This is a genomic window from Streptomyces actinomycinicus (genome assembly GCF_016741775.1).
GTDB lineage: Bacteria > Actinomycetota > Actinomycetes > Streptomycetales > Streptomycetaceae > Streptomyces > Streptomyces actinomycinicus.
The window spans coordinates 1-56,064 of sequence record NZ_JAERRK010000030.1 but is presented as its reverse complement, the minus strand read 5'-3'; the positions used below and the strand labels follow the sequence as shown (position 1 = coordinate 56,064).

General features: G+C 68.6%; 53 protein-coding genes, 1 tRNA gene and 14 pseudogenes (1 of these 68 only partly in view). 36 read left to right on the top strand and 32 right to left on the bottom strand.

What is annotated here, in order from left to right; all coding sequences use genetic code 11:
• Positions 1-603: the 3' portion of a hypothetical protein gene (locus JK359_RS35990; protein ID WP_201843833.1), read on the top strand. The gene continues 42 nt to the left of window position 1, outside the view; only the last 603 of its 645 coding nucleotides appear in the window; its start codon lies beyond the left edge, outside the window; the stop codon is at positions 601-603.
• A 1,147-nt stretch (positions 604-1,750) separates the two neighbouring features.
• On the opposite strand, the gene JK359_RS35985 is transcribed toward JK359_RS35990, so the two are convergent.
• The gene (locus tag JK359_RS35985; protein WP_201843832.1) at positions 1,751-2,518 is read right to left on the bottom strand and encodes a DUF4386 family protein; all 768 of its coding nucleotides are present in this window, start codon (positions 2,516-2,518) and stop codon (positions 1,751-1,753) included.
• A gap of 97 nt (positions 2,519-2,615) precedes the next feature.
• On the opposite strand from JK359_RS35985, the gene JK359_RS35980 reads away from it, so the two are divergent.
• From JK359_RS35980 to JK359_RS35970, 3 genes and pseudogenes are all read left to right on the top strand, one after another.
• Positions 2,616-3,311 carry a TetR/AcrR family transcriptional regulator gene (locus JK359_RS35980; protein WP_201843831.1) on the top strand — a complete coding sequence of 232 codons (696 nt, stop codon included), beginning with the start codon at positions 2,616-2,618 and terminating at the stop codon, positions 3,309-3,311.
• 732 nt (positions 3,312-4,043) lie between these two features.
• Positions 4,044-4,649 (top strand): hypothetical protein, encoded by a 606-nt coding sequence (locus JK359_RS35975; protein WP_201843830.1) that lies wholly within the window; start codon positions 4,044-4,046, stop codon positions 4,647-4,649.
• A 291-nt stretch (positions 4,650-4,940) separates the two neighbouring features.
• Positions 4,941-5,550: pseudogene (locus JK359_RS35970) on the top strand (IS5 family transposase); the annotation flags it as partial.
• Positions 5,551-5,565: 15 nt separating this feature from the next.
• Here the strand turns inward: JK359_RS35970 and JK359_RS35965 are convergent.
• Together JK359_RS35965 and JK359_RS35960 are read right to left on the bottom strand one after the other, a co-directional pair.
• Positions 5,566-5,997, bottom strand: coding sequence for a hypothetical protein (locus JK359_RS35965; protein WP_201843829.1), 432 nt, complete (start codon positions 5,995-5,997; stop codon positions 5,566-5,568).
• Positions 5,998-6,217: 220 nt separating this feature from the next.
• Positions 6,218-6,367: pseudogene (locus tag JK359_RS35960) on the bottom strand (IS5/IS1182 family transposase); the annotation flags it as partial.
• 91 nt (positions 6,368-6,458) lie between these two features.
• On the opposite strand from JK359_RS35960, the pseudogene JK359_RS35955 reads away from it, so the two are divergent.
• Together JK359_RS35955 and JK359_RS40550 are read left to right on the top strand one after the other, a co-directional pair.
• Positions 6,459-6,889, top strand: a pseudogene (locus JK359_RS35955) (ISAzo13-like element transposase-related protein); the annotation flags it as partial.
• Between the two features lie 8 nt (positions 6,890-6,897).
• A pseudogene (locus JK359_RS40550) lies at positions 6,898-7,029 on the top strand (IS701 family transposase); the annotation flags it as partial.
• Positions 7,030-7,145: 116 nt separating this feature from the next.
• On the opposite strand, the gene JK359_RS39575 reads toward JK359_RS40550, so the two are convergent.
• From JK359_RS39575 to JK359_RS35940, 3 genes are all read right to left on the bottom strand, one after another.
• Positions 7,146-7,379, bottom strand: a complete 234-nt coding sequence (locus JK359_RS39575) for a VOC family protein (protein WP_372445522.1) — start codon at positions 7,377-7,379, stop codon at positions 7,146-7,148.
• Positions 7,334-7,513, bottom strand: coding sequence for a hypothetical protein (locus JK359_RS39570; RefSeq protein ID WP_236678982.1), 180 nt, complete (start codon positions 7,511-7,513; stop codon positions 7,334-7,336). Before JK359_RS39570 ends, JK359_RS39575 begins: the two co-directional genes overlap by 46 nt.
• 411 nt (positions 7,514-7,924) lie before the next feature.
• Positions 7,925-8,224: a hypothetical protein gene (locus tag JK359_RS35940; protein ID WP_201843828.1), complete on the bottom strand. Its 300-nt coding sequence runs from the start codon at positions 8,222-8,224 to the stop codon at positions 7,925-7,927.
• Between the two features lie 30 nt (positions 8,225-8,254).
• Here JK359_RS35940 and JK359_RS35935 point away from each other — a divergent pair, with 30 nt between their 5' ends.
• The 4 genes and pseudogenes from JK359_RS35935 to JK359_RS35920 all read left to right on the top strand — a co-directional run bounded on the left by JK359_RS35935 (position 8,255) and on the right by JK359_RS35920 (position 11,664).
• Entirely contained in the window at positions 8,255-8,503 is a 249-nt protein-coding gene (locus JK359_RS35935; RefSeq protein ID WP_201843827.1) for a hypothetical protein, read from the top strand.
• 480 nt (positions 8,504-8,983) lie between these two features.
• A pseudogene (locus tag JK359_RS35930) lies at positions 8,984-9,538 on the top strand (IS5 family transposase); the annotation flags it as partial.
• An 816-nt stretch (positions 9,539-10,354) separates the two neighbouring features.
• Complete coding sequence (locus JK359_RS35925) at positions 10,355-10,777, top strand: hypothetical protein (RefSeq protein ID WP_201843826.1); 423 nt, start codon at positions 10,355-10,357, stop codon at positions 10,775-10,777.
• Positions 10,778-11,493: 716 nt separating this feature from the next.
• A complete protein-coding gene (locus JK359_RS35920) occupies positions 11,494-11,664 on the top strand; it encodes a DUF5670 family protein (RefSeq protein ID WP_031174186.1) in 171 nt (56 codons plus the stop codon).
• Between the two features lie 1,093 nt (positions 11,665-12,757).
• Here JK359_RS35920 and JK359_RS35915 read toward each other — a convergent pair.
• Positions 12,758-12,928, bottom strand: a complete 171-nt coding sequence (locus JK359_RS35915; RefSeq protein WP_201843825.1) for a hypothetical protein — start codon at positions 12,926-12,928, stop codon at positions 12,758-12,760.
• A 633-nt stretch (positions 12,929-13,561) separates the two neighbouring features.
• Between JK359_RS35915 and JK359_RS35910 the strand changes: the two genes are divergently transcribed.
• Entirely contained in the window at positions 13,562-13,972 is a 411-nt protein-coding gene (locus JK359_RS35910; protein WP_201843824.1) for a hypothetical protein, read from the top strand.
• A gap of 119 nt (positions 13,973-14,091) precedes the next feature.
• On the top strand, positions 14,092-14,751 hold the full coding sequence (locus JK359_RS35905) for a hypothetical protein (protein ID WP_201843823.1): 660 nt from the start codon (positions 14,092-14,094) through the stop codon (positions 14,749-14,751).
• A 171-nt stretch (positions 14,752-14,922) separates the two neighbouring features.
• Here JK359_RS35905 and JK359_RS35900 read toward each other — a convergent pair.
• Positions 14,923-15,189: pseudogene (locus JK359_RS35900) on the bottom strand (SAM-dependent methyltransferase); the annotation flags it as partial.
• A gap of 209 nt (positions 15,190-15,398) precedes the next feature.
• On the opposite strand from JK359_RS35900, the gene JK359_RS35895 reads away from it, so the two are divergent.
• Positions 15,399-16,091 (top strand): hypothetical protein, encoded by a 693-nt coding sequence (locus JK359_RS35895; protein WP_201843822.1) that lies wholly within the window; start codon positions 15,399-15,401, stop codon positions 16,089-16,091.
• Positions 16,092-16,158: 67 nt separating this feature from the next.
• Here JK359_RS35895 and JK359_RS35890 read toward each other — a convergent pair whose 3' ends face one another.
• Positions 16,159-16,800, bottom strand: coding sequence for a hypothetical protein (locus JK359_RS35890; protein ID WP_201843821.1), 642 nt, complete (start codon positions 16,798-16,800; stop codon positions 16,159-16,161).
• Between the two features lie 379 nt (positions 16,801-17,179).
• On the opposite strand from JK359_RS35890, the gene JK359_RS35885 reads away from it, so the two are divergent.
• Both JK359_RS35885 and JK359_RS35880 read left to right on the top strand, forming a co-directional pair.
• Positions 17,180-17,253: transfer RNA gene (locus JK359_RS35885), tRNA-Met, on the top strand.
• A 492-nt stretch (positions 17,254-17,745) separates the two neighbouring features.
• Positions 17,746-18,090, top strand: coding sequence for an ANTAR domain-containing protein (locus JK359_RS35880; protein WP_201843820.1), 345 nt, complete (start codon positions 17,746-17,748; stop codon positions 18,088-18,090).
• A gap of 5 nt (positions 18,091-18,095) precedes the next feature.
• Here JK359_RS35880 and JK359_RS35875 read toward each other — a convergent pair whose 3' ends face one another.
• Positions 18,096-18,461, bottom strand: a complete 366-nt coding sequence (locus JK359_RS35875) for an STAS domain-containing protein (protein WP_201843819.1) — start codon at positions 18,459-18,461, stop codon at positions 18,096-18,098.
• Between the two features lie 168 nt (positions 18,462-18,629).
• On the opposite strand from JK359_RS35875, the gene JK359_RS35870 reads away from it, so the two are divergent.
• Complete coding sequence (locus JK359_RS35870) at positions 18,630-19,112, top strand: ATP-binding protein (protein ID WP_201843818.1); 483 nt, start codon at positions 18,630-18,632, stop codon at positions 19,110-19,112.
• 25 nt (positions 19,113-19,137) lie between these two features.
• On the opposite strand, the gene JK359_RS35865 is transcribed toward JK359_RS35870, so the two are convergent.
• From JK359_RS35865 to JK359_RS35845, 4 genes are all read right to left on the bottom strand, one after another.
• Positions 19,138-19,527, bottom strand: coding sequence for a hypothetical protein (locus JK359_RS35865; protein WP_201843817.1), 390 nt, complete (start codon positions 19,525-19,527; stop codon positions 19,138-19,140).
• A 474-nt stretch (positions 19,528-20,001) separates the two neighbouring features.
• Positions 20,002-21,432: a selenium-binding protein SBP56-related protein gene (locus JK359_RS35860; protein ID WP_201843816.1), complete on the bottom strand. Its 1,431-nt coding sequence runs from the start codon at positions 21,430-21,432 to the stop codon at positions 20,002-20,004.
• 1,021 nt (positions 21,433-22,453) lie between these two features.
• The gene (locus JK359_RS35850) at positions 22,454-22,705 is read right to left on the bottom strand and encodes a hypothetical protein (RefSeq protein ID WP_201843855.1); all 252 of its coding nucleotides are present in this window, start codon (positions 22,703-22,705) and stop codon (positions 22,454-22,456) included.
• An 88-nt stretch (positions 22,706-22,793) separates the two neighbouring features.
• Entirely contained in the window at positions 22,794-23,225 is a 432-nt protein-coding gene (locus JK359_RS35845) for a protein kinase family protein (protein WP_201843814.1), read from the bottom strand.
• Between JK359_RS35845 and JK359_RS39555 the strand changes: the two are divergent.
• The 4 genes and pseudogenes from JK359_RS39555 to JK359_RS35830 all read left to right on the top strand — a co-directional run.
• Positions 23,181-23,408 (top strand): annotated as a pseudogene (locus JK359_RS39555) (IS30 family transposase); the annotation flags it as partial. The gene JK359_RS35845 and the pseudogene JK359_RS39555 sit on opposite strands and share 45 nt — an antisense overlap.
• Positions 23,409-24,304: 896 nt before the next feature.
• A complete protein-coding gene (locus JK359_RS35840; RefSeq protein ID WP_201843813.1) occupies positions 24,305-24,856 on the top strand; it encodes a hypothetical protein in 552 nt (183 codons plus the stop codon).
• A gap of 511 nt (positions 24,857-25,367) precedes the next feature.
• Positions 25,368-26,003, top strand: coding sequence for a DinB/UmuC family translesion DNA polymerase (locus JK359_RS40490; RefSeq protein ID WP_372445519.1), 636 nt, complete (start codon positions 25,368-25,370; stop codon positions 26,001-26,003).
• A 229-nt stretch (positions 26,004-26,232) separates the two neighbouring features.
• A complete protein-coding gene (locus tag JK359_RS35830) occupies positions 26,233-26,769 on the top strand; it encodes an RICIN domain-containing protein (protein ID WP_269139074.1) in 537 nt (178 codons plus the stop codon).
• A 281-nt stretch (positions 26,770-27,050) separates the two neighbouring features.
• Here JK359_RS35830 and JK359_RS35825 read toward each other — a convergent pair.
• Positions 27,051-28,177, bottom strand: a pseudogene (locus JK359_RS35825) (IS701 family transposase); the annotation flags it as partial.
• Between the two features lie 146 nt (positions 28,178-28,323).
• On the bottom strand, positions 28,324-28,812 hold the full coding sequence (locus JK359_RS35820; RefSeq protein ID WP_201843811.1) for a hypothetical protein: 489 nt from the start codon (positions 28,810-28,812) through the stop codon (positions 28,324-28,326).
• 197 nt (positions 28,813-29,009) lie between these two features.
• On the opposite strand from JK359_RS35820, the gene JK359_RS35815 reads away from it, so the two are divergent.
• A complete protein-coding gene (locus JK359_RS35815) occupies positions 29,010-29,609 on the top strand; it encodes a helix-turn-helix domain-containing protein (protein ID WP_236678981.1) in 600 nt (199 codons plus the stop codon).
• A complete protein-coding gene (locus JK359_RS35810) occupies positions 29,606-30,133 on the top strand; it encodes a transposase (RefSeq protein WP_307788427.1) in 528 nt (175 codons plus the stop codon). The genes JK359_RS35815 and JK359_RS35810 overlap by 4 nt, the downstream gene beginning before the upstream one ends.
• Here the strand turns inward: JK359_RS35810 and JK359_RS35805 are convergent.
• Positions 30,048-30,767, bottom strand: a pseudogene (locus JK359_RS35805) (class I SAM-dependent methyltransferase). The gene JK359_RS35810 and the pseudogene JK359_RS35805 sit on opposite strands and share 86 nt — an antisense overlap.
• Positions 30,768-31,407: 640 nt before the next feature.
• Positions 31,408-32,277: an alpha/beta hydrolase family protein gene (locus JK359_RS35800; protein WP_236678979.1), complete on the bottom strand. Its 870-nt coding sequence runs from the start codon at positions 32,275-32,277 to the stop codon at positions 31,408-31,410.
• A 394-nt stretch (positions 32,278-32,671) separates the two neighbouring features.
• On the opposite strand from JK359_RS35800, the pseudogene JK359_RS35795 reads away from it, so the two are divergent.
• Together JK359_RS35795 and JK359_RS35790 are read left to right on the top strand one after the other, a co-directional pair.
• Positions 32,672-33,371 (top strand): annotated as a pseudogene (locus tag JK359_RS35795) (transposase family protein); the annotation flags it as partial.
• Positions 33,372-34,303: 932 nt separating this feature from the next.
• Positions 34,304-34,555, top strand: coding sequence for a hypothetical protein (locus tag JK359_RS35790; RefSeq protein WP_236678978.1), 252 nt, complete (start codon positions 34,304-34,306; stop codon positions 34,553-34,555).
• Between the two features lie 131 nt (positions 34,556-34,686).
• Here JK359_RS35790 and JK359_RS35785 read toward each other — a convergent pair whose 3' ends face one another.
• The gene (locus JK359_RS35785) at positions 34,687-35,694 is read right to left on the bottom strand and encodes an ArsR/SmtB family transcription factor (protein WP_201843810.1); all 1,008 of its coding nucleotides are present in this window, start codon (positions 35,692-35,694) and stop codon (positions 34,687-34,689) included.
• Positions 35,695-35,975: 281 nt separating this feature from the next.
• Here JK359_RS35785 and JK359_RS35780 point away from each other — a divergent pair, with 281 nt between their 5' ends.
• Positions 35,976-36,425, top strand: coding sequence for a hypothetical protein (locus JK359_RS35780; protein WP_201843809.1), 450 nt, complete (start codon positions 35,976-35,978; stop codon positions 36,423-36,425).
• A gap of 118 nt (positions 36,426-36,543) precedes the next feature.
• On the opposite strand, the pseudogene JK359_RS35775 reads toward JK359_RS35780, so the two are convergent.
• Positions 36,544-37,301: pseudogene (locus tag JK359_RS35775) on the bottom strand (transposase).
• A gap of 138 nt (positions 37,302-37,439) precedes the next feature.
• On the opposite strand from JK359_RS35775, the gene JK359_RS35770 reads away from it, so the two are divergent.
• From JK359_RS35770 to JK359_RS35755, 4 genes are all read left to right on the top strand, one after another.
• A complete protein-coding gene (locus JK359_RS35770) occupies positions 37,440-37,646 on the top strand; it encodes a hypothetical protein (RefSeq protein ID WP_201843808.1) in 207 nt (68 codons plus the stop codon).
• Between the two features lie 39 nt (positions 37,647-37,685).
• Complete coding sequence (locus JK359_RS35765; protein ID WP_201843807.1) at positions 37,686-38,231, top strand: GNAT family N-acetyltransferase; 546 nt, start codon at positions 37,686-37,688, stop codon at positions 38,229-38,231.
• A 550-nt stretch (positions 38,232-38,781) separates the two neighbouring features.
• Positions 38,782-40,848 (top strand): tyrosine-type recombinase/integrase, encoded by a 2,067-nt coding sequence (locus tag JK359_RS40275; RefSeq protein ID WP_307788426.1) that lies wholly within the window; start codon positions 38,782-38,784, stop codon positions 40,846-40,848.
• Positions 40,845-41,384 (top strand): hypothetical protein, encoded by a 540-nt coding sequence (locus JK359_RS35755; RefSeq protein WP_201843806.1) that lies wholly within the window; start codon positions 40,845-40,847, stop codon positions 41,382-41,384. The genes JK359_RS40275 and JK359_RS35755 overlap by 4 nt, the downstream gene beginning before the upstream one ends.
• 37 nt (positions 41,385-41,421) lie before the next feature.
• Here the strand turns inward: JK359_RS35755 and JK359_RS35750 are convergent, their stop codons facing one another.
• Complete coding sequence (locus tag JK359_RS35750) at positions 41,422-41,658, bottom strand: hypothetical protein (protein ID WP_201843805.1); 237 nt, start codon at positions 41,656-41,658, stop codon at positions 41,422-41,424.
• Between JK359_RS35750 and JK359_RS35745 the strand changes: the two genes are divergently transcribed.
• The 3 genes and pseudogenes from JK359_RS35745 (at position 41,560) to JK359_RS35735 (ending at position 43,556) form a co-directional block, all read left to right on the top strand.
• Positions 41,560-42,384 carry a Mu transposase domain-containing protein gene (locus JK359_RS35745; protein ID WP_372445521.1) on the top strand — a complete coding sequence of 275 codons (825 nt, stop codon included), beginning with the start codon at positions 41,560-41,562 and terminating at the stop codon, positions 42,382-42,384. The two genes, JK359_RS35750 and JK359_RS35745, sit on opposite strands and share 99 nt — an antisense overlap.
• A 274-nt stretch (positions 42,385-42,658) precedes the next feature.
• Positions 42,659-43,021: pseudogene (locus JK359_RS40575) on the top strand (ATP-binding protein); the annotation flags it as partial.
• A 148-nt stretch (positions 43,022-43,169) separates the two neighbouring features.
• Positions 43,170-43,556, top strand: a complete 387-nt coding sequence (locus JK359_RS35735) for a barstar family protein (RefSeq protein WP_201843803.1) — start codon at positions 43,170-43,172, stop codon at positions 43,554-43,556.
• On the opposite strand, the gene JK359_RS40025 is transcribed toward JK359_RS35735, so the two are convergent.
• Positions 43,550-43,684, bottom strand: coding sequence for a hypothetical protein (locus JK359_RS40025; RefSeq protein WP_269139073.1), 135 nt, complete (start codon positions 43,682-43,684; stop codon positions 43,550-43,552). The two genes, JK359_RS35735 and JK359_RS40025, sit on opposite strands and share 7 nt — an antisense overlap.
• A 119-nt stretch (positions 43,685-43,803) precedes the next feature.
• Entirely contained in the window at positions 43,804-44,382 is a 579-nt protein-coding gene (locus JK359_RS40480) for a site-specific integrase (protein ID WP_236678990.1), read from the bottom strand.
• Positions 44,383-44,933: 551 nt separating this feature from the next.
• On the opposite strand from JK359_RS40480, the gene JK359_RS35720 reads away from it, so the two are divergent.
• Entirely contained in the window at positions 44,934-45,749 is an 816-nt protein-coding gene (locus JK359_RS35720) for an SPDY domain-containing protein (protein ID WP_201843800.1), read from the top strand.
• Between the two features lie 25 nt (positions 45,750-45,774).
• Here the strand turns inward: JK359_RS35720 and JK359_RS39540 are convergent.
• From JK359_RS39540 to JK359_RS35695, 6 genes and pseudogenes are all read right to left on the bottom strand, one after another.
• A pseudogene (locus tag JK359_RS39540) lies at positions 45,775-46,001 on the bottom strand (hypothetical protein); the annotation flags it as partial.
• A 653-nt stretch (positions 46,002-46,654) separates the two neighbouring features.
• Entirely contained in the window at positions 46,655-46,918 is a 264-nt protein-coding gene (locus JK359_RS35715) for a DUF4235 domain-containing protein (RefSeq protein WP_269139075.1), read from the bottom strand.
• Between the two features lies 1 nt (position 46,919).
• A complete protein-coding gene (locus tag JK359_RS35710) occupies positions 46,920-47,402 on the bottom strand; it encodes a DUF3618 domain-containing protein (protein ID WP_201843798.1) in 483 nt (160 codons plus the stop codon).
• Positions 47,399-47,770 (bottom strand): phage holin family protein, encoded by a 372-nt coding sequence (locus JK359_RS35705; protein ID WP_201843850.1) that lies wholly within the window; start codon positions 47,768-47,770, stop codon positions 47,399-47,401. The genes JK359_RS35710 and JK359_RS35705 overlap by 4 nt, the downstream gene beginning before the upstream one ends.
• A gap of 483 nt (positions 47,771-48,253) precedes the next feature.
• Positions 48,254-48,802, bottom strand: a complete 549-nt coding sequence (locus tag JK359_RS35700) for a phosphatase PAP2 family protein (protein ID WP_201843797.1) — start codon at positions 48,800-48,802, stop codon at positions 48,254-48,256.
• A 45-nt stretch (positions 48,803-48,847) separates the two neighbouring features.
• Entirely contained in the window at positions 48,848-49,846 is a 999-nt protein-coding gene (locus tag JK359_RS35695; protein ID WP_372445517.1) for a YihY/virulence factor BrkB family protein, read from the bottom strand.
• 755 nt (positions 49,847-50,601) lie between these two features.
• On the opposite strand from JK359_RS35695, the gene JK359_RS35690 reads away from it, so the two are divergent.
• Positions 50,602-51,006 carry a hypothetical protein gene (locus JK359_RS35690; protein ID WP_201843795.1) on the top strand — a complete coding sequence of 135 codons (405 nt, stop codon included), beginning with the start codon at positions 50,602-50,604 and terminating at the stop codon, positions 51,004-51,006.
• A 55-nt stretch (positions 51,007-51,061) separates the two neighbouring features.
• On the opposite strand, the gene JK359_RS35685 is transcribed toward JK359_RS35690, so the two are convergent.
• Both JK359_RS35685 and JK359_RS35680 read right to left on the bottom strand, forming a co-directional pair.
• Positions 51,062-51,757: a hypothetical protein gene (locus JK359_RS35685; protein ID WP_201843794.1), complete on the bottom strand. Its 696-nt coding sequence runs from the start codon at positions 51,755-51,757 to the stop codon at positions 51,062-51,064.
• A gap of 79 nt (positions 51,758-51,836) precedes the next feature.
• Positions 51,837-52,280: a hypothetical protein gene (locus JK359_RS35680; protein ID WP_201843793.1), complete on the bottom strand. Its 444-nt coding sequence runs from the start codon at positions 52,278-52,280 to the stop codon at positions 51,837-51,839.
• A gap of 193 nt (positions 52,281-52,473) precedes the next feature.
• Between JK359_RS35680 and JK359_RS35675 the strand changes: the two genes are divergently transcribed.
• Positions 52,474-53,490 (top strand): DUF6615 family protein, encoded by a 1,017-nt coding sequence (locus tag JK359_RS35675; RefSeq protein WP_201843792.1) that lies wholly within the window; start codon positions 52,474-52,476, stop codon positions 53,488-53,490.
• 35 nt (positions 53,491-53,525) lie between these two features.
• Here JK359_RS35675 and JK359_RS35670 read toward each other — a convergent pair whose 3' ends face one another.
• Entirely contained in the window at positions 53,526-54,893 is a 1,368-nt protein-coding gene (locus JK359_RS35670) for a relaxase family protein (RefSeq protein ID WP_236678976.1), read from the bottom strand.
• On the opposite strand from JK359_RS35670, the pseudogene JK359_RS35665 reads away from it, so the two are divergent.
• Positions 54,826-56,049, top strand: a pseudogene (locus JK359_RS35665) (IS110 family RNA-guided transposase). The gene JK359_RS35670 and the pseudogene JK359_RS35665 overlap by 68 nt on opposite strands.
• Positions 56,050-56,064: the final 15 nt, after the last annotated feature.

Genomic DNA, 56,064 nt, shown 5'->3' with positions numbered 1-56,064 from the left:
CGCGGGGTCGTCAGTGGGCGTGATCTGACTCCGGACGGTGCGAACGAGACGGCGAAGCTTCTGTTCGATCAAGGGGACCGCAAGACGGCTGTGGCCCTGTGGCGGCTGTCGGCCGAGTGCGGCGATGCCGCGGCCGCTGCGAACATGCTGATCGAATGCTGTGCTGACGGGCGCTTTGATGAGGCTCTGGGCTGGTGGCGCCAGGCCACGCGGAAGCGTTTGAAGATTCCCCCGCACGAGCCTGGTCTGCGTTTGCGCAGCATGGGTCCGGAACGGGCAGGGGCGGCGGAGGGCTGGTGGAGGATCACGGCCGAAAAGCTCAGCGACGACCGCAGTTGCGAGTACCTGGGCATCGCGCTGCGCGAGCGTGGTGAGGAAGAGGAAGCCGGTAGGTGGCTGCGGCAGGGGGCCGAGCGCGGTGATGCGGCCTGCGCCCGGGAGTTGGCCGCACTGGCCATCTTGCGGATGGAGCGTGAGACCGGCCCGGTGAAACGCGCAGTGGCCGCACAGGAGGCTTTGCAGTGGACCAGACGTGCGGCTTTGGGAGGTGATCAGCGGGCGCAGGTGATGCTGAACTCCTTGGACGCTGGGAGTGAGTCGTAGTGTGTCAAAAGGTGAAATAGAAACCGGCCTCTGCGCCTGTGGTCGAGTGCCGACAGGGACAGGTCACAGGCACTGTGCCTGATGTGATCTGGCAAGCAATAGGGTCTGGCTATGCCTCCTTGTAGCGGCTGTATTGCGTGTGTGGCCAGAGCGCCCAACGCCTGACCTGGTGTTCGTCCAGTCCGGCCGGGCCCCTTGGCCGGACTGCAAGGTCTCCCGGAGGATGTGTCTTCGTGTGGCGACGCGCACCGGGGTGGGCAGCCGCGCCGGGGCGGCTGAGTAGCAGCGGTAGACGGCGGGTTCGCCGGGCCGTCGGTTGGGGCGGGGCGGGCAACTGGTGGGCGCCGGGCCGGTTGTCGGCCCGCTCGGCCTGGGCCCAGCCGCGGTGTCCCTTGGCTCCGGCGCCGGCGGAGAGTTTCTGTCAGGCTCGCTGTGCCAGCTTCTTGATCAGGGCGTCGGCGTGGAACGGTTGCCCGCGGCGGGTGGTGATGTGGTGGTGAGGGGCGACGGCGAGTACGTGGCCGGCCTGCCGTTGCTTTCGGGGTTGCGCGGGTGCGGGTTGGCTTCGAAGACCTCGTCGCCTGCGGCGAGAAGGGCCGTGTCCACAGCGGCAGCCGTGAGCGGTGCACCCGCCGTACGGCGCCGAGCCCGTTGCCGGTCGCCACTTCCTGCAGACGCCGGCGCGTGCGTGTCACCGGCCCCCATCGCCACCTCTTCGGTGTGTCGCTTCCCAGTCGTTTCGCGCCTTACTTTGAGACTCCGTGTCTGTCACGCTGTGTCCTCCTCTGAGCGCCGGACCCATGTGAGGGCCGTGAGGAGTCGATGGAGAGCGGCCTGACGTCGACGGACCGTCAAGGCAGGTCCCTGCTGCGCCGGCCGGAAGTCGCAGTGAGCACAAGCGGCGTGCAGTTGGACCGGCTTCTGCCCTGCAGCCGCCGTACGTTCTCGACGTGTCGTGTTCTCGGACCTGATTTGGCCATCGCCGCCCATGGTGGCTGACACGGCATGCGTCTGAGGCGGCACTACATCCGCGCCCTGTCGTCGGGTCCGCCCCCCCCCCGCGGCCCGAGAAACCCCGGGTCCGCCGTCCGCCGAAGAATCCCCGGTCCGCCCTCCGGCCCAAGAAAACCCCGGGTCCGCCTCAGGCTCAAGAAGCCGTGGGCCGACCCGGTTCAGGGACGCCGCAGGCCCGTGCGGCCGTTCCTTCGTGGTCTTGCACGGGGCTCTGGATCCGGGACGCGCGCAGCATCCCGGTCCCCAGCAGGATCAGCCACAGGCTCCAGAGCACGTAGCCGGCGAAATTCGCCTGGTCGGCGCCGGGTACGCCGAAGGGCACCAGCAGACCGGCGAGGATCAGCGGTACGCAGGTCAGGGCCAGCGCGGCGACCGGGCGGCTGATGAGAGAGCGGCGACGCAATGCCGTCACGATCAGCAGGGTCCAGGCCGCGGTGAGCACATAGCCGAGGGTTTCGCCGACGATCTGCCCCAGCATGCGGTTCAGCGTTTCGAACAGTTCCACCGCCTCGGCCCGTTGGGCGGCCGAGCTGTCGGGGTCGGCGACGCGGCCGGCCAGCGGCGGGACGAGCAGGGGCCAGCGCATCAGTCCTGCCACCTGCACGGCCGCGGCGGCTACGCCTGTGGTGGCCGCGGCGGTGCTCGTACGCCCGCCCGCGGCCATCCGTGCGGTGCGCAGGGCGATCGGTGCGAGCGTGGCTGCCCCGAGGGCGAGCAGGGTGAACAGGGTGCCGATCAGCAGGGCGTGGGTGTGAAAGCGCAGCAGCACCTCCTCGGTCGGCTGCCGGAGCACGTCAGGGTAGTCGAAGGTTCCGCTCAGCAGCGCAAACGCGGCATTGACGAGCACGGCTCCGCCGATGAGCAGTGCCCCGGTGACGGTATGGGCGGACCTCGCTGGCATGAGGAACCCCTCTCTCATATCTCTGTACGGCGTACAGATTGGACGATGTACAGAGATTGTGGACGGCGTACAGTGTTCGGGTCAAGAGGAGGTAGGGATGACGACGGCCCAGCGCGGACGGCCCGGCCCGCGGCGCACGCTGACCGACGAAGCGATCGTGACGGCGGCCCTTGAGCTGCTCGACCGGCGTGGCGCCGACGCGGTGTCGATCCGGGGCATCGCCGCCGAACTCGGGGTCGCCCCCAACGCGCTCTACACGTACTTTCCCGACAAGGCAGCCGTCCTGCGGGCCGTGGCGGACCGCCTCATCGGGGAGTACGACCTGGGCGCACTGGCCAATCCGGCCCGGCCCTGGCGGCAGCGCCTGCACGACCTCGCCCTGAGCCTGCGGTCCCGGCTGCTGGACCACCCGGGTGCCACCGCCATGCTCCTGGGCGCCCCCATGGACGGCCCCCGCGCACTGGCCCTGGGCGAGGCACTGCTCGCCGTCGTCGGCGAGGCCGGACTCGACGAACGTGACGCCGCCCGCGCTTCCTACCTGCTGATCGTCTACGTCCTCGGCTCGATCGCGCTGGAGGCCGCGGAAGTCGAACCCACCCGCCCCGCCCCGCCCGAGGCCCAGCGTGTCGCGGCCCGCAAGGCGGCCTTCGACGCGGTCCCTGCCACGACGTACCCGCTCACGGCGGCCAGCGCGGACGTGATGTCCCGCTACATCACCACCGAACAGTTCCGCTGGGGTCTGGACCGGGTCATCGACGGCTTCGCCGGGCCGGCTGCTGCGGCGCACCAGTAGCCCGTCGCACGGCGTAGAACGCGGCAAGTGCGGCCTTTGGAGGCCGGCTCGTAGGCCGGCCGACGGCACATGGCGGCCCATCCCCACGGCCTGGCCTGTCGCAAGGCAGGCCGTGGGGATGGGCACCCCCGGTTTCGCCTTCGCTTGGCTGTGCGGCGTCCACACCGCCCTGCACTGGTGGCATGAAGACGCCGTCCGCGGCCCCGGCCTTCCATGGCGCAGCGGCCGCCACTTCACCCCGACACTTCTGGGCAGGCCCTCGCTGATCAGGTCGGAGGTAACCAATCGAGGAAAGACCCGTTCCTCCCGCACGCCCTGGCGGTCCCGACCGGTTCACCTCCGCTCGCGCGGAGAGGTTCCCCCGCTCCTCGGACGGGCCCGACGAGGTGGCGCGGTTCGCCTCCGCTCGCGCGCAGAGCACGTCAGCTGCTCAATGCGCTTGGCCCGTTCCTTCATCCCGCCTCCGCTGGCGCCCTGACCGGAAGTGGTCACCAAAGTGGCGCTGATCGTCCTCGCGCCGACTGGAGGTGACGACGCATCTGTTCGGGGCGGGGAGGGGAAAGCCTGCCGGCCGCGTGCAGCGCTGGGCATGGCCGCGCTCCGCGGCGACCGCATTCGGGTAGGCGGTGATGCGCCGAGGGCGACAGGCTCGAGACCCCAGCGTGACCACCTGCGTCGGCCCGGTGCTTCTGGTGGACCGTCAATCCCGGCGTGTGTGGCAAGATCCGTCCGATGAGCCATGCAATTGCCTATCCGGTCTTGGAAACGAGGGACCTGACCGAGGCCCTGGACGGCGCCCGGCGGCTGCTGCGGATCGCGGATCTGGAGCAGGCTGAAATCTGGGCGTACGCGAGATTGACCACCGCCGACGAAGTGCGGCGGATGCGAGAGGCAATCCCGGCAGCCTGGTACGCACGCCAGTTCGACGCCGCGCAGGTCGCCGGGGAGGAAACCTGCTTCGTCGAGGGCCCGGACCTTCCCATCGACACCGCCGGCCTGGCCGGACTGCTGCCGTTGGAGGCGGCCGTGGAAGAGATGCCGCTTCGCGACATCCCTGAGGGCTTCGAGGAAACGTTCCTGTCCGCAATGGGCGCGGGCCCCGGTTCCCTGGCCTGGTGGTGGACCACCTGGCCGGCCGTACCCGCACTCGGTCTGCCGCCGGATGCGAAGCACGGCGAGGTGCAGATCGCGGTCAATAGCGCGGACCTGTACAGGCAAGTCCCCGCCGATTCCCACACTCTGTTCGTTCACGTCAGGTCGAGCCAGCCCGAGCGCGCCGAGTGGCTCGCGGCACAAGCCGGCCTTCAAATCATCGGCCCCGGCATCTGGGACGGCTGAAGCACTCCGCCGGTTTTTCCTGTCGGCAGGGGTTCGTCCTGAACGCCGGCCGAGATACGCGAGGTTTCCAGGTCGCTGACCGACGCCTGCGCCAGGCAGGGTGACAACTGGGCTGACGATCGGCGGTGGTGACGCCGCGCGAGCACCCGAGGCCGTGGCCGTCCGGCTCGACGGTGAGACCGCTGGGCGGCTCGGGGCTCGGCGCCTGCGGCCGTCGGGCCCGCCGCACCTTCGCGCAGACCACCCGGCTCCTGGAGGTCTGCCTCCTTCGCGAAGGCCGCATCCGCGCGGCGACGCCGGAGGGACTGGAACGAGGCCGGCGTGTGGCAACGGCTCCACGAGGTCCTGCTGGCCGAACTGAACGCAGCCTCCCGGCTGGACGGGTCCCGCTGCGTGGTCGGCCCTTCCCACGTCCGAGCGCTGAAAGGGGGATCCACACGGGCCCTTCGCCGGTTGACCGGCGCCGGGCCGGCTCGAAACGCCACCTCATCACCGACGGACACGGCACCCCGCCCGCCGTTCTGCTGACCGGCGGCAACCGCGATGACGTCACCCAGCTCCTGCCCTTGCTCGATGCGATCCCGCCGGTCCGCGGCCGGGTAGGGCGACCGCGCCGCGAACACGACTCCCTTTTCGCCGACCGCGGCTACGACCACGACATCTACCGCGATCACGTCCGAGAACGTGGCCCCGTGCCAGCCATCGCCCGCCGTGGAACACGGCACGGCACCGCCTGGGCACCTACCGCTGGGTGATCGAGAGAAGCCTCGCGTGGCTGCACGGCTTCCGACGCCTGCGGATCCGATGGGAACGCAGAGCCGACATCCACGAAGCGTTCCTCAAACCCGCCTGTTGCCTGAGCACACACCGACAACTCAGCTCACTGCGTCAGCCGTCGTAAAGGAGACGGGAGTGGCTACGCTGGAGGCAGCGCGCGCTCCCTGCGGTTGCGCTTCTCCATAGCCGCGCCCACCCAGATGCACCAGGCGACGCAGCTGGCCAGGAGGAGGAAATAGGTCATGAATCCGATGCCGTCGCCGACGAGCGACAGCACCAGTGCGGGGGGCCCGAAAACGATCAGCGGGCCGATGACCCACCAGGTCAGATATGTGCGCAGGATCTCCCCACCGACGAGTGGCGTCTCCTCGTGCACCGCGTAGTGGGTGACCGAGGTACTGCCGTTCCCGTACTGTGTGTAGGACGAGTCGCCGACGGTCAGGCGATGCCGACGCAAGGGGATCACCGGCAGAAAAAGCAGCACGGCCCACTCGGTGGCGTGGTGGCTGCCGTCACGATTCGGGTAGCTGAAGCCCCGATATGTGGTGCCGAATCCGTTCCACGTGGACATCCTTCGCATCCTCCTCGCCGTCTCCGGCCTGAACTGTCTCACGTGTGGTGGGACTTTGGGATCGGACCAGACGTGATCTGTACGTCGTAGGACCTGTCCAAGACCCCTCTGGAGACCCACGGGAAGGCCAAGTACGCCGGCGGATCGCGTCGAGCAGGGGCAGCAGTTGGGTGACGTCCGGTGCGGTTGCCGCCGGTCAGGAGGATCGCGAACGGGCTGCGTCCGGCAACGGCGTGCGGCCCGGACACCGGAAACAGCGCTCACGCTGCGGCAGCAGCGGCTCCAGGCGGTCCCACAGCGCATCCGAGACGATCCACGGCGACGTCCCCACATCGAGCCGAACGCTCAACTCCTGCCACAGACACGCCAACCAGCGCCGATCCACCTCATTGTGTTAGCCGTTGTACGGGCTTGCCGGGAAACAAGTCGTGGGTTCGGGCTCCGGGGATCGTTGTCGTGGTATGGGGAGACTGGAGGGGATCGAGGCGGTCCTGGCCGCGAAGTTCCAGGCGCTGTTCCCGCATCTGGGCGAGCGTCAGCGTCGGCTGGCCATAGGGGCGGAGGCTCGGTCGTTGGGGGCATGGCGGGAACAGGCCCGTCGCCGCTGAGGCCGGGGTCCGGGAGGGCATTGTCTCGCGCGGAGTTGCTGAACTGGACTGTGGCCAGGCCCTGTTGGGGCGGGTCCGCCGTCCCGGGCGAAGGTCGGAAGATGGCGCCTGAGCTGGACGAAGGGCTGCCGCCGGCGCTGCTGGCGTTGGGCGAGCCGACGAACGGGGCGACCCCATGTCGCCGCTTCGCTGGACGACGAAGTCGACGCGGAAGCTGGCAGCAGAGCTGACCCGGCAGGGCCACCGGGTCTCCGGCTGACACGGTCGCTGGCCTGCTGTGGGAGGGCCAGCCGGACTCGATGAGCACCAGGTCCGCCGCTACCCCTCCTGGACCCGCTGGGTCACCCTCGCCATGCTCGCCCACGCTTTCCTCGCCGTCGTCCGCGCCGACAACACGCCCACCACCCCGGGCCAGGTGAGCTGAGCCCACTCACCTGCAACGAGATCCAGCGCCTGTTCTTCACGCTCGTCGTCCAGCCCGTCCACGACGCGGATCACCGGCTCAAATGGTCTCACTGACGACGTCGTCACCAGGACCGATTACGTGTCCTTCGGCGGCTGGAGAATCTCGGCACCGGCTGCTTCTGCTCGCTCCGCCAGGCTGTCGACGTCCGGCACGAAGACATGCAGCGTGACGGACGTGCCTCCGCCGAGCGAGGTCGGCGCGGCGAAGGAGGCGGCTTCCGCCTCGTCCACGCTGGCGTCGCCCAACATCAGGGTCGACCGTCCTATGGTGATCTCGGCGTGCAGAATGCCGCCGCCCGGAGCGTCGATCCTGAAGTCCTCACGGGCACCGAACGCCCGCTGTAGAAATCGATCGCCGCGGCGGCGTCGTGCACCATGATGTGCGGGATCACGGCATAGCGGTAGCGGTCGGGGATCTCGATGCGGGCTGTGCGCTCGGTCACGGCGAACCACCTTGAAAAGGCACCGCTGGTTGGTTCCTGCGGCTCTGGGAGGAACCTAAAAGCTCAAGTTTGGTTGAGGTCAAGCGTCGATGTGGCCCTGCAAGTGCCTACCTGCAGGGCGCCTGCAGGCCCTGCCAATCGGAAGGCGCAGCCCGCCGACTCAGCCGTTCATCCGCCAACAGAAGCGTTGAGTCACATCAGGCATGAAGATCACGATCTACAGCTTGAGTACTAGGCAGCGGGCCGGGGACCTCGTGCAGTTGGGCAACGCCGGGGAGGCAGCGCCGCCCAGACCGTAGTTGAGTTCCCCGTCTCCCCAATCGTCTTCGCACCTCGCGGACCACCGACTGGGACGACGACTTCAGCCCTCTCCACGCCGCGGGTTGCTGACGCGTAGCGGGCCCGGAGTGGTCACGCTGCGTCGAAGCCGGACCGAGGCCGGACCTCCACGACGAAGTCGGCATCCTTCAGCTCGCCCGCCTCGTCGTGCCAGAGGAAGACCCGCGCGTGCATTGCTCGGCTCAGGCTGGCCCGCTCCCACTCGGTCATGAGGTCGCTGACGATCAGGCCGATGGCGTGCTTGGCGCCCTCGGCCGTGTCGGGAACGGTGATCGCGCCCTGCCACCGTCCGGGGTCGCTGCCGTACGGGCGCCAGCCCTCGGACCCGTGGGGCTCGAACACCCCATACGTCCAGTCCGTATTGGTGTCCATAACATCGATCGCGTCACCGCAAGGAGTCTCATGCGCCGCATCGGATCGACGCCCGCCGAGCGCGGGTCCGTCGGAGCGAACAACTGCCCTGACGTCCTGGAAATGGAGAACGGTGACTTCCTCGTCATCGGCAAGCGCCACTTCCTGACCGCACAGGAGGTGGAGCGGATGAACGAGGTGGGCGCCTCGATCGGCGAGGACGAGTCAGTGGTCATGATGCCCCGCGACTGCATCCTGGCCGCCGTGAAGCAGCTGGAGTCAGAGGGGGTCGCCGGCTGACCAGCGCCGATCGGGCCCTTTCGGCGTCCTCACATCCGCATCGCCCTCCTGAACTGACCGCCCCCCGGCGCCAGAGCCCCGGCACCCGCGCGAAGGACGCGGCCCGGGGCACCCCGGGCGTCGCCGGCGAGCGCAAAGGGCACCGCTCGCCGAGCCCACCTACAGGTCTAGGTGGGCGGTGCCCGACGTCGACGCCGCACGCCGAGCACGCCACGGCACCCGGGACTGCAGTACCTCCAGGGCGCCGAATACGTCCAGCTTGCACGCGTCTCGCTCGCCGGGGCACGCACGAGGCGTCAGCTGGTGCTCTTCGAGGAAGTCACCGACGCGTACATCACCGCCGAGCAGGCCACGCGCATCCAGGACCGGAACAGCATCCTGGTCCGCGACTACCAGCTTCCCAGCACCAGCCACCGCCGCGCCCCGGCTCGCCGGGCGGAGCGCGAGCACCGCGTCCACAATGCCACCGGCCTGGACCGGCTGCACGAGGTCCTGCTCGCCGAGCCCAACGCCGCCTCGCGGCTGGACCGGTCCCGCTGTGCAGTCGACTCCTCCCACGTGAGGGCCTAAAAGGGGGCAGCTCACAGGCCCCTCGCCGGTCGGCCGGGGCCGGGCTGGCTCCGAGCACCACCTGATCACCGATGGGCACGGCACCCCGCTCGCGGTCCTGCTGGCCGACGGCAATCGCAACGACGTCACCCAGCTGCTGGCCCTGTTCGGCGCGGTCCCACCGGTCCGCGGCCGCGTCGGCCGGCCCCGCCGCAGACCGACTCACTCTTCGCCGACCGCGGCTACGCCCACGACAGCTACTGCGACCAGGTCCGCGCCCGAGGCATCGTCCCGGCGATCGCCCGCCGCGGGACCCGGCACGGCACCGGCCCGGGCACCTACCGCTGGGTGATCGAGCGGACCTTCGCCTGGCTCCACGGCTTCCGCCGCCTCCGCATCCGCTGGGAACGCAGGACCGACATGCACGAAGCGTTCCTCAAACTCGCCTGCTGCCTGATCACGCACCGACAACTCAGCTCATTGTAGTGGCCGTTGTTATAGGAACTCGTCTCCCATACTCCGGCAGGGCACCCGGCCCCCACCCACTGCACCACCGAGAGCCGCCGCTCATTGACCCGCCGTTCCAACGGCCCGTCTTCGACTCGAAGTGACGTACGACGGCGGTATGGTGCCAGTCCTGCTCGTCGGCGACGGGCGGGTCGTGTCAATCGCTCGAACGAGCGGCCTGACGTGACTGCAAGCCGGTTGGACGGAGAACACCGGCACCAGCCTCGTGCTCGCTCACCATGACGACATCACGCTTTGAAAGTCAGTAAGGTGTCTGTGGCCACAAACCTCCGAGATCCTACTATCACGCTATCTCCTGGGCTTTCTTCTCGCGCGCAGTGTCAGAGCAGGGCTCTGCTAGAGCGGGGCCCCCACTGTGATGAGCACCCGTCGAGCGCAGTACGACGAAGCACAGACGGAGGGTTCGGACAGCGTCCCTGCCGAGGCCCGTAGCATGAGCGGCAAGATCGGTGCCCTCGGCACGCTAAGCGACCACTGCTGCTCTGTCCTTCGAGCTGCAGCTTCACCACTATCTTCATCGGCCACTCACCTCAGCTCCCATCCCGTACGCCGTCGACCCACACACCGTGGAGCAGGCGTGGTTCATGGCGTCCAGGTGGAGCGCGCCACTGTACGAAAGACCTGGACGCCATGGGCCGCGTCTGCTCGGCTCTGCTGGGTTGATGGTGTGCGGGGTGGGAGCCCCCAGCTTCCGCCACGACGGACCCGCAGTCGGCGACGGCGCCCCCTCAGTCCGCCGCGTACGGGGCCGCAAGAGGCGGCGACAGGGCAGGGATGCGGGAGCTGACGGGGGAGGCCGCCGCCATCGCCGCGAAGCTCGGTGGCACGACCGTCCTGCGCGATCACGGTGGCGGCTTCAGCCCGGCCACTGTCCAGCTCCATCGCATCTCTGCCGAGTTCTCCACCGGCGACTTCTGCGCGACTTTGGCTGCCGCCCGTGCCCTGCCGCCGCGGAGTCTGCCCAGCCTGGAACGCCGGGCGCGGTACTACACCGACGTGGCGGCCGCGCTGGCGCAACGCGGACGCAGGGACGACTGTGTGCGTGCGCTTTTGGCCGCCGAGCACCAGGCGCCTCAGGAGACGCACTCCCGCCCTGCGGTGAGGTCTCTCATCTCCAGGTTGCTGCTGTCCGGCCGCACCACACCGGAACTCCGGGCCCTCGCCGCCCGGGCCGGCCCTTTTCTGACCGAGCCGTGACCTGGTGGGGGGGGCGGGCGCTGCGGCCGCAGCCGCGGGAGCGGAGCTGACGGGGGCGAGCGACGCGGTGACCGCCGCGGTGACCAGGGCAAGCTTCGAGTGGGACGGATGCAAGCGCTCATCTCTCTCGATCGGCAACGAAGCTGACCAAGGCAGGTAGCGGCTCTAACGCGCCGGTGCGGGCGTACCGTCAGCGGCATCACTGGGATGGCGGGTGGAGGTTCACCGGAGAAACGAACCACCCACGGCCCGCCACTGCTTGGGGCGACTGCTCGCCCGCAGGGAGCGGTGGCGTCACTCACTTCCGCGAGCGTGATTGATTCACAGCGCCGTGCTGGCCCCATGCGCGTCGCTCACGGTCTTGCCTGGCGCCTGTTCAGCTCCTGGTCGGGCGGTGGCGCTGTTCGACCCTGAGCTTGGCCTTTTCGGTGGCGGTCGTGCGGCTGAGTCCCCTTGGTCACCGGTCACCGGTCGCCGGTGGCCGGTCTTGGGTATCGGCTGTACGCGCGCCCCCGCAATGGTCCCGACCAACCCAAGGCCAGGGCATAGCTTTGAGTGATACATGCTGCGTGTCTGCGGTGCGTGAGGTGCGAGACAGGGGGGAACCGTCCATGACGTGCGGCGCGCCTATGCCCCTCATTTCATGGAAGTAACTCATGTTCTGTGTGCTTGTATGGCTGAAGTAAGGGCATGCGGTGGCCAGGAGGTTGATAACGATGGTTCCCCTGCTTCTGGTTCTTCTGCTGGCTCTGATCCTCTTCGGTGCGGGCTTCGCACTGAAGGCACTGTGGTGGATCGCGGTGATCGTGCTCATCGTGTGGCTGCTCGGCTTCGTCGTCCGCTCCGCGGACAGCGCAGGGCGCAAGGGTCGCTGGTACCGCTGGTAGACGAAAGACACCCGGCGCGAGGAGGCGCCACGCGCGAGCAATGAGTGGGCCCGGCCGACACGGCCGGGCCCACTCGCGTGAAATGGAAGCTTCCTTGCGGCGGTTGGGAGGGATCGGGCTTATCGGACGCACCGCAGGGTAGGTGAGCCTTGCACCTGTCCCGCAGACGCAGCAGTGGAACCCTGCTCCTCCTGTCTGCGGGGCAGGTGCGTATCGGGCGTGCATCCGGTTCGGGGTGGTCAGGCCACCCAGTTCGGTCCCGGCAACCGCTCCACAGACAACACGCCCTCCATCTCAAGCGCGGTAATGCCGGCGGCCCGCAGCCAGGGCACGGCTGCGGGCCCGGACACGGCGGCTTGGTCAGCAGCCGCCGCACCGCCTTCCTCATCTGCCGGGGTCCGCGACCGTACCGAGCGACTCAGCTTCCCTGTCGTGCATTTCAGCGTGAGAGGGCTGGCACTCAGAGCTTTTCGACCTGGCCATGATCCTGGCGGGCATGCCGGACGCCCTGGCCCAAGCCGGCGAGGACCTGTACGCCGTCATCATCAACGTTGCCGTCACGCATGGATGGCTAGCCGCATCCACGGAGAGGACGGCTGCGAGGGATGCCACGGCAGCCGCGGCCCCCGCCGGCCACGACTGGGAGGCCTGCATGCGCACCCTCACACAGATGCCAGCCCGACATCACCAAGTGGTTCGACCGAGACGTGTGGACCAGCGTCTTGAACAGCACTGGCTTCACCCGGAACGCGCCTGCCGCGCACCCCGCGCGCTGCGCACGGCACGCGAGGCGCGCGTGCCCTTTTCTTGGTCAGGCGACAGGCGGAAGCCGAAGAGCGCCTGAGGTGCGGCAGGCGTAGGGGTATCCCCCACCCGCCCGAAGCGTTAGATGACGCGCCTGCCGCACCCATGAGCCTGTCTACGCGCCGGCGGCGTTCTCGGCAGCGGGTCACGGCACTCGGACAGCGCTGCCCCCGTGGCAGCACCGAGGTCTACTTGATGTCCGTCTTCACGACGTACGGGGTGTCCTCCTCCAGGGTGTGGAACGCGAAATCGCATCCACGTTGGCTCTGTTGAGGCCGTACTGGATCAGCTACTCCGGCGCCGGCCGACGACGCTCCTCACCCTGCCGCCGCTCAGTCTCGCGGCGTTCCTCGTCGGCGATCCACTGGTCGATAGCAGCGAGCTGGCGGACGGTGTGCTCGGCGACGACGCGTCGGGCGAAGCGGAGTGCGTCGAGCCACGAGAGCTGTTGATCTTCCATATGCCTGTGTCTGGCTACCCGACCACACGGCTGCGGTGACGGGGCTCTCTGGTTCACCCGACGTAGATTCGGATGTTGGAACGGCTCCGTCAGATGCATCGATCCCTCGACTGACCCTGCATCGGCAGCGATCATGCTCGGCTGCAGGCCCGATCAGATCGGCCCATCCGCACGGTGCCAGGGACTCACTGTTCGAGCAAAGGAGCAGCCGGCCACCTGGCCGCGCGTCGATGCCAGCGTCGAGGGGCGCGGCGTACGGGTCCTCGGCGACCGGTGGGCTGCGCCGTCGGCCGGGGCCGACCGGCCCGCCGAGGTAGTTGCTTCCTTAGTGGGCTCCACCGTTGCCTGGACAGTAGGCTGCACCGTTGCACCGAGAGTTGCAGCACCCTCCGCGCACTTCCCGCGTTCGCCCAGCCCACCCTCCATGGGCAAGCCCTCCACCCTTCCCGACACCTCTTTCTCCGCGTGAGTCGGAGGAAGAGGACGTGGTTCAGCACGGGCCAGCCGAGCCCAGAGCTCAGCCCATCCCGGCTCCGTCCGGCCATCCCGCGGGCGCTCGGCCGGCTGCGGCTCCGCTGGGCCCGCCGCCGACCAGCCCAGGGGCGCTGCGGGCGGCGGCGCGCACTCGCGCGCGTGGCGTCGCGCGAGCCGCTGACCAGCGGAGAGCGCGGGTCGCTCCGGCGCCCGCACCCGATGACGGTGAACGAGACGGTCATCGCGCTGATCCGTCCGAAGCCGAACCTGGACCTGGTCGCGGGGGAGCCGGCCGAAGCGGTCGCGGCCGCGCGGGCCGCCGTCGACGCACCCGACGGGATCGGCACCCTCGCCTCCTACGCCACCGAGGTTGCGCTCCCGGTGAAGGGCACCTGGAAGAACCCCGCGATCGGCAGTGCCCGCGCCGACGTCGTCCTGACCGCCCCGGAAGCCGGGGTGCCGCTGCTGTTCATCGAGGTCGACAACTGCACCGAGGAAGCCTCGGTCAGGTCGAGGGCCCGGGCCGCCCCGACGGCGGCCTGTCGGCCGTTGATCTCTACAGCACCGTAGAAACTGGCGGCGAGACGGATAAGTTCCGGGCATTTCGCAGAGGTTCGCCGACGGAGCAGCCGCCGCGCGTCTGGCGGCCCGGACCCGGCCCGGAAAGATCAGCTCCTAGGATCTTCGGTATGGCGAAACGGAAGGTGCACCGGCGGGCGCGCAAGATCCTGGACGAGGAGCCGTCGGCCCTTGTCTGGTGCGGCCTGCACAAGGACATCCCTCAGCCGCCCAAGGAGGTTCACCGGGCGGCGGGCAAGGGGCGGCTGAAGCCGGGCCGGCACTGGCTGTACTACATGGGCCTGGTCCTGGCGGCGGTGATCATCATCCCGTGGTTCCTGGTTGACAAGCTCGACGAGCTGCTGACCTCCAAGCGCGCACGTCAGGACCTGATCGGCCGGCGTGCCGACCGTGAGCCGACGACGCAGCGCGCCGACGGTGACCGCCACCGCCCCCTGGAGCCGTCCGACGACGTCTTCGACGGCGACTGGAGCCTCACCGCCGGCCAGGTGTTGCTGCGCTGGTACGGGCAGTCACCCAACCCCAGGCGCCTGTTGCTGCTCACCCGCGACCGCATCTGCCTGGCCGCCTCGCCGGGGCGGCGTCTGTCGCCGACCAAGGCCGACGACTTCGACATCGTCACGGAGTTCACGCACGGCGAGGCCCGGATCCACCGGGAGCCGGGCCAACGCCACTTCTTCCTGCGCTTCACGGACGGTTCGTGGCTCAACCTGGGGCGGCTGGCCGACAGCGAGGATGCCGACCACTTCCTGAAGACGGTCAGCTCCTGACGCACCGGCCGCCCGCTGGGATCAGCCCTCGTCGTCCTCGTCGTCCTCGAAGAAGTCGCCGATCTCGGCCACGACTTCGGCCGCGACCATGCCGCCCACGACGCCGACGGCGAGCCCGGCCGCTGTAAGACGCAGGTTGCGTGATGACCCTTCGGGGTGCTCAAGCCGGTCGCGGGCGGCGGCCTGGACCTCGGGGACGCGCACGGCCTGGACGAGGCTGCGGGCATCCTCCCCGCGCTTCCACACGAGGCCCGCCATCGCGCCGAGCGCGGTGCACAAGTCGCCCTTGATGCCCAGGTCGCCGGAGACCCAGGCGCGGGCGAGCCCCAGCTCGCCCGGTTTGCACAGCATGCGGCGCAGCGCCCCGCGGTTGCGCACGACGAGCGCCGGGACACCCGGCGGCCCGGCCTGTGAACCGTCCCAGGCCCGCACCCGTAGCTGCCGCCGGGCCCAGCGCTTCCAGCGAGACGCGGTCGGCCGTGCGGGCCAGTCCCGCATGCCCGAGGGACGGCGCAGTGTGCGCGAGGCACGGCCGGTGGTCAAGTCCCGAGATCTCCCGGCATGACCCCCCTTGAGGAACCTAGCCCTAATGGATGCAAGGCACTCGCCGACACCCCCGGCTTCTACTTCTCAGGATGTGCATCACCATGACTCGTCTCCAGCGCCTGGCTCTGCTCGCCGCCTCGACCACCGTGATCACCGGTGGCGCACTGCTTCCCACGGCCGCGTTCGCCGCCCCGTCGGGCCCGCCCGCCGCAGCCACCGTGATAGACCCCAGCGGCGGCGATACCGGCACCGTCGGTGCCTCCGGCAGCGACGCGGGCACCGCCGCACAGTGGACCCCGACCACCGATGAGGAGAGCGGTATCTCGATCGCGCTGCCCGGGGAGGCTACCGCCCAGTCGGACCCGCTGGACGGCCGCGAGTATGCAGTGCAGACCGAATACGGCGCCGTCGGTTTCGTCGTCTACGACGGTGCGGGCATCGATCCGCAGGAGCTGCTCACGCGGCAGCTCGAACTCATCAACCAGGAAGCCTCGTCTTCCGGGGCCCAAGCCAGTGCCACCAACGCCACCGAGACCGCCACGGACGAGGGCACCCAGCTCGACGTGGACCTCGTCGGCGGCAACCTCTACGGCCATCTGATCTACGCCCCCGTCGACGGCCACATGCTCATGATCTATGCGGTCGGCTCACCAGACACGAAGGACGCCATCCAGGCCGACCTCGAACAGCTCATCGACACGGTCCAGGCACCGACGGGCGGAGCCGGCACGACGGACGACGCGCCCGCCACGGCGAACGACTCGGACACGGCTTTCGACACGCAGAGCACCTGATGGAAGAGCGCCTGATGGAAGAGCGTCCCGGGGCCCGATCCTCAGTGGATCGGGCCCTGTCCGCTGTTCACAGGCGGCTCAGCATGAGCGAGAGGGCGTTCAGCGCTTCCTGGCGATTCTGCCCCGGGGAAGAAGCGCGCTGCACGATCGTCTGCAGCAGGAACTGCCCTTTGCGGCCGATGACACTCGTGTAGTAACTGTCCAGTTTCTCTCCGGTGGGGCCGCTCACCGTATGGCCTTCCTCGGCGGATACGACACCGTCGAACCCCTTCACCGTGGAAATGTCGATCTGCCGGATGCCCTCCCAGCGCAGCTTGGAGTTGGCTTTCGTCTCCTTTTCGCAGTGCTTCGCGTCCGACCGGTACCGGGCGGCATCGGCCTGGGCGGAGCCGGCATCCCGGTAGACGACGACCTTGGACGTGGCAGACACGGTCTTGTTCGCCTTGTCGACGTTGCGGTCCAGGTCGGCCAGCATGTTGACGCCTTCTTGGGTCACCAGCTGGCAGTCATCGTCGGCGAACTGCACCGACTTGTCCTCGCCCTCGTACTGGCTGCTGCTCCGTACGTAATCGGGTCCCCAGTCCACAGGCGTCAGCGCCACTCGCCTGGCTACCTCCCGGGCCTTCGTAGGCGTATCGACGGCCGGTGTGCCCTCCCCGCCGCGCCGCGTCAGCACCAGCGTGACCAGCACCGCCGCGACGACCGCCACCGCTGCCGCGCCGACCAGTACGTCGGACCTGCGCCACCAGGGGCACCCAGCAGGTGCCGAGGCCACGGTGGGCGGCCCCAGCGGGCCGGAAGGAGGGCCCGACGGGGGGCCGGGCGGCGGTTGGATGCTCACGTGCGTCGTCTACCACCCGCCGTCACACCGCCACTGACGGCGGGCACGGAGATCACCCTCAGACGAAAGGGGTTGGTCGTGATGGCCGACCGATGCCTTCCGGCAGGCCCGCGGCGAGGCCGTGAGCGGCAGGGCGACCGGTCCGCGCGCCTACGCAGGCTGAGACGCCCAGGTCCCCAGACCGAGAACATCGTCCGCGGCTGACGCTCCGCTGGCCCAGAAAGCCCCTGTAGAGTGGCACCACCGACGCGGGGTGGAGCAGCTCGGTAGCTCGCTGGGCTCATAACCCAGAGGTCGCAGGTTCAAATCCTGTCCCCGCTACGAAAGTCAGGGGGCCCGGCACCAGGCGGGCCCCTGACGCATATCCCGCCATGGCGAACCCCGCGCCGCCGTCAGCCCGGGGATGATGATGCACCAGGTGGCTTGGCCCTTCATCCCGCTATCGGGGACCTGGACGAGTTCATCAGCCGGTGGGCCGACTGGTTCGCCCAGGCGGTGACCGGCCGACTCGCCCACCCCAGCCGCATGCCCGAACGCCACCCCAGGGCTCCTGGAAGCGATGACCCCGCGAGGCCGCCTGGCGTCGGCCCCATTCGGCGCGGATGTGGTTGTACGGAGCGAGTGTGAGCGGGGATGTGAGGGCGACTGGGCAGGGGAGGGGTTGGGTGACAGCCTCTCGGGCTCTTCGCCGACCGTGGCCGGTGAGGAGCCCCTCCCTGCACTGCGTGTGATCTTCGCGTCGCGCTGAGGGCGTCTCGCCGTGCCGGTGCGGGCAGGCGTACTGGGTACCTCGCCCCTCCATGGAGACCAGTCATGACGACCTCCCGCGAACAGCGGCCCCAGGCCGATGGAACGCGTGATGCCACGGTGGCCCGTCTTGAGCAGGAGAACGCCCAGCTGCGACATGCGGTCGACTCCCATGCGACGGTCGACCAGGCCATCGGCGTCCTCGTCGCGACCCACCGGCTCCCGCCGACGGCAGGGTTCGAGGTGCTGCGCGAGGTCTCCCAGCACACCAACATCAAACTGCACGCGGTCGCGAAAATCCTGATCGCCTGGGCGCTGGGGCAGCCGCTGCCGGAGCCGGTGGGCCAGGAGCTGGACGCGGCGGTGCGGCGGCGCTCACCTCGAGGAGAAGCCGGGGCCCAGCCCGAGTAGCGCGGTCAGGCGTTCAGGGCCTGCTCGATGGTGGGATGGCAAGGGATGACGGTGTCGACGCCGACCAGCTGCAGAACGCGCAGGACGGAGTCCTGGGCGCCGGCTATGCGCAGCCAGCCCTGCGCTTCACTCACCTGCTGGTAGGCGGCGACGAAGACGTTGATGCCGCTGGAGTCCATGAAGGTCACACCGCTGAGGTCCACCACGATCCGCGGCGCCACCGTGCTGTCCTCGGACAGCAGGGCTGCGCTGAGGACGTCCTTGACGTCGTGGTCGATCTCACCCTGCATGGTTACGACGCGGACGCCGTCGACCACTTCGGGCTCGACGGAGAGCCGGTCGGGCCGGTCGGCCTTCTGGTTGTCGGTCACCGTCTCCTCGACTGCGCTCAGGCTTGCCCGGGCAGGGCGTGCGCGGACGATTCTGCCCCACTGCCCTGGCGGGATGCACCCAGGTGGATGTGCCGAACGACACCCGTGTGGCATGCATGATGACGTTGCGGGTACTGGCGCGCGTGAACGGGGGAATGAGGGCGACACGTGGGATCCCATACCGATGGTGACGGCTGTACGGGGCCGGGCGAGCACCTGATGCGCGCCGGCTACGCCCTGGACGGAGACGACGGCTGCATAGCCGACGCCCGCCACCACGCCGTCGCCTTCCTCGACCAGGCCCACGCCGACCATCACCTGCCCGTGGCCGCACGCGTCAGGGACCTCACCCGGCTGGTGGTCAGCGAGCTGGTCACCAACGCCCTCAAGTACGCCCCCGGCCCCGTCCTGATGGAACTGCGCATCAACGCCCACGCCGTGGACATCGTCGTGTGGGACAGCGACCCCACCGTGCCCGCGGCCCGGGCCGCCGATCCCGGCAGGATCGGCCAGCACGGCCTGGAGATCGTCAAGGCCGTCACCGAAGTCATGTTCGTCGAGCAAGAGCCGGTCGGTAAACGCATCACGGCCCGCATCGCCCTGTCCGACACACCCAGCAGCAGCGCCGCCGCCGCCCGCAGTCCGACGTAACGGCCATCTGGGAGCAGCCCCGTACCTACAACAGAGGCCGGGCACGTCGAAGGTGGAGGAGCATGTCGGGCAGACCAAGATCTCTCATTGCCCTGTCGATCGTGGACTTCATCGGGTTGCCCACGAGCAGTGGGCTGATCGCCGCTGCTGCCTGGAGCAGAGCCACCGGGATCCACAGCCGCTCCACGGTGATGTCCGCTTCGCCGCCCTTGGGCTCCGTGGTGAGCTTCAGCCTGCCCTCGTCCGTGATCAGGAACGCGTCGGCGGTCGCACCCGTGGTGTGCGAGTAGGCGGACTGATGACGGTAGACCGGATACACATCAGCGGTGCCGTACGCCTTGACCATGTTGTCGAAGTTTTCCAGCTCTCCCGTCAGTCTCTTATGGATTTGCTCGCTCTCGTCGTTGGCGAACACCAGCGGCTCGGACGACGGCGCATCGACCGGCTCCGGCAGGCTCCAGGCGCTGCGCCCTGAGCGGCGGGGAGTGGTACTCGCCCTACGACGACCGCTACCTCAACGGCGCCCGCGGCTTGGACATCGACCACCTGGTGACGGCACCGCCCACGGCGGCAGGCCGGCCTCGGCAGCCTCGTCCCACGCGTCGGGCAGCAGGTCGAGGACGGCGATGAGCAGCATGATCCCGGACGCGGCGGCCGGCACGAGCACGGTAGGGCCTGGTGCTCGCCGCGCCGCCCAGGCTCCTGCCACCGTGGCCAGAGCCACCAGCGATGCGGCCACCAGCACGCGGCGGGAGGCAGCTGCCCGGCCGAATTGCCGGCGGGGTGCGTGCCGGCCGCTTCGAAGGCGCACAGGATGGTTTCTCCCTGGTCAGCGGCGGGCGGCGTACTAGCACCGGCGCCGACCCGGACGTAGTCACCGGCCCTGGGGTCAGCGGCGGTAGCAGTAGGAGTCGGAGGAGGCGTCGCCGCCCTGCAGGCGTGTCTGGTGCACGCGCCGGCCGGCGAAGTCCTCGCCGTGGGGGAAGAAGCGGCCGTCCACCGACAGCCCGCCGCGTGAGGTGTCGGCGTCCAGCTTGACCATCCACGGCTCGATGCCCGCGGGGTAGAACTGCTCGTCCCAGGCGGCGTACAGGGAGTTGGTCAGGTAGACGCGCTGCCCGTCGCGGCTGACCTCGACCATCTGGGCCCCGCCTGTCAGAGGCACGTCGGGCGCGGCGGGGTGCGGCCGGCGGGCGGTGATGCCGCCGAGCCGCACGGCCGCGGTCCGCCTGGGTTGCCGCGGGTCGCTGACGTCGTACTGGATGAGGTCGCCGGTGCCCCACGCAGACACGTACAGCCACTGGTCGTCCACCGAGAGGTCGATGTCGGTGATCAGCGGGGGCACGGCGCCGAACGGCTTGAGTGCCGGGGGCAGGTCCTCGGTCGGGGCGGGCTCGGCGGGGAGGGTGATCACCTTGGTGACGTGGAAGTCCTCGCCGTCGCGGTGCCAACGCCACACCGAGGCCGACAGGTCCTCGACGTCGACGACGGTGTTGGTGAATCCCCAGGTGGCCTCGGGGTCGTGCGCGGGACGCAGTTCCAGCACCATCTGGTGGGCGTCGCCCAGGTCGACCTGCTGCAGGTGCCGGCCGGTGTCGAGTTCCCAGAAGTGCAGGCAGTGGCCGTAGCGGCGCTCCAGCAGCAGGTCGGGGACGAGACCGTCCTCGATCATGGAAGGGGTTCCCCACTCGCTGGTCACGGCCATGTTCTGGGCCAGGTGCCACCAGATGTCGTAGGCGAGGTGCTGCGGCCCGCGCTCGCTTTCCCAGCCGCGCAGCACGTCGAAGCTCTCGTGGTCCAGCAGCGCCACGCCGCCGGGGCCGTCCGCGCCGTCCGCGCCGCCCAGGCAGGAGAGGAAGACGCCGTCGGGGCCGCAGTGCAGGGTGTGGGGGCGCGAGTACCCGGCTTTGGCGGCCAGTTCGCCGGGCTCGACCGTCTTGACCAGGCGGGGGCGGGCGGGATCGGGGGCGGTGTCGAAGACGTGCAGCCTGGAGGAACGCAGTCCGGGGACGATGAGATAGCGGCGCGCGGCGTGGTGGTGGCCGGCATGGGCCAGCGCGCTCGAGCAGGCGTTCCAGCCAAAGTGGTGCAGTTCGTTGCCCACGCCAGGCACCTCGGCGCGGGCGATGACCCGGCCGTACGCCGCGGAGCCGGGGTCGGTGCCGACGGTGAACAACACGTCCGGGCACACTCCGGCCGGGTCGAACCCGACGACGTAGGCGAGTTCCTCCCCAGGCGCGGCGACGGCGTCCGCCGGGGTGCGGTACAGGGTCGGATCCTGGTGGCCGTCGTCGTGGTGCGGGTGCTCGGTCGTCGTCATTGTGTGTTCCTCACTCGGCGAACACAGGGGCCAGGGAGCGGGTGAACCCCCGTCACGGACGGGCCGGCTCTCTCGTCCGCCGTCGACGTGCGGTGAAGGACGGATATGCCACTGTTTCCGAGCGTTTCACGTCCCCGGGGCTCTGCCACGGCGCCCGGCCGCGGCCAGCGCTGCCGGCCACCGACGACCAGGGCCGATGATCCGGGTGCCGGCGCACTCTCTGGTGTCGACGCGGCCGCCGGTGCCCTCCTCGCGGCCTTTCCCCGCCCTGCGATGCCGCACCGTTTCGGCCCCGGCACCCGTGAAACCCGGACCTGGCCCCTGCAGGGGGTTCGGCTCTCGGCAGGGCCGGTGCGTCAGGTCGGGCTACGGTCAGGGCCTGCTCGTATGCGTTCACGCAATGTACGGACGGCGTTCGGGAAGCGCACGCGGCTCAGCCGGACAGTCACGTCCCAGGCCTACCCCCACTCCACCCCGAGCTTCCGCGGTGCGTCGTGTCCGGTGGCGGTTTTTCTGATCAGGGGTGGGTGGGCTGGCCTGCGTTGATCAGTTTGGCGTGCTGGTGTGGTCGGGGATGTGGGCGTTTCGGCGGGGGCACGGGTGGGGTGCAGGCTCGCTGTGTGGGTCTGGTCTGCGGCTTTGTCAGACAGCGGGCTGGGCGATCAGGACGTGTCACTTACGCTGAGTGGTTGTTGGTATGAGGCGCCGTTCTACGTGTGGTGCGGCAGAGGGGCAGGCTTTGCGGCTTCGGGGGCCGTAACGATGGATGGGGTGGCGCAGAGTATGCATGGTCCGATAGCCACCGGCTTGCCGACGCCGCCGTCGTCACCGGCGGCCTCCGACACACACCGGCCGGGCCCACCCTGGCGGCGCCCTCGCACCAGCCCTGGACATACACCACCGGCGGCGGGGTCGAGTCGTCGCCGGCGGTCGTGGAGGGCACCGTCTACATCGGCAGCCACGTCGAGAAGGAGTACGCGTTGGACGCGGCCACCGGTCAGGACGGTGCCCCATGACCGGGTCAGTCGGCTGTCTGGGAGGACCCGTTCCGTGCGACAGCCCCCGTCTCCAGCACGCCGAGCAGGGCGTGCATCTTCCACTGGTCGACCACTTCGAGGTAGCCGGCGAGCACCTTGGGGTGCGGGGCCCATCCGCCCTGCTTGGCGATGACGATGTTCTGGTGCGCCCATGCCTCTCCGTGGGGAGCCGCATCCCCAGGGAGAGGCGTGGCGCTGGCCCGCGTTGGTGCTGGGGTGTTTGGGAGGAACGGCAAGGCCGTGCCCTTCCACCACGGGGGAGTGGATGAGCGGGGCCGTCGGGGGTCCGCCTTTGGCCGTACAGCTACTGCTAGCCGTGCGGCGTTAGGGCGCTGGCCCGGTTGAGGCGGCCGTACAGGCCTGCGGCCGGGTACTCGCAGAGCGCCCACAGTGCCGGTCGATCCAGGCGGCTCCGAGGGAGGCCCATCCCCAGTCCACGAGCAGGGCGCCGTGGCCGGTGATGAGGACGTTGTGTGGGTTCCACTCGGTGTGCAGCAGGCTGTTCCCGGCGAACCAGGACAGCTCTTGCGGGTCGTCCACGAACGTCCGCAGACGGTGCGGCATCGTCTTCAGCTCGAAGCCGGGCGCGGGGACGTCGGCGAGGCGGCTCATGGTGGGCAGGTCGGGGGAGCCGGGCGTGTAGTCGGCGTGGCCGCCTTCCACGTACTCGAAGCCCAGCAGGCTCCAGCCGTCCTCTTCGATGTGCCACAGCTGCCGCGTGACTTCCCGGACGACCTGGAGATGCGCGTGACACACGAGACGATCTACCAGGCGTTATACGTCCAAGGCCACGGAGAACTCCGCAGAGAACTCGTTCGGGCTCTGCGAACGGGACGAACCCGCCGCAAACCCCAACGGCACGCAGCCAGGCGTCAACCACGCTTCGCGACACCGATGGTGATGATCAGCGAGCGGCCGGCGGAGGCCGCTGACCGGGCAGGCTGCCTCCGACAGCGTCAGCGTGTAGCAGCGCGTCCGAACGGGCCCTGCGGGTCGTCCTCCATCGAGGAGCTCGCACGGCACATGTTGTAGAGCGGAAGGTCCGTCCCGTGTCACAGTGGCCAGGTGCTGCCTGAGAGAGGCTCACGGCCAACCGGCCGGCGTGGAAGGCCACATGCGGTGTGTCTCGCCCTGCTGTGCGCTCTGGTCGCGGGTGCCGTCGCGTTGGTGTTGTGGGTGCCGGAGTTGTCCGCCCTGGGCTGGGCGGCCGTGGCCGCAGGGCTCACCGCGGCGATCGCCGGAGTAGTGCAGGCGCTGGTTACGTCGGGACTCGGCAAGGGGAGGGAACTGGTCCTGGGCGGCGTGTCTCCGATCGTCGTCCAAGCGGTCTCCACTCACCAGGAACTCAACCTGGCAGGGCAGGACGGCCCGGCACGCCAGGTGCACTGCGGTTACGTCAGGATGAGCGTTGAGGCGCTCGTGCCCCATGCGGTCGTGTTGCGGCGGCTCGAGGTAGTCGTGGACGGTCGGCGTCCCGCGCTAGACCCACTGTCCACCGTGCACGTCGGGACCCCGCATCTCGCACCCCTGATCCACGACGGTCGGCCGCGGGGGAGGACGAGCCGTGGCGGGCGCGCGCGGACGCAGCGTCGACGCTGTCGCCGGGTGAGCATGCAGCGGGTGGAGGGCTGTCCGTGCTACGTCGGCGCAGCACCGGCCTTGTGCAGCTCCGCCGGCAACTGCGGCCGGATTGCGGCGAAGCCGGGGTGCGGGCGCGGACCGACGGTCTGCGTGCTGGGTACTTCCCCTGCCGAGACCGGCGTACGTACGGGCTGTGCCACGGCTGACAAGTCGGCGACGGTCGGTCCACCCGTGACCTCTGGGAGGATCAACCCGTGCATCTCGACGTGGTGTTCTGCGAGGACAGCATTCATTTCCCGCCCCATCACCTCACCCGGGCCGGCGTCCCCGGCGACGGCACCATCGGCCCCGCGCTGATCCGCGACGCCGACCCGCAGGCAACGCCGCCGGAAATCCGCACCCATCAGGGGCAGACCCTCCTCATATCCGCCAACCAAGGCGCGCGGCTGGAAGACTTCTGCCGCGCTCACGTCATCCGGGTCCGCCCCCGCCGACCCGATGTGTGGGGCGACCTGCTCGGGCCCTTTCTCGTCCCTGTAGCACCCCGCGACGAGGCGGCAGCCCTCGCCCGCTTGCGCCGGACAGGACTGACCACCATCGACGTCGGTCGGATCAGGGACAGGGTGGGGCCGTTGATGAGCGCGTACAACGCCTTCTTCCAGGACGATTTCCACCTGGGTCTCGCCGACCTCCTGAACGCGGCGGCCTGCAGCGAGTCCACCGCGCACCTGCGTAGTGGCCTGGGCCCCCACGCCGAGTTCTACGCCTGGGCGATGAAGATCGCAGACCTAGGCGCCTGCACCTGAACCACGACCGGTACCGGCAGCACTCCGGCAAGCCGGTCCGGGCACGGAAAGCCACAGCTAGCGTGCTCGAGTCCGTCGGGGGCGGGAGGTGACTGCGTGGACAAGGCAAAGATGCAGGTCGTGCAGTCGACGGTGATGCATGTGCGCTGCCCGGACCGACTGCCGCAAGAGTCCTACCGGCAGGTGCTCGAGCTCCTGGCCGGGCTGTCCCCGACCGTCCAGGCGCTGCCGCCGACGTGTGCCCTGGTGGAGCTTAAGGGGGCGCTGCGCTACCACGGCACCGATGCGGCACGTCTGGGCGAGATGCTGCGGGTGCGGTCGTGCGGTCCATCTCCCGTCTCGGAGGCGATGTCCGGGTCGGCATCGGCCCCACGATCACGGTCGCCGCGACCGCCTCAGGTCAGGTCCCCGGTCCCGGAGGCGCCCTCGCCGTGGCCTCTGAGCAGATCACCGAACGGCTCGGGCCGCTGCCGGTCGAGGCCCTGCACGGCATCGGCCCCGCCAAGCCGCCGTGCTGCGCGAGTACGGCATCCACAGTGTCGGCCTGCACGTCACCGTCTCACCAGCCACCGTGCAGCGGCTGCTCGGCAAGAAGTCCGGCCGCCTCGCCGCCGACCGCGCCCGCGGTATCGACCCCCGCTCAGTCGTCTCCCGCGCGCTGCCCGCCTCCGCCTCCGTACGACACCGCTTCCCCCAGCACACCCTTGACGGCGCCACCGTGCGCGCCGCGCTGCTGGACCTGGTCATCCAGCTCGGGCACCTGCTGCGCCGCCGGGACCAGGCCGCCCAAGCCCTGACCGTGACCTTGAAGTTCGCAGGCGGCAGCAGCTGGGAGAAGACCCGCCGCCTGCCCGAATCCTCTGCCCATGACGAGGGCCTGCGCATCATCGCCTACCAGCTGATGGACGCCGCCGGCCTGCAGCGCGCCCGCCTGACAGGCATCGTTCCCCGGAGCAAGGACCTGATCGGCGCCCGTCAAGTAGCCCAACAGAGCAGCCTCGACGCCGCCCGCGAGTCCCACCTCGGACCGGTGCAGCACGGATGGTGGGGCCGCGAGGAGGTCGCGCGGGACAAGTTCCGCCGCTGGGTGGGGGAGTACGGGTCCATGCCCGGAGCCCGCGTCACCCAGGCGGTTTTTAGCCCCTGATTTAGCCTCCTCAAGCCTTCTCGCCCGCTACACGGCCGGGGCGCTCGGTCGGGCGTCCGTCAATCGGCGGTCTGTGCCGTGGCCTAGACCACCTTCGACGGGGGCGCTGCCGAAGCCGCCTCTCTGCTGCCCGAAGCATCTCTCGAAGCGTTGGCCTTCACTTCAAGATCAGTTACGATTAGCGCCGTCTTGTGTTCGACCCGACTTTCTGGGTCTATAGGGGGATCGTATGAAGTCCGGTAGCTCTCGAATCGGTCGGCGAGCCATTTCCGTGTTGGCTTTCGCCGCCACGGCGACGGCCCTGGCGTCTTCACCGGCCTCTGCCTCTGGGGTGGGTAACATCATCAACATGAACAGCGGCAAATGTCTTGAGGTCGCTGACTGGAGTCAGAACAACGGCGCTGCTGTTCGCCAGTGGACGTGTGGCAACTTCCAGGCGAATCAGGTGTGGTACGAGGAGGTGAATATCGATGGCACCATCCAGATCGTGAATCAGAACAGCGGCAAGTGCCTTGAGATCGCGGACTGGAGCCAGGCCGACGGTGCCATTGCGCGCCAGTGGACCTGCACGGGTGGCGATAATCAGAAATGGGTCGCTGAATGGTACAACACTGGAAAAGTTTACGTAAACGCCAACAGTAGCAGGGTCCTGGAGATTGCCGACTGGAGTAAAGCCAACGGCGCTATCGCCAGGCAGTGGGCGCCGGGCTGGCAGCCGAATGACGGGATTCAGAAGAATCAGGCCTGGGGGATGGTCGGGCGGTAAGTCTTACCTCTTCTCCCGTGGTAGGCCAGTCGGGAATCCTGCGAGCATCAGCGTATCCGAAGCTTAGTACTCCAGCAGCGGTTCGTGTCCTGATCTGCGTCTTTTGTAGTGGCAGCGGCGGGCGATGGCCTGGCGGTGTCTTCTCCAGGCCGACCATGCCAGTGCGTGGGCGGCGGGGTCGTGGATGGCTCGGGGACGGGGCAGGAGAGCGTCCAGGAGTCGCCGGATCTCCGCCACGGTGAGCGGGATGAGGGCTGATGCGTTTCTGCAGCCCCCTTTGTGCCGTTGCTGGCCTGGGCTGCAAGTGCGGTCAGGACTGCGTGGGCGAGCATGGCCAGGGTGATGTGCTGGTACCAGCCCACGTATCGGCGAACCTCGTACTCGTCCATGCCGCACTCGTTCTTCGCGGCCTGGAAGCACTCTTCGATTGCCCAGCGGCTGCCAGCGACGCGGGCCAGATCGGTGATCTCGACGTCGCCGGGTGCGTCGGCCAGGTAGTAGGCGATCTCGCCGGGGTCGGACAGGCTGCGCCGGGCCATCACCCAGCGGTGATGGGTCGGCGGGTCGGGATCGAAGATGATGTTGGCAGGGAGTTTGGCCGCGGCCCAGTCGTAGACTCGCGGGCCCTTCGCCCCTTCCCCGCAGGACAGCCGCTGCCAGGCATCAGCAGGAGCATCCTCGATGAGCTGGTCGATGCGCCAGATCCCGGCCAGGGATTTGATCTGCTGGGACTTGGGCACCGCCACCACGTAGCCGACGCCGAGCTGCTCGAGCAGCCGGCGGAAGTGCCAGTCCTGTCCGTAGGCCTCGTCCGCGGTGACCCACGCGGCGGGCAGGCCGGCGGCCAGGCAGCGGCGGACAATGTCCCGGCCCAGCTCGCCCTTCGTTGCGAACGTCCGCTCGTCAGGAATCTTCGCGGCCCGGCACCGCTCTCGGTCGGAGGTCCAGGACTTGGGCAGGTAGAGCTCCCGGTCGACCAGAGCCCGGCCTGAGCCGGTGGCGTAGGCGGCGAACACCCCGATCTGGCGGTTGTCGATCTTCCCGGAGGTGCCGGTGTATTGTCGACCGACCCCGGCCGAGGTGGTGCCCTTCTTGATGACCCGGTGTCGTCGATGATCAGCACCCCGTCGGGTCCCAGCCGTTCCGCCACATGATCGCGGACGTCGTCACGCAGGGCGTCCGCGTCCCAGACGCTGCTGTTCAGCAGCCGCTGGAAGCCATCCGGAGTGCGGTGACCTGCCCATTCCGCGAGCTGCCAGCCGTTCTTGCGTGTCGCCCGCCCCAGCAGACCACGGACGTAGTCCCACATCCGCCACCGCAGATCCGCCCTGACGAACCTGCCCGCTACCCGAGCGAACACCGACTCCAACTCACCAGCCCAGACCGCGACTTCAGTCATCCCCTCCATACCAAGACAACGACAACTGCCAGCTCAAGACGCGAACCGCTGCTGGAGTACTAGCCCCTGGCACCCTCCTAGTGGCTGTGGGCCCCGACAAGGTCCAACGGTGGGCAGAACACCGGGACGCTGCCCCTGCCCGTGGCAGTGCAGCGTCATTTGCCGTACGAACCAAACGGGTCCCACCACGGCATCCAGCAGACGAGCACGGCAACTACTCCCACCACGACAAGGGACCATTGGACCCACCCTGCGAACTTGTTTGCCCTCGTGCGCAGGGGCGCATCCAACAGTCCTACGTCCTCGTACATCTTGGCGAGTGACTCGACGGAGAGGGCACCGACTACAACAAGCAGGAGCCCTGTGGCGACCGCCCCAGGTGGCCCGGCAAACCAACTCAGCACAGGCCCGGCTTCTCCCGCCAGGGCCAGCAGAGCGGCTACTTCCAAGAAGACGAGACCCGCAAGGGTCAGAACTTGATTCTTCAGGTTCCTCAGGATCGTTGCATCTACGGAGGGCGCTGGAGGCCGCGACGCCGCGTCGATGACTGCCTTGTGTACAGCCCTGGCCTCCACCGCTACGGCGAGGATGGCCACGGGGATGACCTGGGCCAGTACACCAGCGAATGTTTGCGCATCGGTCACTTTGTCATCCTGACGGTCTCACATTCTGCCCGATAGCTGCCAATTGCGAGCAATGCTCGGTTCCACTCATTTGCGGGTATGGTCCGCGGGTAGCTCTAACCGGCACACCCGCTCCAGCTAGTGCTGGGTTCCTCTTTCGGTGGGCATAGCTGCTGGTAGCGGGGCAGTTGCGGGTGCTCGGGGGCGGGTGCTGGGTCATGGTGCTGAGGGCACGGCCGGGACGTGACGAGGGCGAGCAGGCGGTGGTCCACCGCCTGGCGTCGGCCAGAAAGGCGCCGAAGGATGTGGTGGAGCGGTGCCGGATGGTGGAGCTGAGCTGGGACGGGTGGCTGGTCCCGCAGATCGCCGACGAGCTGCGGTGTGGTCAGAAGACGGTGCGCCGCTGGCTGCACCGCTTCAACCGCTCGGGGCTGGAGGGCCTGGAGGACCCGGGCGGGCAGGGCCGCAAGCGAAGGATCGCCGAAGCCGAACGCTCGAGGATCGTCGGCCTGGTCAAGCAGACCCGCCCGGGCGGCTCGAGGTGCAGCCGTCGAACGACATGTGGGCCGCGGACGAGTCAGGGCCCTCGGAAAACCCTGGACACGCTGGCCGCCGGGGCCCGGGACCGGGGCATCGAGGTCAGCCGCTCCCAGGTGCGCCGGATCCTGCTGGCCGAGGGCGTGCGCTGGCGGCGCACACGCTCATGGACGCCCTCGAGAGATGCGGACTTCGAGGGAAAAGGACGCGGATCGTCGAGCTCTACACCAGCCCGCCCGTCGGCGCGACGGTCGTCTGCACCGACGAGCTCGGCCCGGTGATCCCCCGCACCTTCCCGCCGGCGCCGGGCTGGTCACCGGACGGACACCGCATCAAGAACGAGATCGACTACTCCCGCGGACCGGAGAAAACCTGGGTCTACGGCGCCTTACGCGTCCGCGACGGCCAGGAACTCACGATGACCGCCACCTCCCGCAACAGCGCCTTCTATCAGCAGTTCCTTCAGCTGGTCGAGGACGCCAACCCCGTCGGGGACATCTACGTGATCACCGACAATCTGTCCTCGCACAACAGCGTGTCCACCCGGACCTGGCTCGAGGACCACCCCCGCATCAGGCACGTCTTCATCCCGGTCGGCGCCTGCTGGCTCAACCTCCAAGAGGGCTGGTGGCGCATCTTCCGCAAGACCGCCCTGGCCGGACGCTCCTTCGGCGACCCAGGCCACATCACCCACGCCACCGAAGTGGCCACAGCCCAGCTCAACGCCCGTGCACGACCCTGGCGTTGGGGCAGACCCGCACGGCCCACCAGGCACTTACGCCGCCGCTATGTGTACATCCTTTGAGGAACCCAGCACTAGGACAACGCTTGGCTCGTGCCGCGTACGGCCGTGATGAAGCCAGTGCTGGACGGATTGGCTGTTGGCCGGCCGTAGTGGTCAGCGACGGCGTCCAGTGGATGGATCCGGGTGTGCCAGCCGTGGTCGCCCAGCCAGTCTGCGGTTTTCGAACCCAGGCCTCCCTTCCACAGCGAGGTGATGTGCGCGACCGACGGATCGTCGAGAACAGTTCGCCAGCTGCGTCCCCGCTCCAAGACGAGCCGGCTGACAGGGGCGGACAGTTCACCGACCGTGGTGAGCAGCCCGGCCGCCTCCTCTGCGGTGAGATAGACCAGCAGGCTTTCGACACCCAGGCGGTTGGCTGCGCCGGGTTGAACCCCGCGTCGATCAGCCGATCGGCCCAGTCGGTATGCAGCAGGTCCAGGGGAAGGGCCGTTCTGTCGCAGCGCGCTACGGCGGACTCCGCCGCCAGCACACGGTGCTAGAACTCGAAGACCGGTTGCAGGTCGAGCTCGTACAAGCGGATCCCACAAGGCCAGGGGAGACGGTAGGCGCGGGTGTCCAGCCCGGCTGCGAGCAGGACCACCTGGTTGCAGCCGGAATGCAGAAGCTGGTCGTCGTAGAAGCGGGTCCGGATCACCGTCTGGGCCCTCAGGACCTTCGCCAGCGGACCGGGGCTGTGCGGTCGTATCGGCTCTCCCGACGCGGCCAGAAAGGCTGCGCATACGGGTCATTGAACAAGGCGTTGCTGGCTGCGCTCTCGTCAGCGCGGACCTGGGCCACGGCCAGCGCCGTTTTCGACACGGTGCTCAGCAGCTGCCACTTCGTCATGATGCCCCACCGTGCAGCCCTGTCGATACATCTGTGGCGAACCATTGGGGCATTGGCGGAACGCAGCCGCCAGACTCGGCGAGCACCTGACCGAGCTGAGCCGCAAACCCCCTGCTCGGGATCCGCGACGGAAGTGCGGGAGGCCCCCGGCGGAGGGCACCAGTAGGTGTCCCAGTTCCGGAAGCCCTCACGCAGGTGATCAAGGAGCTGTATGACCGCCTCCTTGATCAGGAGGCGGGTGTAGTGGTCGGGCAGGGGCTGGTTGGTGGGCTCCCGGATCCCGTCCACCGGTGTCGCAGGTCGGGAAGCGTACGCGTGGGGTGCCCGGGCTGTGGAGTGGGGGCGTGCGGATCGGGTTCGCGGTGCCGGGGGAGGCCGGCACGTGCCGGTGTCCGTTGCTCAACGCTGGTAGTCCCGCGCTCTACGCCGACGCCGTGACCACCGAGGTATCAGCCAAGGTGCTGTTGGAAGAAGGCGGCTGCCTCCTTGCCGACCCGAACGCGGACAGTCGGGTCGGCAGGTTCCGGGGCGAAGAAGTCGTCGTGGCGGACATTGGGGCCGGCCGAGCCACCACTCGCTGTGGGAATGTGCTCCAGGTACGGCTTGGTGTCGATGCCGTACGGGTTGACCGTGTCTGCTCCACCCCAGCGGATGCCCACAGGCACTCGCACGCTTGCCAGGCTTTCCGGCGTCACGAGACTGCCCACTCCGGGGGCTACCTGGAAGACCGCTCGCACTCGGGGATCCGAGAGGTCTGCTGCGGCGGCATCCAGCACACGTCGTGACGACTCGTCCAGTGGATACTTCTTCCGCAGCGCCTCTAGCGCGCTGGGAAACTCGGGAATCACCGGTAGAGGGATCGTTCCCGTCAGTACAGCCCGCAGGTTCTGCGGATCGATACGGGCCCCGGCAAGGGCCGCCGACGTGTAACCGCCGAGGGAGAAACCCGCCACACCGACCGGACCAAGGAGCTGTTCCCGTGCGAGTGTATCGAGGGCGAAGGAGACGTCCCGGGGCCGTTCCCATACATGGAGAAAGCCCTCCGGCTCGTAACCGTCGACGTAGTTGTTGCCGTGGTGATCAAGGGCAACAACCCGGAAACCCGCCTCGTGCAGCGGTCGTACCAGCCACTCCATGTTGCTGCCCGAACCTCCGGTGCCGTGAGAGACGACGACAAGCGGAGCGGGTGCACCCTGTGGGCGGCTCGGCTCCCACAGGTAAAGACGGACAGGGCGCGGACGCGTCGGATCCCGCAGGTCGCGTCGGGACTCGTCATGCAGGACACGTATCAACGGCTGTTCCTGATCAGAGATCATCATGGCGACATCGTAGGGAGGCAGCCTGTCCTGAGTGCTGGTCTTCCAGCCCGTCGAGGTCTCTCCGGCTTCGTGGTCGGGTTGTGGGCCCAGCGGCCTGGCTGCGCAGTGCCGCGTTTGACGCGGGTCCTCAGTAGCGGCCATCGGTTCGGCTTCTTGATCGCGCGCGGGCAGTTCCGATTGCGCCGGGCCGGGAGGAGACGCACGCGTGCCTCTCGGCCCGGCCTCGGTGAAGGACCGATGCAGTCAAAAGCGAATGCCGTCAATTGCTGCAGCCGTCCTCACTCTGGAGCTGCAACGCTGAAAGAGCTCAGTGAGCCTCTTCCATCGTGTGCTGCAGGTGTTAAATGGGCTGGTCAGTAGGGGTGGTGACATGACGGAGCCCCTCGTCGTTGGCGTGGTGATCTCACTCATCACACCGGCGACCAAGGGGCTCCGTTGGTTCCGTATCCTTCCATGCTCGATGTCCGTATGAGCTGGTTGAGCATGTCTCCTGGCTCATCTACGCCCGAAGGCGTGAACACAACTCGCGTTGGCGCAAGGTCGGTTGCTTTCAGCAAGCCCTGCTGACGCTGGCGCATCTACGGAAGAACGAGACGTTCGCGCAGACCGGGGCCGGGTTCGGGGTATCAGCGGCGACGGCCTGGCGCTACGTGGACGAGACCCTCGAGGTGCTGGCCGCCTGGGCTCCCGGCCTGCACGAGGCGCTGGTGGGCCTGGGCGAGGGCGACCACGTGATCGTCGACGGCACCCTCATCCCTACTGACGGCATTGCCGCAGACCAGCCGTACTACTCGCAAAAACACCGGAAGCATGGCATGAACGTCCAGGTCATCGCACGTGCAGACGGCACACCCTTGTGGTTCTCGCGCGCGACGCCGGGACGCACCCACGATCTGACCGCCGCCTGTGCCCACGGCATCGTCCAAGCCTTCCTCACGAGACAGATCCTCATCCTCGCCGACCGCGCCTACCAGGGCGCCGGCGCCACCGTCCGCACCCCCTACTACAACCACCGCGAACTGCCCGAGCACTACCAGCAGTACAACCGCGACCATGCCCGCCTGAGCGCACCCGGCGAACGCGCCTTCGTCCAGCCCCCGGTCCTTCACCCTTCAGGACCCTGCCAGGGAAGCGGTGGGCTCCTCACCCGACTGAGCCTGCCGAAGACGCGTGGCCTCCATCCGGGCCAGGGTCAGCAACATCTGCGGATCAGCCTCGTCCTGGTGCGTGTAGGTCATAGCCACGACCACCGTCCCGACCCGCATCTCAAGCCCGGTGTACTGATCACCGGAGTGGGCGTTCACCCCAGAACGCGCGACGCTCGCATCGCCGACCCTTGGCATCGCGATTTCACGATCTCCCCTGCTTGCCCACGAAGCACTGCGGTCCTTGTACCAGCTCCGGGCAGCCTCAACATCCTCGAACGAAGACGTATCGATGAAGACGTTCCCAGTGCTCTTAGTGTTGTCGTACTGCACGATCGCGTGACTGATCATCCCCGCACAGACGTGCCCAGGCTTGCGACACTCATCACCCCCGGGCACATCCCGACCGGCGAGTTCCTGGACGCCGACCTTCCACCCCGGGGGCATGCTCTGCAGATCGAGAACCTGCTTGAGCTGGGCAATTCTGAGATGAGAATGCTCGAGCGGCACCGTCCCCTCGGGGGCTGCCGGGCTTGCCCCGTCGGACTTCGCCCCGCTGCCTCCGCAAGCACCCCCAGCCAGCACCAGGACGACCACCGTCGCCGCCACCCGCACACCCGTCACTAACCGTCTGCGGTGCACCCGCCGCCCCTCCCGTACATGACCGGACCCCAGAGCATAAACGCGACCCCCGCGACGGTGGGGAACGATCACCCGCCAGGCGGGGAACGATCTCCAACACCTCCGAAAGCGTGCAGATCAAAGGCTCTCGTGAACACCCCCGACAGCGCCGCCTGGACGCCCCCGCCCGCTCGCCGCCGCCGATACCGCGATCCTCGCCAACTCCCGTCTGGTCGCCGAAGGCGTCGACATCCCCCAGCGTGGACGCGATCGTCTTCGCCGACCCCACCCGCAGCGTCCGCTGCGTCCAGGCCCCCGGCCGCGCCCTGCGCCTGGACGTCTCCGGTAAGACCGCCTCCCTGATCGTCCCCGTCTACATCCCGCCCGGCGCCGACGGCGAGAACATCCTGGGCACCGCCTACGAAACCGGCGTGGGCTCCGATGCCGGCCTGCGCACCCCCGGCCGGCTGCCGCCATCACGGCGTCAGTGGACGGGCCTTCGCCGGGCGTAGCCCGGCTACCGCGCCGTGATGACCGAGGCCCCCGGCCCCAACCAACACCGAGGACCGGATCGGGTGACGGCGGGCCGGTGTGCAGCCCAAGCCGAGTTGGCCCAGAGTGAGTCACCCTTTCGCTACTCGGTTCAAGCACCGGCGGAGTCGAGGAGAGCCTGCCCAGAGTTGCTGAGGGCGTGACGGACGCACTTCCCGTCCCGGGTGAGCACAGTGAGCCCTGCACTGCGCAGAACACTCGCATGTTCACTGGCGCTCGCGGGGGAGATGCCGACCAGTGCGGCCAGTTGGGTCGTGGTGCATCCGACGTGCTCGGCTATCGCCCACAGGACGGTGGACCGGGTCCGGCCGAGCAGCGCGCGAAGAGAGGCGGGGGGATCACTGAGGACGCCGGCCGTGACGGCGGCAGGGGCCATGGGCGCATGCGCGCTGCCGCGGACAGGGAATGTGATCCAGGGCTGCCCGTCGTCCGGGTGGTCGAAGGCGGGGTAGTGGGCGCCGAACACGCTCGGGATGAGGAGCAGTCCACGTCCCGCGAGGTGAACATCGCCATCGCGGTTGGAGGCAGTGGTCAGGTGCAGCACCGGAGAGGCCCAGGTGATGTAGCGCGGGTTGAGCTCTCTCAGTAGGCGTTCGACGCCGTGCTCAGCCAACTGTTGCAGGCGCAGCGTCCGGTCCGATCCGGCAAGCTGCTCGATCTTGGGCCAGTACGGGGCGATGAAGAACTCGTGCGCTTCGTGCACGGCACTGGCCAGGTGGCGGACGAGCAACGGGTCATCCCGGAGCTGCCGTGCCGCTTTGGGTATATGTCGAAGCCCGGCTGCCCATCGGTCCAAGTCCTCGATGATCTGCTGCCTCGGAGCTGCGGCGAGCATCTCCCGGAAGGCGTCCGGTGCCTCAGGGCCGCTCATGTCCAAGAATCCCACGGACGCCCCCAGCGCGGGGATGAAGTCGAACAGCGGCAGCATGCGAGGACGCAGACCTGCCGCGGCCCGACGCCGCCAGGCATCGAAGCGCACCGGATGACTGCGCTCCTGCAGCAGCCGGATGCCTATTCCCAGCTCCAACAGCGGTCGCACCCCCGACGCCAGGCGGGTGCGGGCCAGGTCCTCAGCCGTGAAGTGAATCCGCAAGGTCACCGTCGCAGTCTTGCGAGTGACTCTCGTTTCGGCCCAGCCCGAAACGAGACGACCTGTCTGCCTCTCCCGAGCAACCTGGTTGCACAGCACCGCAGCAACCGCGGTGCTCAGCCCGCGGACCCGAAGGCCCACGCGTAGGCAGCCATCCTGCGTGCCGGCTCGGCATGAGAGCCGCAGCGGGCTGCCCCTCGCCCGAACGGCAGGCCGGTGACGGCACATCCAGCAACAGAAGGAGAGTGAACCTAGTGTCTGGTTCCCTGCAAGCGATGCGAAGGAGCGCTATGAGGAGCCTTGGTGTCGCCATCGCCAGCTCCGCGCTGGTGATCGGTATCGCCAGTGTGTCGAGCGCGCACACCGCAGGACGGGGCGCCGAGCAGGCCGCCCCCAGCGGCTGCCGGACCTTCTCGAACGCCATCACCGGGGCCTCGGTCTCCGGCCGGCTCTGCTGGAACGAATGGGCCGAGCCCACCCCGGAGAACTACTTCCCCGACACCGCTGGTGAAACCCTGCTGAAGGACACCGCCAGGGACAAGCGCCGGGTCGAACTGTTCAGCTACACCCCTGGCTACAACCGCTGGCAACTCATAGCGACCGTCACCACGGGCTACGGCTCATACGGGGACCTCGCCGGCTTCTCGTGGGGCGTCGTGAACGGCAAGACATCGAAGACCAGCCTCAAGCTGTGCACCAGTAAGGCAGGGGCCGACCGCGACTGCAGTGGCGTCTTCTGACACACAAATCCACGCGACACGGACCGCCCTCGAACACAGCCGTCGCGCATGAGGAGGGCCGACCCCGACAACCGCTGTTGCCCCCGCGCGGGGGGGCGGGGTCAACAGCGGTCACGTATTACTGAGCGTTTTCAGCGTCCCCCTCCAGGGTGATGAGGGCTTTGGTGATGACGCTCATGCGGTTGGGGCTGATGCGGGATCTACGGAAGATCTGCCAGGACTTCAGCCGCGCCACGCCTCGTTCGACAGGTGCCCGGGCCGCGGACAGGGCCCGGTTCTCGGTCCGCTCGGTGAGGGTGAGCTCGCCGCGGGGCGGGCGGCGCTTGGCGGTGGTGACCCAGTCGCCCGCACCGATGTAGGCCATGTCGGCGAGGATCGGAACGCCCTGGCGCGCGCAGATCCGGAGGATCTTGTGAGTGCGGGCGGCCGTGAGGTCGTGGGTCCGGCCCGGTAACGCCGGCGACAACCACAGAATCTCGCCGGCTGGGTCCGTGACGACCTGTACGTTCACTCCATGGCGCTGGTGTTTTGGTAGTCGGCTTTCCCGTCGCCGACGCGGTCGCACTCTGCGAGCGTGCCGTCCAGGAGGACGAAGTCCGGGTCGTGTGCGCGCAGTGTCTTCAGCAGGCCCGGCGCCTGCTCGGCGAGCAGAGCGGTGACCGCGGTGACGTAGGCGTGGGCAGTGCCGACGGATATCCCGAAGGCCGCGGCGATACGGGCGAGGGTGTCGTGGCGGCGCAGGTACACGAGAACGACCAGCGCACGGCGGTGCGGTGGAAGGTTGCACCGCCGGTCACCCTCACGGGTGGCGATGAGCATCGTGACCCACTCGACCAGGGCGTGGGGCAGGTCGAGTGCGGCAGGATACGGAACCAACAGGGCTCCCGTGCTACTAAATTGAGACGTCGAACGCCTCCCTCAACGGCACGGGAGCCCTGTCCGTTGCGCACCCCGACCCCGCACAGCCCCGTCACCCGGTCAGTGGCCACGCTGAAAACGCTCAGTGCCTGGGCCATGGGCGAACGACTTCGCAAACTCGGCATCCGGCTCGCGGAAGCCCGCTCGACCGCGCTGTTCCAGCTCGCCACCGAGCTGCCCGCCGCCGTCCTCGCCCGCACCCTCGGCATCGACATCACCGTCGCCGTCAAATGGCAGCGAGCCGCCGCCGGAGACTGGGCCGCCTACGCAGCCGACGTCAGCCGCCGGAACTCGAAAAACTGACCCATCCCGATGTCAGACCGCGCTGACATGCTGCTTTTCATGACACACGCAAGTAAGCCCGATCTCGTCCAGATCACCGACGCCCGCGAGATCACTCCCGACCTCCGACGCCAGCTGATCGACTGCTGGATCGCGGTCACCAACTCAGGCGGCGCCGCCGGATTCCCCTTCGCGCCGGTCCGAGACGACGACGTCGCACCCGTCACGGACAAGCTCCTCGGCCGTCTTCATCCGCAGCACAGCCGACTCATCACCGCCAGATTCGGTGACGGTCTTGCCGGGTGGGTCGTCCTCAACCGTGATCCCTACCGGCTCGTCGAGCACTGGGGCACGGTTCGCCACCTTCAGACCCACCCCGAATTCCGCGGCCGTGGTGTCGGATCCGCTCTCATGCGTGAGCTGCGGAAGATCGCCCGTGACGAACTGGGACTCGAACAGCTCCATCTCGCGGCCCGAGGAGAAGCAGGGCTGGAGAGCTTCTACAGCCGACTCGGATGGCGTGAGATCGGTCGCTGGCCCGGAGCCCTTCGCCTTGCGCCCGACGACACCCGGGACGAGGTCCTGATGCTCCTCGATCCCCTCTGATCACGGGGGTATTCCGAGAGTTCCAATACCCGAGCACACCATTAACTCCCCGCAAGGAAGAGGTGATCCGGCGGCTGCTGGTCCACCACGCCGAACACACGCGGCAGGCCGCGGCTCGCACAACGCCCGGCCCCGCGTCCGGCTATCGGTCCGAATCGCTGGATGTGCTGTTCGGGGCGGCCCGCTGATGGCCACCGCGCTGGACGCCGCACCATGCGCGGTCATCCCGCTGCCTTCGCAGAAAACGTACGCGCGGGGAAGAGCGCGTGAAGAGTCCTGGCCCGTCACGGTGCAGGTCCGAGACGCGGTCTGGGCGCGAGTGACTACCGCGCCGTTCCTCGTGGGCTGCGACAGCAGCGGCCATAAGGCGGCCCTCGGGCTGCTGCTGGGCTGGCTCGAAGACCAGCCCGGCGCCACCTGGTAGGACAGGTGGCTGGCCAGCGGAGCCGATGCCGACCACGCGAACGGCAGCTGGCGTGAGATTCCGCTGCAGTGGCTCTCCGATCGAGGCCACACCGCTGGCTTTCGTCAGGACGCGTTCTTCCGGGCGGTGAATGTCGCCCTCGCCGCCGACCTCTTCCGTCCCTCACTGACGTGGCTGGTCACCTCTTCGCTTCGCCGCGGGGCCCTGCCCCGGGCGATGGTGGAGTACCGGGACAGCGTCGGCTTTGCCCGGCTGCGGGAGCGATGCGGCGAGGATACGAGTGTCTCCACGACCTCCGCGACCCGCGTCGCCTACCGCACCGCCCAGATCCTCGCCGCCAAGGGCGGCGTCATCTCCGACATCACCCCCGGCGACGTCCTGGAGCTGCTGGAGGTCGAGGCCGAACTGCGGGGCACCTCGGTCGGCGCGACCCACTTGTTCAATCGGGTCCTGCACGACCTGGGCGTGTTCGGAGACCCGGCCCCAGCGACGCTGCGTGAGCTGAGGAGTGCTGGTCAGCGCACGCCGGAGGAGTTGATCGACCGCTACGGCGTCGCCTGCCGTCCCATCCGCGACCTGTTCGTCGACTACCTGCGCGAGTGCCAGCCCGCGTTGGACTACAACAGCCTGGAGGCGCTGTCGTATTACCTCGTGAAGCTCTTCTGGTCCGACCTGGAACGGCACCACCCAGGCATCGACAGCCTTCACCTGCCGACCGAGGTCGCCGACGCATGGAAGCAGCGACTTCGCACCGTGGACAAGACGGTCCGCACTCCCGACGGCCGGCGAATCACCACCCAGGCACCTCGCATCAACTACTGCGAGTGCCTCACCCCGGTACGGGCCTTCTACCTGGACCTGGCGCACTGGGCCGTCGAGGAGCCCTCGCGCTGGGCCCGGTGGGTCACGCCCTGCCCGGTGGGCAGCGAAGAGATCAACCGCAAGAAGGACAAGCGGCGCCGCAAGTCCCGGATGGATGCCCGCACCCGGGAACGGCTTCCCGTGCTGCCGGTCCCGGTCCGCAGCGTCGACCGGCGCCGCAAAGACGCCGCCGCCCTGCTGTTGGCCGCCCGCGACTCGGCACCGGGAGAGACGTTCAGCGCGGCCGGGCAGACACTGGTACGCGTCACCCCAGGCCGCTCGGCCGCTGCCAAGATCCTGGCCGAGGACCCCGCGACCGGACAACGGCGGGATCTCGGCCGCGAGGAGGATCACGCCTTTTGGGCCTTCGCCGTCGTCGAGGTCCTGCGGGCCACCGGCATCCGCGTCGAGGAACTCACCCAGCTCTTCCACCACAGCCTGATCCAATACCGGCTGCCCACCACCGGCGAGCTCATCCCACTGCTGCAGATCATCCCGTCGAAGACGGACATTGAGAGGCTGCTGGTTGTCAGGCCCGAACTCGCCGATGTGCTGTCCACGATCATCTGCCGAATCCGTGACACGAACGGGAAAGTCCCTCGGGTTCCCGCCTACGACCACTACGAACGCACGTGGCTGCCGCCTTCGCCCCTGCTGTTCCAGCGGCACCGAGGCGGGGAGTACCGGGCGATCAGCTCCGGTGCCATCCGGAAGTTGCTGACAACCGCGCTCGCGCACACCGGGCTGGCCGACTCGGTCACCGTCGGCCCCCTGCACTTCACTCCGCACGATTTCCGCAGGGTGTTCATCACCGACGCCGTCCTGAGCGGCCTGCCGCCGCACATCGCCCAGGTCATCGCCGGGCACCAGGACATCAACGTCACTCTCGGCTACAAGGCGATGTATCCGGACGAAGCCGTCCAGGCCCACCTGGCCTTCCTCGCCCGCAGGCGAGCCATGCGCCCCAGCGACGAGTACCGCGTCCCCACCGACGAGGAGTGGACCGAGTTCCTCGGCCACTTCGAACGTCGCAAGGTCTGCACCGGAACCTGCGGCCGCTCGTTCGGCACTCCGTGCATCCACGAACACGCCTGCGTGCGCTGCCCGATGCTCTGGTCCGACCCTGCTCAGCGCGACCGGCTGGTTGAGATCCGCGACGATCTCATCGCCCGAATCGCCGAGGCTGAGCGCGAGGGGTGGCTTGGCGAAGTCGAAGGTCTGCGTGTCAGCCTTGCGGGAGCCAAGGACAAGCTCACCCAGATTGACCGGCGTCCCCACAAGGGAGCCGACGTCGACCTCGGCATGCCCACCATCAGGAACGAGGACTTTTGAACGCCGACGCCAATCACGAAAACCCAAGCCGCGACCTCAGCACCTGGACGATCGAGCGTCTCCAGTCGTTCGCTGAGGACGCTCAAGGCCAGCAGCTTGAGGCGGTACGTGTCGTCGCTCAGGGCCATGCCTATTTCGCCGACGAACCCCGCGAAGCCCGCAAGCAGTGGGCCAAGCTGTCATTGCAGGCCAACCAGCGTCTGCATGGCGACAGTCTCTGGGATCGAGCACGAGCGGCTCAGCAGAACTTCTTGCTCCGGATGTGGGTGATCGACCAGTTCGGCCCTGACGACGAGGATCATGACTGGAGCCCCGAGAGGTTGGCGGCCGACACTGTCACCGCGCTTGCTCTGACCCCTTCTGAGGCCCGTGCTCTCGCCGATCACTGGCGCGAACTCGCGGTTGAGCAAATAGGCGAGCTGCGGCGGCACAAGAACCTGACGGCCCATCTGGACAGGCTTGTCGACCACCTGCAACCCAGCCCAATACGGGATCAACTCCTCGCCTGGATAGAGACTCGCCAACACCTGCCCTGACCGATGCCGCGAGTTCACACCATTCTCGACGCCGATCTCAGAGTTCAGAGAATACGGCTTCGATGCCTTCTACTGCCGCTCTGGCCAGGAGGGCGCCCACGAGAAGGGCGGCGTCGAGCATGAGGGCGGCCGGTTCCGCCGTTCCCACCTGGTCCCTGTTCCCGAGGTCGACACGCTGGCGGACCTCAACGAGCAGATCGAGCAGATCGAGGATTTCGAGGACGCCCGGCACATCGACAACCGCCCTACGTCGGTCGGTTTCGATTTCCAGCACGAGGTACCTCTGCTGGCACCGCTGCCGCTGGAGGAGTTCGACGTCGGCTTGACCTTGACCCCGAAGGTCGACAAGACCTCCCGGATCACCGTCCGCCAGAACCGCTACTCGGTCCCGGCCCGCTTCATCGGCCAGAACGTCCGTGTCTCTCTGCGGGCCGATGAGGTCTGGGTGTTCGAACGCCAAGAGATCGTCGTCCGGCACCCGCGGCTGGCCGGCCGATACGGCTTCAGGGACCTGCTCGATCACTACCTGGAGATCCTGCGCTACATGCCCGGAGCCCTGGAGAACTCCACCGGCCTGGCAGCCGCTCGGGAAAGCGGTCAGTTCACCCCCGTCCACGCGTTCTGGGCAGCCGCCCGCGAGGCCAGAGGCCGTGCGGAGGGCACCCGAGCCCTCATTGACGTCCTGCTGCTGCACCGGCACCTGCCCCACGAGGCGGTCGTTGCCGGCATAAGCGCCGTCCTGGCCGCCGGATCGGTCTCCCCAGACCTGGTGGCAATCGAGGCCCGCAAGGCCCTGGCCGCGGCCGGCGGGCCGCCTCCGGTCGTTATCACCCCGCCCTCGCCGCCGGCCGAGGACGCCCCTGAAGACCAGGACACCGGATCCGCACGGGTGATCTCCCTGCCCGCCAGGCGCCCTGTCCTGCCGCCGGACACCCGGCCGGAACCGTCGCTGGCCGCCTACGGCCAGCTGCTTTCTCAGACACCGAAAGGCTCAGCATGACGCAGAGCACCACCCCCGCCCCCACGACGCAGGGGCGATGGGGCTCCTTCGGCCTGCCCGCACAGCGCGGGGCCGAACCGGCGGCCACGATCGAAGCGGCCTGCCGCAGTCTGGGCCTGGCCACCATCCGCGAGCGTTGGGAGGAGTTCGCCGCTCAGGCCCTGCGCGCGCATGCCTCCTACGCGGACTTCCTCGCGGAGCTGCTGGAAGGCGAAGGCGAGGACCGTGACCAGCGGCGCAAGGTCCGCCGGGTCAAGGAAGCGACTTCCCCCGGATCAAGCGGATCGAGGACTTCGACTTCTCGAAGGACCCCAACATTCCGCAGGAGGTCATCAACACCCTCACCCAGCCCGGCTGGGTCCAGGCCGGCCAGCCGCTCTGCCTGATCGGCGACTTAGGCACCGGCAAATCCCACCTGCTGATCGGCCTGGGAACAGCGATCGCCGAGGCAGACGGCCGAGTCCGCTACACGACCGCCGCGAACCTGGTCAACGAACTGGCCGAAGCGGCCAGCGACAAGCAACTGGGCCGCACGATTAAGAAGTACGGACGAGTGGACGTGCTCTGCCTGTACGAACTCAGCTACGTCAAACTCGACCGGCACGGAGCCGAGCTGCTGTTCCAGATCTTCACCGAGCGCGAGGAACGGCACGCCATCGTCATCGCCTCCAACAGGCCGTTCACCAAAGCGCACATGTTCCGGCGAACACGTGCAAGGTTGTGCCTGAACAGCACGGGTTCAAATTGGAGTGGCAGTCCACCGGTTCGTACGTATGCTGCGGGCTGTGACATCGGTATATGTGCTGGACGGCACACAGGTCAGGACGCTGGAGGAATTCTGGCGGGTCATCGGCGAGGCGATCAACGGTCCTGGCGGCAACTTCGGCCGAAACCTGGATGCCTTCGCCGATTGTCTCAGCGGGGGCTTCGGGACACCCGACGATGACGACTACGTGGTGGAGTGGCGGGACCACGCGACGTCCCGCGAGTATCTGGGCCACGCCGAGACGGCTCGGCAGCTGGAGCGTCGCCTCTCGCGCTGCCACCCCACGAACCGTCCGGCTGTCAGCGCGGACCTGGTCGCCGCTCGTGAAGGGCATGGGGAAACTGTCTTCGACTGGCTGCTTGAAATCTTCGAAGACCGGGCTCCTGGTGTCCTGCGGCTTCAGTGAGGAGTGAGGTCGGACTGCTCACCTCCTGGCAGCCGGCCCTCGTCAACGTGGTCGGCGAGATAGATGAGGGTGGCCTGCGGGTCCATGCCGAAGGCGGCGGCGACGAGCTTGGGGTCCATGGTGTTCACCAGGTTGAGGAGGCGGGTGCAGCGGATCGTCCGGGGCGGGTATCCGCAGTCGTCAAGGGCGTGGGAAAGATAGGCAGTTGAGGCCGGACTTCGCCCGGCCTTCGTTCCTTTGGTGACCATCACGTGCGGGTTGGCCGTCGGCCATGCCTCGCGGTGGGCCAGGCATCGTTGCAGCACGCTCCAGGAGGCGGGGTCAAGTGGGACGGGATGGGGTCGCTTGCCGAGCCGGACGGTCTGGGCTGCCGCGTCGATGTCGGTGATCTGCAGCATCCGGACCTCGGTGCTGGAGGCGCCGTGCAGCAGGGCGAGCATGCCGAGCAGAGCCTCGTGCGGGTGGACGTGTTCGTCGGTGGTCCAGCGGCGGCAAGCTCGCGCTGCTGATCGAGTGTGAGAGTGCGGCCGCGGAAGCCGTTCCGTTCCTTCACGATCAGCGTGCGGGTCGGGTCGATCAGCACGATGTGCTTGGAACGGGCGAAGCGGAAGAACTGCCGCAGCACCACCAGTCGGCGCTTGCGGGCCTTGGGCAAGGTGGTCAGGAAGGCTTCGACGTCGTGCATGTCGACCAGAGCCCAGTCGTCCTTGCCGCGGTGCTCGGGGAGGAAGCGGGCCAGGTCGCGCAGGATGCTCAGGGCGGTTTCCAGGGTGTGGTCGCTGCGGGGGCGGGTGCCGGCCCGGCGGGCCCGGTCTTGGGCCCGCATCCGGGAGGCGTCGAAGGCGACCACGGCTGGCCGGAGCAGCTCGGGGACGGCGTCGATGCGGCGCTTGCGCCGCCCGGCGGCGAGACGTTCGGCCTGGTCGGTAGGCAGGGCCAGGCCGTGGAGGGTGAAGAAGTCCTCCAGCCAGGCGGGCGGGTCGGCGAGCTGGTCGCGGAGGTGTTCGCCGCGGATGAAGGGTCGGCCGGGGTGCCGTTGCCAGCAGGACGAGCACAGGCCCAGTCCGGCATGCCGTCGCAGTTGCCCGCACTCGCTGCAGGTCCGCGGGGGCTGCTTGTCCTGTCGGGGCCGGGAGCAATGTCCGCACCAGCCCGTCTCCTCGCGGAGATATCCCGGCTTGCCGCAGCGAGGGCAGGGCCGCTGGTCGGCGAGCCGGTCGGCCTTTTGCCGGCAGACTCCGCAGAGCCGGTTGTCGGTCACAGCTCGGCCATCTGCCGCCCGAGGTCGCTGTCGCCCTGACCTGGCAGGGCGACGTCCAGGCGCCGCCGCGCCGTTCCCGCCGTCGTGCCGGCGGCAACTAGTCCCGCACCGAGCCCTTGGAGGCGCCGCTGTACCCCGAATTCCCGCCCGACCCGTCCGCCCCGCCTGGCGGCCAGCCTGCGTTCTGGGTCGGTTCCCGGCATCTGGCCGGTGACGATGGGCGCCTCTACGACGCCGTCGCCGACACGCTCGCCGGCCTGGGCTGGACGAGCCTGACGATCGTCCGCGGACGGCACGAGCCGGACGAGGTACCGGAGGACCGCCAGGTTCTGCGCAGCACCGTCCTGCACATCAGCCCCGATGCCCTCTGCTGGGCTCAGTGGAGCCTGGCGGACGAGCCGTTTCAGTTGGGCGCCCTGCCGATCGCCTGGCAGATTTCGGCCCGAGCGGACAGGAGCGGTCCGCTCGCGTCGTGGTCGTCCTACTTCACCCCCGACGTCCCCGGCGAGGCCGTGACCGACTTCCTCGTCGCGCTCGACGCCCGGGACGAGCCCACCGTGCCGCTCGCCGGACCCGAGCCGGTACTCGACGCCGTCGCCGCAAATGGATGGCTTCGCGACATCGACCAGCCCCACGCGGCAGCGACGGACTCGACGTTCACCTCGCACATCAGCCTCGGCGAGGTGCCGCCCCTCATCCAGGACGGCGACCCCCGCGCCCTGACGATGGAGGCAGATGGGGCAGGGTTCGGATGGCAGGCATGGGCGGAGCCCGCGCTCGACGCGCCTTGCCTGTGGGCCGCCTCCATCAGTTCCAGCGTCCCGCACGACCTCGTGGCAGCCTTCGCCGCCTCCCCCAGTTCGACGGCACCGGTCCTGCGCCGGGTGCTGCCCGTGGCCACACAGGATCGATTGCTGCGGGCGCCGGCCTAGCGATCGACCAATTCCTTCGCGTCGGTCAGCTGGCTGCCGTGGCCTTGGCGAGGGCTTTGTCGAGGTGGCGGTCGACAGGGGCCGGGGAGCCGGAGTTGATTAGCAGCAGGCTGCCGTCGCGGATCAGGTCTGCTTGACCACGGTGCTCCGGCTTCCTGCGCTGAACATCAGGAGCTGGCTCCACCCCTCGTCACCGAGGGCGTGGGGTGCGGGCAGCTTCTGCGAGGCAACGTCGATTGAGGTGCCGCCTGCCCGGTCTCGGCGGCCGGGTGAGCACGTGCAGGTGAATGATCGCCCCTGTGTGCGGCTTGGGTTGTAGGGCTCCGCGCGTGCGGTTGCCCTGCGGGCGCATTCCAGCGGGCGCTCGACCGCGATAACGGGAGGCGCCGGTGCACCGGGTGCGGTCACTCCAGTAGCGGCGGTGTTCGCGGCCCCTGAACACCGCCGCTATGAGCCCCCACCTGGCCCGCCGCCTCACTCGAGCCACAAGCGCTTGAGACGGTGCCCATCACTCCTGTCGCTTATTTTCCGCGCTGGTCACTTGGCGGGTCAGCCCGCGTCTGGAGTTGCTGCCAGCAGTGATGGACGTGCTGTTCAGCCTCCCGGACGACGCAGGCTGCAGCGTCGTCAGCCAGCGTGACGGCGCCCGGCGTGGCCATGTCCGCGCTGGGTGTAACACGACTGTGCGCTCGGTGGGTAAGACAGGCGACTCGGCCACTGTGGTGGAGGACGACTGCCCGGGCAACCAGGACCGTAGCGATGACTGCTGCCGCGATCACAGCGGCGGTCGCGTGCTGGTCGGACATGGCGATGAGGGTCCTTCGCGTGTGCTCTCGTCGGGAGAGGGAGGGTCCGGATCTGGATCGGGATCCGTCTCGTGTCCCCTCCCGCCTTCTTTGTATGCGTCAGCCGGGCCAGGTCCCGGTCAGGCGGCGGGTAGCGGTGGCGCCGGCGCGGTCGACGGCCGCTTTGACCCCGGCGAAGATCGCGCCTTGCAGCGTGGCGGCGAGCAGGACCTCGCGCCAGGAGCGGTCTTCGTCGGTGGCGTCCGGGGCGTCCTCATCGTGACCGAGCATCTTCCACGCCTGCTTGAACAGCGCTCCCGCGGCCATGCCGCTGACGGCCCCGAGCACCAGACCGACCGGCTTGTAGGCGATCTTGGATGCCAGTTCAGCCCTTCCGGCGGCGGCAGGCCAGCCACACCACGGCAGCTACGCCCGCTGCCGCCAGCAGCACCTTTCGGTTGCCCCTCGCCAGCTGCGGACCTTGGGCCGTCTTCTGCCGCAACGGCTCGGGTGCCTTGTCCTCCCAGACCTGACTGGCCTGGGCCGCCTTCGCCCGGGCCTGCTCCGCTACCTGAGCAGCCTTGTCCCTGACCGGGTCAGGCAGCCTGTCGTGCGCCTGGTGCGCCAGGTCTGCGGCCCTTGCCTTCAGTTCCCCGGCCTTGAGCGCGGCCTGTTCCTTCAGCTCACCGGCCTTCGCGGCGGCCTGTCCCCTCACCTCGGCGGCCTTCTCCTGGGCACGCGCCTTGACGTCGGTCTTCGCCGCGAGCGCCTCGACCGTCTCACCGAGTTCTTCGCGGGTCTGCTCGACCTGCTCTCGCAGTTCCGCGGGGCTGGCGGCAGTGGGTTCATCATGAGGCGGCTGGGTCATCGGTGCGCACTCTCCTTGATCTCGGCCACGTCGGCCTTCACGTTCTCGACCGTCTGCTCGGGCGCGGGCGGCGCGGCCTGGTCGACCTGCTTCTTTCCATCCATGGCCATCACCGCGGCGATCACACCCAGCACCGCGGTCACGATCAGCGCCGCCGCCCACACCGGCAACGCCACCGCCAGCGCGGCGATCGCAGTGGCGACCAGTGCCTGCGCCATCAGGAAGCCGACCACGCCGGCGCCACCGAACAGGCCACCGCCCTTGCCGTAGCGCTTGCCCTTCTCCTTCATCTCCGCCTGCGCCAGGCGCAGCTCGCCGCGCACCAGCTCGGTCAGCTGCTGCGAGGCCCGCTGCACCAGCTCGCCCACCGGCTCCTGGCCCAAGCGGTCCGTGCTCTGGCCGGACCCGGCATGGTGCGGCTGCGTGTTCGACACGACGGTCACCTCCCGTCCTCACAAGTTCCTGCAGGCCGGACTGCGTCATGCGCCCGACCGTCCGATGAGGGCGCGAGTACCCCGAGTAAGCGAGTTCAGGGCCGAAGGCGTGGCCTGATCACAGCCCCGGACAGATGCGGTGCTTGGGGGTGGACCCGCTCATACGTGCGCTTGGACGGAATTGGAGACCCCCGCGACCGGTACGCGTGCTACGCCAGGGCGAGTTGGCCGCAATCGTCAGCCCCCGATCAGCTGCGGCCCAAGCACCGCGATCTACTCGCCCACCAGCATGTACTTCAGACAGCCGGAGCCCTGACGATGCGGCTCGGCGGCACCTGTGGGAACGACGACACGGTGGCCGCGGCTTCCGGATGCTCGGTCTGTAGATCGTGGAGATGCGACCGCGCCGCTCAGCATTCAGAGCCAGTGGCGCAGCATCAGGCGTGGAGCGCGGTGGGTGAGCCAGGCGCTGGCCAGGCCGATGGCGGCGCCGACGGCGACGTTGCTGGGGTAATGGGCACCGCTCTGCACGCGCTCGAGCGCCACCAGGGCGGCGGGCACCGCGCAGGCTGCTCCGGCGGCCGGCCACGCGGGTGCGACGGCGGCGGTGAAGGCCACCGCGGCGGCGGTGTGTCCGGAGGGAAAGGAGGAGGAGTCGGGGCGGTCGTCGACCTCGTCGTGGGGGAACCACTCCTTCGGTGGCCGGGGCCGGTCGGCCAGCTGCTTGCACAGGCCGTTCGAGGTCAGCTGGGCGATGACAAGGGCGGTCAGGCCGGTGGCCGCTGCTTTACGGCCGCGCCACCCGCCCAGCCACGCCATCGCGGCGGCGGCGCCGCACCACAGTTTCGTGCTCTCGGCGGTCTCCTCCACTGCCGAGAGTACTTTGCCGATGCGGGGCGGGATGCGGGAGGCCGCGTGTTTGGTCAGCGACCGATCAGCGTCGTGCAACCCTGCCAGAAGCCTCATGGAGAGCAGATATCCCGCAGGTCATCGACGTACGCCCAAGGTCGGTCAGCCCTCGCCCAGGCGGCGTCGGTCGTCCTCGTCCCATTTGCCGGTGTCGCGGGGCTGGGTGTAGGGCTCGGTATCCGGTGGCAGGCTGCCCGCGATGGATCGCTGGCGTACGGTCTCGGCGTCGAACTCCAGGCCCAGCAGGATGGCCAGGTTGGTGGTCCACAGCCACAGGAGGAAGACGATGACGCCGGCCACGGTGCCGTAGGTCTTGTTGTAGGAGGCGAAGTTGGCCACGTAAAACGCGAAGGCGGCGGAGGCGATCATCCAGATCGCCAGGGCGAGGAAGCTGCCCGGGGTGATCCACCTGAAGCCCTTCACCTTCGCGTTCGGGCTCGCCCAGTACAAAATCACGATCATGACGGTAACCAGGACCACGAGAACGGGCCACTTGGCGATCGACCACACCGTCAGCGCGGTGTCGCCGATGCCCAGCGCGGTGCCGGCCTGGCGGGCCAGGCTGCCGGTGAACACCACGATCAGCGCGCTGACCACGGCCAGCACCATCAGCACGACCGTCACGCCCAGCCGTACGGGAAGGATCTTCCATACCGGGCGGCCTTCGGGCATGTCGTAGACGGCGTTCGCGGCACGGATGAACGCGGCCACATAGCCGGAAGCCGACCACACCGCCAGCACGATGCCGACGATCGCCATGACGAAGCCGACGCCGGCGTTGCTCTGCAACTGCTCCACAGCCCGGGTGATGATGTCCCGGGCCGAGCCTGGGGCGAACTTCTTGATGTTGGCCAGCACCGAGTCGGTGGCCGACCTGCCGGTGATGCCCAGCAGTGACACCAGCACCAGCAGGGCCGGGAACAGCGACAGCACTCCGTAGTACGTCAAGGCCGCCGCGCGGTCGGTCAGCTCATCGTCCTTGAACTCGCGCAGCGCACCCTTGAACACGGCGCCCCAGGCCCGTTTGGGCAGCTTCGTCGGGGCGTCCGGCGCCCGGCGCTCCACCTCGGGCCCCGGCCCGACCTCCTCGGACGCGGGCATCGCGCGTTCCTGCGCCTCGCCGCTCCCGTGATCAGCTTTCCGTCCTGGAAGGTGCAGCTTCGCCATAGCCCACGAGTAACCCTCCAGGGCCCCGCCTACCCCGGCGAGAGCGGGCGCTGCGTAGGCAGCATCCCTCCGTGCGGCAGCACGTGACCGGGTTTCCCTGCGCGCCTCGGCCAGCAGCCATCTCGTGTGAAGGTCTCGTGGCGACCAGCATGTAGTGGCATGGCCTGCGTTCTTGCGGGCAAGCGGCTCTGGTGTCATGCACCCCTGCAGAGTTGGTCCTGCAGGTGAGCTCTGCCCTAAGCCGGGCCGGCTTTCATGTGCTGGGTGAGGCGGACACCGGTGTTTCGGGGCTGCGTGTGCTCGAAGTGGCCGCAGGGGCCGTGGTCAGCTGGGCGGCCTCGGACGGGTTCACATCACTGGCTCGTGAGCGAGCCGGCCGCGCTGCGGGCGACGACAGCTTGCAGGTGATCGTGCAGGCCGCAGTAACCGGGGTGCTGCTCCAGCTTGGACACACCGTCACAGCAACGCACGACGGAAGTGATCTCCTTGTCCTCGCCGATCGGTGGCTGCCGCTTAACCCGCGGATCCGGACCGGGCCGGTATTTGTGTGCGCACAACGCGCTGTTGGCTGTTCCCTGGCAACCGGGACGGGCCTCGGCTGGTGAGAGGCGGAGTCGCTGCTTGAAAACTGCTCCTCGATTCCGGCGAAGGGTTTGCCACCCTGTGACGTAAGCCTGCAGGATGCAGCAATGCACCTCAGCCCCGGTGTCTTTCTTGCCCTCGTCCTTGGCGTGGCCGTGATCGTCGCGCTGAAGTTCCGTTCACGCCGTAAGCGCACAGCCGCCCTCGCGGCACAGTGGCAGGCGTTCCAACGGCACCGGAGTGCAGGCCGAGGAGATCTTCTTCAAATCACGCGGGTCTACCAGCGCAGACGCCGGCGGTCCAAGGCCGTTGTGACCTGGTGCGACACCGGTCGTCAACAGGACGCCTGGTTCTGGAACTGGCACGTCCCCGCGGGCGCGTACCTGCTCGTCAGTGCCTCCAGCGGCTATGGCCCCCGCAACCACAATCCGAACGTGCTCTACGTACAGCCCGGCCAGGTCCAAGCCTGGGTCCCCGTTCAGGCGGCGCGCGCTGCTCAGCGCGTCGGCTGACGCGCTGCTATCCCGACCACCTCCATGGTCGGGGGCAGCGGCATGACCGGGCAGGTCAGCCGGTTGCGGTGGCCTTGGCGAGGGCCTTGCCGAGGTGGCGGTCGACGAGGGCCGGGGAGCCGGAGACGATCAGCAGGAGATTGCCGTTGTGGATCGCGGTCTGCTTGACCACGGTGCTCCGCCCTGCGGTGGAGAAGGTCAGGAGCTGGCTCCACTGCTGATCCCCGAGTCGTCGGGGCGCGGGCAGCTTCTGCGTGGTTATGTCGATCGCGGTGCCGCCCGCGACGACCTGGTAGGTGGGGCAGCCGGTCATGGCGTCGAAGATCCGTCCGATGCCGGCGGACAGCTTGTTCGCCGTGTCGCTGTACAGCTCCTCGGAGATCTCCGAGGAGCTGTCGCCGTAGGTGAAGGCCGCCTTCGCCTTGTGCGGGAAGGTGAGCGTGCCGCCGGTCGCCGCGTCGCCGCCCAGCTCGCTCAGGGCCGGGCAGCCGATGACGGTGACGTCGTCGTGCCGGGCAGGACGCTCCGGCTTGGGCAGGTAGCCGCTGCCGAGGTCGCTCTGGTCGAGCAGGCGGGACTCGAGCGCGGCCGACGAGAGCGCGGCTGGCTTGTGGACCGCATTGGAAGGCTCTTCGGTCCGGGCGGAGAAGGGCGTCTGATGCGTGGCCCCGGTGGTGTTGGTGGAACAGGCGGGCAGGGCGAGGAGGGTGGCGGTGATGCCGAGGGCGGTGGTGGCGACGCGAACGCGCATGACGGAACTGACCCCTTGGTGCTAGGCGACGGGTGGTCAGTACGAGCCCGAGGGCCCAGTGCGGTCGTAGGGGTGGTGGTCAGTGGCCGTGGTGGCGCAGGCAATCCTCGAACGTGTCGAAGGTCGCCTCCGCGGGACCGGTGTGCCGGTTGTACCAGGCGGTGTCGAGACGCGCCTCCTGCTGCTGGTGGCCCGCCCGGCAGCGCAGCCACACCTGGTCTCGGGTGGAGAGGATGAGCCAGTCCCGGTACGCGCCGCACTCGGCGCAGGCGACGATCTCGCCGTCGATGACGAGCGGTTGCTTCCAGGACGTCATCCGGCCGCCGATCTGGTCGTGGCTCGGAACCCGCAGGTCCGGAGGCAGAAAATCGTCCACCAAGGGCGCGGTCGCAGCGAGCGTGAGTTCCGCCCGCATCCGCTCGACCTCCGGCGGCACCAGGCCCTCCATCTGCGCCGCCCGCTCCAAGAACCGGCGCTGCGCCTTGCTCGGCTGTGCCACCCTGCGGCGTATGCGGTGAAACACCCTGACGTCCTCCTTCGCCTCACCCTGCACGCGCCTTGATCGTCTCCTACGTCGCGGACAGCTTCAATTCACAAAGTTCACAGTCACGCTCAGCGGGGAAGGGAGGCGGTCCCACGCGCCGAGTCCCGGTCAGGTTCCGCTCTTCGGCTGCTTCGTACGTTCCATGTCAGTGGCCTCTGATTGGCTGATGCCCATGATCGGACTCGCTTCTCCCCGGCCGGGCACCGACCCACAAACGGCCCGGCAGCCCTCCCTGTGCGAGGTGCTGCTGTGGATCGCCGGCGACACGTTCCACTGGCTGCACAACGGCCATCACCACTACCCTCCTGCACCCGGTGAGGAAAGCTTCACCGACGGGAACATCCGGCACCTGCGCCAGTTCGCCGCGGACCGTGTCAAGGTGTTCCAGTTCACCAAGGGCCAGGAACGACAGAACGGCGCCGACTGGGAAATGTGGATCCACAACCGCACTCACGGAGTCGGCCTGCGGATCCAGGCCAAGAAGGCGTCGAAGCCGCAGCGGTACCCCTTCGACCACACGGTCGCGGGCGAGTTCCAGTGTGACCTGCTCGTCCAGAACGCGTCGGCCGTCGGGTGCGTGCCCGTCTACTTGCTCTACAACCACTGGGATTGGGTCGGCGGGAGCGAGGAGGAAGCAGCTCAGGCAGGGCTTCTGTGTGATCACGTCGCTGCTGATGGGTCACATCATGGATGCACGCTGCTGTCGGCGTATCGCGTGCAGAGCGAGGTCGGCCGGAAGGCAAGCGGGCGCAATGTGCGCCACACAGCGCTGTGGAAGGGGTCGCTGCCTTGGAACAGGGTGCTGTGCGACCGGCGGCGTTCCGCCAACGCATCGCCCTCCCGTTCCAGCAGCGAAATCCTTGGCGACGTATTCACTGCCGTCAAGCAGCTGACACTCGTGGGCCTGGGCCTGTCGCCGACGTACTCGGCGGGAGCTCCCCACAATGGCACCCAGGAGGATGCTGCGTACGGCCAGATTTCGAACGGGGATGGTGACGACGACGCTCCCGAGATCTTGCGAGGTGGTCCGCACCGGTTGCCGCCCCATGTCCGCCGGCTCCTCCAAGCCCATGAGGCAGAACCGCCGGCACCGCCGGTTCCCACGGTGGCGACCGTGTTGGTGGACGTCAGCGACGACCGAGCGCAGACGCCCCCCAACTGGTTCGAAGGGTGCATCCTCTACCGGTAGCGGTACAGCGTCCAATCTCTGTCGTAGGCCGGTCCTCATAGTGTGTTGCCTGCTGCCTCCTCGCCCCGGGGCCAGTTAGGTGCCGTGGCACGGGACACCACACGGCGGACCCCGGAGGGACGCTTCACCGTGCCGTGCTTGAACGTTGCGGTGCTGTCGGCAGGCAGCTCGGCCAGACGTCGCAGCCGCCAGACGAGCACGTCGCTGACGGTTCCCGCCGTGGCGAGTTCTCTGCGGCCGGCGGCGTCGGCTAGCAGTGCGGTGGTGTCGTGGCCGGCGGCTGAAGCGTCGGCGAGGGTCGCCGCTAGTGCGTACCAGCCGGGCTCGGCCAGGATCTGCTCGGCCAGCTCGGGCACGGCCTCGCGCAGCACGGTCGTCTGCCGTTGGAGGAGCGGGTGGTCCAGGCGCCGACCGCGCTGGTAGAGGGCGCCCAGCGGCTGGGCGGCGGCGGCCTGCTGGGCGTGGCCCTTCTTCGCGTGCCAGTGGAGGGCGGCGGTGACGAGGAAGAACAGCATGTCGATCGCCATGGCGGTGGTCGCCCCGTCCTCCCCGCGGCCGAGCGCGGGACCACTGCGGACGAGGTCGCGGGCGGCCTGCCGCAGCGCACGGTCGTGGCCGCGTACGGCGCGGACGTGGGAGCGTGAGGCACGCTCGAAGAGCGCTGCCGCATCGCGTAGTTCGCGGCGGGTGTGGGCAGCGGACGTCTTCGCGAGGGCGTCCAGGACCTCACCGGCCGCCGCGATGTGGGCAGCGGCGACCGCGTCGTCGCCGTGCTCGACGACGAGCACGGCCTGCCACGCGGCCGATGCCGTCTGGCGGCGGGCAGCGGCTGGAGCGCCCAGACCATTGCCGACCGGATCTTCCTGCTGGGGAGCGGGGCTGTCCTGGGCGTCGCCGGACCAGCGCTCCCGGATGCGGGGCAACGATAGGTCGGGGGCGAGGCGCGCACCGGGGTAGAACACCGGCTCGCCGTCCTTGTTCCGGTCGTCGGGCAGCGCGACCTTGTATCCGAGGAGGTCGCCGGAGGGTGCGGCGCGTTTGCGGATCAGGAGGTCGGCGCCAGCGAGCCGATCGAAGAACTCCTCCTCACTTCTCGCGCCGGCCACTGCCCGCCGCACCGTCTCGCGTAGTTCCTCGCGGGCGGTGCGCTCGCGGCCCTGGCGCGCGGCCTTGTGACGTTCGGCGCTGGTGGGCCGCTGTGCGGCGGTGCCGTCGCCCGGCGCGATCTCGTGAAGGCCGAGTTCCTTCTCGATGAGGCGGGCTTCGGCCTGGGCACGGGCGCCGGAGCGGTAGTCGTCCGGGCGGTGCCCGTCCTCGGTCACGAGGGTGGCGACGATGTGGATGTGGTCGTCCGACGAGCTGACGGAGGTGGCCGTGCCCGAGATCTGGGCCGGGGTGGACATCGGCAAAACGCATCACCACTGCGTGGTGATCAACTCTGAGGGCGAACGGCTGCTGTCCCGGCGGATCCAGAATGACGAGACCGAGCTGCTGACGCTTATCGGTGATGTCCGGCAATGTCCACGGACGCGCTGTGGGCCATCGACATGAATCATGGCGGCGCTGCCCTTGATCGGGCTGCTGCTCAGCCATGACCAGCCCATGGCCTACATCACCGGCCTGGCTGTTCACCGAGCCTCGGTCACCTACCGAGGTGAGGGCAAGACCGATGCCAAGGACGCCTTTGTCATCGCCGACCAGGCCCGCGTCCGCCGCGATATCGGCCTGCTGCGGCCGGGTGACGAGATCGCCGTTGACCTGCGCACGCTGACCGGCCGCCGCATCGATGTGGTCTTCGACCGCACCCGGCAGATCAACCGCCTGCGGGCCCAACTCCTCGAGGTCTTCCCGGCACTGGAACGAGCCCTGGACCTGACCCAAAAGGGTCCGGTCATGTTGCTGACGGGCTACCAGACACCGGCGGCGATCCGTCGCGCCGGCCTGAAGCGGATTGAGACTTGGCTCAAGAACCGGAAGATTCGCGGCGCCGCCGCGCTGGCCCGCACGGTCGTGGAGGCAGCTGAGACACAACACACTGCGCTTCCCGGCGAGAAGCTGGCCGCCGCGATGGTGGTCCGCCTCGCGAAGGGGGTGAGGGCCTTCGACGAGGAGATCGCAGAACTCGACTCCATGATCGAGGCCCGTTTTGGCCAGCATCCGCATGCCGAGGTGATTCTCAGCCTGCCCGGCATGGGCGTCATGCTTGGCGCCGAATTCATCGCCGCCACGGGAGGCGACATGGACACCTTCGGCAGCGCCGACCGACTCGCTGGCTACGCTGGCCTGGCACCAGCACCACGGGACTCCGGCCGGGTCAGCGGCAACTTGCGCAGGCCCCGGCGTTACCACCGTGGTCTGCTTCGGAGTATGTACCTGTCCGCGATGTTCAGCCTGAAGAACTGCCCGGCCTCCAGGGCGTATTACCAGCGCAAGCGTGATGAAGGAAAAGGCCACAAGCAGGCTGTCCTGGCCCTGGCCCGGCGGCGCCTCAACGTCCTGTGGGCCATGATCCGTGACGGGCAGAGCTACCACGCTTCACCGCCCCTCGCCGTCAGTTGACATCAGCATTGGGAA

Coding starts and splice junctions, on each gene's coding strand:
- JK359_RS35815 (WP_236678981.1), top strand. CDS start 29,010: ATGGTGCTGAGGGCACGGCCGGGACGTGACGAGGGCGAGCAGGCGGTG.
- JK359_RS35860 (WP_201843816.1), bottom strand. CDS start 21,432: ATGACGACGACCGAGCACCCGCACCACGACGACGGCCACCAGGATCCG.
- JK359_RS35920 (WP_031174186.1), top strand. CDS start 11,494: ATGGTTCCCCTGCTTCTGGTTCTTCTGCTGGCTCTGATCCTCTTCGGT.
- JK359_RS35940 (WP_201843828.1), bottom strand. CDS start 8,224: ATGGACACCAATACGGACTGGACGTATGGGGTGTTCGAGCCCCACGGG.
- JK359_RS35800 (WP_236678979.1), bottom strand. CDS start 32,277: ATGATGATCTCTGATCAGGAACAGCCGTTGATACGTGTCCTGCATGAC.
- JK359_RS35980 (WP_201843831.1), top strand. CDS start 2,616: ATGACGACGGCCCAGCGCGGACGGCCCGGCCCGCGGCGCACGCTGACC.
- JK359_RS35710 (WP_201843798.1), bottom strand. CDS start 47,402: ATGACCCAGCCGCCTCATGATGAACCCACTGCCGCCAGCCCCGCGGAA.
- JK359_RS35770 (WP_201843808.1), top strand. CDS start 37,440: ATGGGCGAACGACTTCGCAAACTCGGCATCCGGCTCGCGGAAGCCCGC.
- JK359_RS35690 (WP_201843795.1), top strand. CDS start 50,602: ATGCACCTCAGCCCCGGTGTCTTTCTTGCCCTCGTCCTTGGCGTGGCC.
- JK359_RS35905 (WP_201843823.1), top strand. CDS start 14,092: ATGGCGAAACGGAAGGTGCACCGGCGGGCGCGCAAGATCCTGGACGAG.
- JK359_RS35765 (WP_201843807.1), top strand. CDS start 37,686: ATGACACACGCAAGTAAGCCCGATCTCGTCCAGATCACCGACGCCCGC.
- JK359_RS35675 (WP_201843792.1), top strand. CDS start 52,474: ATGATCGGACTCGCTTCTCCCCGGCCGGGCACCGACCCACAAACGGCC.
- JK359_RS35670 (WP_236678976.1), bottom strand. CDS start 54,893: ATGTCCACCCCGGCCCAGATCTCGGGCACGGCCACCTCCGTCAGCTCG.
- JK359_RS35935 (WP_201843827.1), top strand. CDS start 8,255: ATGCGCCGCATCGGATCGACGCCCGCCGAGCGCGGGTCCGTCGGAGCG.
- JK359_RS35965 (WP_201843829.1), bottom strand. CDS start 5,997: ATGTCCACGTGGAACGGATTCGGCACCACATATCGGGGCTTCAGCTAC.
- JK359_RS35685 (WP_201843794.1), bottom strand. CDS start 51,757: ATGCGCGTTCGCGTCGCCACCACCGCCCTCGGCATCACCGCCACCCTC.
- JK359_RS35780 (WP_201843809.1), top strand. CDS start 35,976: ATGAGGAGCCTTGGTGTCGCCATCGCCAGCTCCGCGCTGGTGATCGGT.
- JK359_RS35700 (WP_201843797.1), bottom strand. CDS start 48,802: ATGAGGCTTCTGGCAGGGTTGCACGACGCTGATCGGTCGCTGACCAAA.
- JK359_RS40480 (WP_236678990.1), bottom strand. CDS start 44,382: ATGCGGGCCCAAGACCGGGCCCGCCGGGCCGGCACCCGCCCCCGCAGC.
- JK359_RS35925 (WP_201843826.1), top strand. CDS start 10,355: ATGCGGGAGCTGACGGGGGAGGCCGCCGCCATCGCCGCGAAGCTCGGT.
- JK359_RS35915 (WP_201843825.1), bottom strand. CDS start 12,928: ATGGAAGATCAACAGCTCTCGTGGCTCGACGCACTCCGCTTCGCCCGA.
- JK359_RS35895 (WP_201843822.1), top strand. CDS start 15,399: ATGACTCGTCTCCAGCGCCTGGCTCTGCTCGCCGCCTCGACCACCGTG.
- JK359_RS35985 (WP_201843832.1), bottom strand. CDS start 2,518: ATGCCAGCGAGGTCCGCCCATACCGTCACCGGGGCACTGCTCATCGGC.
- JK359_RS35830 (WP_269139074.1), top strand. CDS start 26,233: ATGAAGTCCGGTAGCTCTCGAATCGGTCGGCGAGCCATTTCCGTGTTG.
- JK359_RS35975 (WP_201843830.1), top strand. CDS start 4,044: ATGAGCCATGCAATTGCCTATCCGGTCTTGGAAACGAGGGACCTGACC.
- JK359_RS35695 (WP_372445517.1), bottom strand. CDS start 49,846: ATGCCCGCGTCCGAGGAGGTCGGGCCGGGGCCCGAGGTGGAGCGCCGG.
- JK359_RS35880 (WP_201843820.1), top strand. CDS start 17,746: ATGACGACCTCCCGCGAACAGCGGCCCCAGGCCGATGGAACGCGTGAT.